At 45.3% G+C, this 57,671-nt stretch carries 48 protein-coding genes and 1 pseudogene (1 of these 49 running past the window's edge); 22 read left to right on the forward strand and 27 right to left on the reverse strand.

Annotated elements, in window-relative coordinates:
* Positions 1-315: 315 nt before the first annotated feature.
* Complete coding sequence (locus H8K32_RS16485) at positions 316-1,512, reverse strand: MFS transporter (RefSeq protein WP_186913656.1); 1,197 nt, start codon at positions 1,510-1,512, stop codon at positions 316-318.
* Positions 1,513-1,613: 101 nt separating this feature from the next.
* Between H8K32_RS16485 and H8K32_RS16490 the strand changes: the two genes are divergently transcribed.
* A complete protein-coding gene (locus tag H8K32_RS16490; protein ID WP_186913657.1) occupies positions 1,614-2,510 on the forward strand; it encodes a LysR family transcriptional regulator in 897 nt (298 codons plus the stop codon).
* Between the two features lie 77 nt (positions 2,511-2,587).
* Here H8K32_RS16490 and H8K32_RS16495 read toward each other — a convergent pair whose 3' ends face one another.
* On the reverse strand, positions 2,588-3,250 hold the full coding sequence (locus tag H8K32_RS16495) for a DUF3313 family protein (RefSeq protein WP_186913658.1): 663 nt from the start codon (positions 3,248-3,250) through the stop codon (positions 2,588-2,590).
* Between the two features lie 288 nt (positions 3,251-3,538).
* Between H8K32_RS16495 and H8K32_RS16500 the strand changes: the two genes are divergently transcribed.
* The 6 genes from H8K32_RS16500 (at position 3,539) to H8K32_RS16525 (ending at position 9,431) form a co-directional block, all read left to right on the forward strand.
* A complete protein-coding gene (locus tag H8K32_RS16500) occupies positions 3,539-3,685 on the forward strand; it encodes a DUF2256 domain-containing protein (RefSeq protein WP_417851983.1) in 147 nt (48 codons plus the stop codon).
* Positions 3,679-5,088 (forward strand): DASH family cryptochrome, encoded by a 1,410-nt coding sequence (locus tag H8K32_RS16505; RefSeq protein ID WP_186913660.1) that lies wholly within the window; start codon positions 3,679-3,681, stop codon positions 5,086-5,088. The genes H8K32_RS16500 and H8K32_RS16505 overlap by 7 nt, the downstream gene beginning before the upstream one ends.
* A gap of 14 nt (positions 5,089-5,102) precedes the next feature.
* Entirely contained in the window at positions 5,103-6,629 is a 1,527-nt protein-coding gene (locus H8K32_RS16510) for a cryptochrome/photolyase family protein (protein ID WP_186913661.1), read from the forward strand.
* 57 nt (positions 6,630-6,686) lie between these two features.
* Positions 6,687-7,949, forward strand: a complete 1,263-nt coding sequence (locus H8K32_RS16515) for a glycosyltransferase (protein ID WP_222613158.1) — start codon at positions 6,687-6,689, stop codon at positions 7,947-7,949.
* A 363-nt stretch (positions 7,950-8,312) separates the two neighbouring features.
* A complete protein-coding gene (locus H8K32_RS16520) occupies positions 8,313-8,690 on the forward strand; it encodes a hypothetical protein (protein ID WP_186913663.1) in 378 nt (125 codons plus the stop codon).
* 87 nt (positions 8,691-8,777) lie between these two features.
* Positions 8,778-9,431, forward strand: coding sequence for a DUF4272 domain-containing protein (locus tag H8K32_RS16525; protein ID WP_186913664.1), 654 nt, complete (start codon positions 8,778-8,780; stop codon positions 9,429-9,431).
* Between the two features lie 74 nt (positions 9,432-9,505).
* Here the strand turns inward: H8K32_RS16525 and H8K32_RS16530 are convergent, their stop codons facing one another.
* The 3 genes from H8K32_RS16530 to H8K32_RS16540 form a co-directional block, all read right to left on the reverse strand.
* Positions 9,506-10,642, reverse strand: coding sequence for a glycerophosphodiester phosphodiesterase family protein (locus H8K32_RS16530; RefSeq protein WP_222613159.1), 1,137 nt, complete (start codon positions 10,640-10,642; stop codon positions 9,506-9,508).
* A gap of 12 nt (positions 10,643-10,654) precedes the next feature.
* Complete coding sequence (locus tag H8K32_RS16535; protein WP_246447435.1) at positions 10,655-13,075, reverse strand: TonB-dependent receptor; 2,421 nt, start codon at positions 13,073-13,075, stop codon at positions 10,655-10,657.
* Positions 13,076-13,249: 174 nt separating this feature from the next.
* A complete protein-coding gene (locus tag H8K32_RS16540; RefSeq protein WP_186913665.1) occupies positions 13,250-14,809 on the reverse strand; it encodes a mechanosensitive ion channel family protein in 1,560 nt (519 codons plus the stop codon).
* Positions 14,810-15,126: 317 nt separating this feature from the next.
* Between H8K32_RS16540 and H8K32_RS16545 the strand changes: the two genes are divergently transcribed.
* Positions 15,127-15,876, forward strand: coding sequence for a tetratricopeptide repeat protein (locus H8K32_RS16545; RefSeq protein ID WP_186913666.1), 750 nt, complete (start codon positions 15,127-15,129; stop codon positions 15,874-15,876).
* Between the two features lie 269 nt (positions 15,877-16,145).
* On the opposite strand, the gene H8K32_RS16550 is transcribed toward H8K32_RS16545, so the two are convergent.
* The 4 genes from H8K32_RS16550 to H8K32_RS16565 all read right to left on the reverse strand — a co-directional run bounded on the left by H8K32_RS16550 (position 16,146) and on the right by H8K32_RS16565 (position 18,426).
* Positions 16,146-16,292, reverse strand: coding sequence for a hypothetical protein (locus H8K32_RS16550; protein WP_186913667.1), 147 nt, complete (start codon positions 16,290-16,292; stop codon positions 16,146-16,148).
* A gap of 247 nt (positions 16,293-16,539) precedes the next feature.
* Entirely contained in the window at positions 16,540-16,902 is a 363-nt protein-coding gene (locus H8K32_RS16555; protein ID WP_186913668.1) for a hypothetical protein, read from the reverse strand.
* Positions 16,903-16,918: 16 nt separating this feature from the next.
* A complete protein-coding gene (locus H8K32_RS16560) occupies positions 16,919-17,092 on the reverse strand; it encodes a hypothetical protein (protein WP_186913669.1) in 174 nt (57 codons plus the stop codon).
* A 428-nt stretch (positions 17,093-17,520) separates the two neighbouring features.
* Positions 17,521-18,426: a LysR family transcriptional regulator gene (locus tag H8K32_RS16565; protein ID WP_186913747.1), complete on the reverse strand. Its 906-nt coding sequence runs from the start codon at positions 18,424-18,426 to the stop codon at positions 17,521-17,523.
* A gap of 161 nt (positions 18,427-18,587) precedes the next feature.
* On the opposite strand from H8K32_RS16565, the gene H8K32_RS16570 reads away from it, so the two are divergent.
* The gene (locus H8K32_RS16570; RefSeq protein WP_186913670.1) at positions 18,588-19,226 is read left to right on the forward strand and encodes an NAD(P)-dependent oxidoreductase; all 639 of its coding nucleotides are present in this window, start codon (positions 18,588-18,590) and stop codon (positions 19,224-19,226) included.
* Between the two features lie 102 nt (positions 19,227-19,328).
* Here H8K32_RS16570 and H8K32_RS16575 read toward each other — a convergent pair whose 3' ends face one another.
* On the reverse strand, positions 19,329-19,937 hold the full coding sequence (locus H8K32_RS16575) for a TetR/AcrR family transcriptional regulator (RefSeq protein ID WP_186913671.1): 609 nt from the start codon (positions 19,935-19,937) through the stop codon (positions 19,329-19,331).
* A gap of 358 nt (positions 19,938-20,295) precedes the next feature.
* On the opposite strand from H8K32_RS16575, the gene H8K32_RS16580 reads away from it, so the two are divergent.
* Together H8K32_RS16580 and H8K32_RS16585 are read left to right on the forward strand one after the other, a co-directional pair.
* The gene (locus tag H8K32_RS16580) at positions 20,296-21,387 is read left to right on the forward strand and encodes an MBL fold metallo-hydrolase (protein WP_186913672.1); all 1,092 of its coding nucleotides are present in this window, start codon (positions 20,296-20,298) and stop codon (positions 21,385-21,387) included.
* A gap of 203 nt (positions 21,388-21,590) precedes the next feature.
* On the forward strand, positions 21,591-23,468 hold the full coding sequence (locus tag H8K32_RS16585; protein ID WP_186913673.1) for a DUF3857 domain-containing transglutaminase family protein: 1,878 nt from the start codon (positions 21,591-21,593) through the stop codon (positions 23,466-23,468).
* Positions 23,469-23,566: 98 nt separating this feature from the next.
* Here the strand turns inward: H8K32_RS16585 and H8K32_RS16590 are convergent, their stop codons facing one another.
* Together H8K32_RS16590 and pepN are read right to left on the reverse strand one after the other, a co-directional pair.
* Complete coding sequence (locus tag H8K32_RS16590) at positions 23,567-24,568, reverse strand: class 1 fructose-bisphosphatase (protein WP_186913674.1); 1,002 nt, start codon at positions 24,566-24,568, stop codon at positions 23,567-23,569.
* A 115-nt stretch (positions 24,569-24,683) separates the two neighbouring features.
* Positions 24,684-27,362: an aminopeptidase N gene (gene pepN / locus H8K32_RS16595; protein WP_186913675.1), complete on the reverse strand. Its 2,679-nt coding sequence runs from the start codon at positions 27,360-27,362 to the stop codon at positions 24,684-24,686.
* A 579-nt stretch (positions 27,363-27,941) separates the two neighbouring features.
* On the opposite strand from pepN, the gene H8K32_RS16600 reads away from it, so the two are divergent.
* On the forward strand, positions 27,942-28,583 hold the full coding sequence (locus H8K32_RS16600) for a DUF4136 domain-containing protein (RefSeq protein WP_186913676.1): 642 nt from the start codon (positions 27,942-27,944) through the stop codon (positions 28,581-28,583).
* A gap of 2 nt (positions 28,584-28,585) precedes the next feature.
* Here the strand turns inward: H8K32_RS16600 and H8K32_RS16605 are convergent, their stop codons facing one another.
* The 4 genes from H8K32_RS16605 to H8K32_RS16620 are packed head-to-tail and all read right to left on the reverse strand — an operon-like array spanning position 28,586 to position 32,893.
* Positions 28,586-30,802: a DUF1631 family protein gene (locus H8K32_RS16605; protein ID WP_186913677.1), complete on the reverse strand. Its 2,217-nt coding sequence runs from the start codon at positions 30,800-30,802 to the stop codon at positions 28,586-28,588.
* A gap of 34 nt (positions 30,803-30,836) precedes the next feature.
* Positions 30,837-30,974, reverse strand: coding sequence for a hypothetical protein (locus H8K32_RS16610; RefSeq protein ID WP_186913678.1), 138 nt, complete (start codon positions 30,972-30,974; stop codon positions 30,837-30,839).
* Positions 30,975-30,984: 10 nt separating this feature from the next.
* The gene (locus H8K32_RS16615) at positions 30,985-31,959 is read right to left on the reverse strand and encodes a quinone oxidoreductase family protein (protein ID WP_186913679.1); all 975 of its coding nucleotides are present in this window, start codon (positions 31,957-31,959) and stop codon (positions 30,985-30,987) included.
* 22 nt (positions 31,960-31,981) lie between these two features.
* Positions 31,982-32,893: a DMT family transporter gene (locus tag H8K32_RS16620; RefSeq protein ID WP_186913680.1), complete on the reverse strand. Its 912-nt coding sequence runs from the start codon at positions 32,891-32,893 to the stop codon at positions 31,982-31,984.
* A gap of 657 nt (positions 32,894-33,550) precedes the next feature.
* On the opposite strand from H8K32_RS16620, the gene H8K32_RS16625 reads away from it, so the two are divergent.
* The 10 genes from H8K32_RS16625 to H8K32_RS16670 all read left to right on the forward strand — a co-directional run bounded on the left by H8K32_RS16625 (position 33,551) and on the right by H8K32_RS16670 (position 43,038).
* The gene (locus H8K32_RS16625; protein WP_186913681.1) at positions 33,551-34,276 is read left to right on the forward strand and encodes a YebC/PmpR family DNA-binding transcriptional regulator; all 726 of its coding nucleotides are present in this window, start codon (positions 33,551-33,553) and stop codon (positions 34,274-34,276) included.
* 1 nt (position 34,277) lies between these two features.
* Positions 34,278-35,552 carry a phosphoribosylamine--glycine ligase gene (gene purD / locus H8K32_RS16630; protein WP_186913682.1) on the forward strand — a complete coding sequence of 425 codons (1,275 nt, stop codon included), beginning with the start codon at positions 34,278-34,280 and terminating at the stop codon, positions 35,550-35,552.
* Between the two features lie 95 nt (positions 35,553-35,647).
* Positions 35,648-36,547, forward strand: a complete 900-nt coding sequence (hemF, locus tag H8K32_RS16635; RefSeq protein WP_186913683.1) for an oxygen-dependent coproporphyrinogen oxidase — start codon at positions 35,648-35,650, stop codon at positions 36,545-36,547.
* Positions 36,538-37,209: a nicotinate (nicotinamide) nucleotide adenylyltransferase gene (nadD, locus tag H8K32_RS16640; protein ID WP_186913684.1), complete on the forward strand. Its 672-nt coding sequence runs from the start codon at positions 36,538-36,540 to the stop codon at positions 37,207-37,209. Before hemF ends, nadD begins: the two co-directional genes overlap by 10 nt.
* A 4-nt stretch (positions 37,210-37,213) precedes the next feature.
* Positions 37,214-37,915: a ribosome silencing factor gene (gene rsfS / locus H8K32_RS16645; RefSeq protein ID WP_186913685.1), complete on the forward strand. Its 702-nt coding sequence runs from the start codon at positions 37,214-37,216 to the stop codon at positions 37,913-37,915.
* Positions 37,916-38,057: 142 nt separating this feature from the next.
* On the forward strand, positions 38,058-38,528 hold the full coding sequence (gene rlmH / locus H8K32_RS16650; RefSeq protein WP_186913686.1) for a 23S rRNA (pseudouridine(1915)-N(3))-methyltransferase RlmH: 471 nt from the start codon (positions 38,058-38,060) through the stop codon (positions 38,526-38,528).
* Between the two features lie 29 nt (positions 38,529-38,557).
* Positions 38,558-39,175, forward strand: coding sequence for a Maf family protein (locus H8K32_RS16655; protein ID WP_186913687.1), 618 nt, complete (start codon positions 38,558-38,560; stop codon positions 39,173-39,175).
* 12 nt (positions 39,176-39,187) lie between these two features.
* Positions 39,188-40,654: a ribonuclease G gene (gene rng, locus H8K32_RS16660; protein WP_186913688.1), complete on the forward strand. Its 1,467-nt coding sequence runs from the start codon at positions 39,188-39,190 to the stop codon at positions 40,652-40,654.
* A 177-nt stretch (positions 40,655-40,831) separates the two neighbouring features.
* Positions 40,832-42,046 carry a tyrosine-type recombinase/integrase gene (locus tag H8K32_RS16665; RefSeq protein WP_186913689.1) on the forward strand — a complete coding sequence of 405 codons (1,215 nt, stop codon included), beginning with the start codon at positions 40,832-40,834 and terminating at the stop codon, positions 42,044-42,046.
* Between the two features lie 92 nt (positions 42,047-42,138).
* Positions 42,139-43,038: a DUF6387 family protein gene (locus H8K32_RS16670; RefSeq protein ID WP_186913690.1), complete on the forward strand. Its 900-nt coding sequence runs from the start codon at positions 42,139-42,141 to the stop codon at positions 43,036-43,038.
* Positions 43,039-43,190: 152 nt separating this feature from the next.
* On the opposite strand, the pseudogene H8K32_RS16675 reads toward H8K32_RS16670, so the two are convergent.
* The 11 genes and pseudogenes from H8K32_RS16675 to H8K32_RS16725 form a co-directional block, all read right to left on the reverse strand.
* Positions 43,191-43,496 (reverse strand): annotated as a pseudogene (locus H8K32_RS16675) (IS66 family transposase); the annotation flags it as partial.
* A gap of 46 nt (positions 43,497-43,542) precedes the next feature.
* Positions 43,543-45,105 carry an IS66 family transposase gene (gene tnpC, locus H8K32_RS16680; RefSeq protein WP_186913691.1) on the reverse strand — a complete coding sequence of 521 codons (1,563 nt, stop codon included), beginning with the start codon at positions 45,103-45,105 and terminating at the stop codon, positions 43,543-43,545.
* Positions 45,106-45,186: 81 nt separating this feature from the next.
* Positions 45,187-45,525 (reverse strand): IS66 family insertion sequence element accessory protein TnpB, encoded by a 339-nt coding sequence (gene tnpB / locus H8K32_RS16685; RefSeq protein WP_186913692.1) that lies wholly within the window; start codon positions 45,523-45,525, stop codon positions 45,187-45,189.
* Positions 45,522-45,845, reverse strand: coding sequence for an IS66 family insertion sequence element accessory protein TnpA (gene tnpA / locus H8K32_RS16690; protein ID WP_186913693.1), 324 nt, complete (start codon positions 45,843-45,845; stop codon positions 45,522-45,524). Before tnpA ends, tnpB begins: the two co-directional genes overlap by 4 nt.
* Positions 45,846-46,129: 284 nt before the next feature.
* Entirely contained in the window at positions 46,130-47,167 is a 1,038-nt protein-coding gene (locus H8K32_RS16695; RefSeq protein WP_186913694.1) for a hypothetical protein, read from the reverse strand.
* Complete coding sequence (locus H8K32_RS16700; protein ID WP_186913695.1) at positions 47,160-48,836, reverse strand: AAA family ATPase; 1,677 nt, start codon at positions 48,834-48,836, stop codon at positions 47,160-47,162. Before H8K32_RS16700 ends, H8K32_RS16695 begins: the two co-directional genes overlap by 8 nt.
* A 50-nt stretch (positions 48,837-48,886) precedes the next feature.
* Positions 48,887-51,868, reverse strand: a complete 2,982-nt coding sequence (locus tag H8K32_RS16705) for a type I restriction endonuclease subunit R (RefSeq protein ID WP_186913696.1) — start codon at positions 51,866-51,868, stop codon at positions 48,887-48,889.
* Positions 51,868-53,007: a restriction endonuclease subunit S gene (locus H8K32_RS16710; RefSeq protein ID WP_186913697.1), complete on the reverse strand. Its 1,140-nt coding sequence runs from the start codon at positions 53,005-53,007 to the stop codon at positions 51,868-51,870. The genes H8K32_RS16705 and H8K32_RS16710 overlap by 1 nt, the downstream gene beginning before the upstream one ends.
* Positions 53,004-54,479, reverse strand: a complete 1,476-nt coding sequence (locus tag H8K32_RS16715) for a type I restriction-modification system subunit M (protein WP_222613160.1) — start codon at positions 54,477-54,479, stop codon at positions 53,004-53,006. The genes H8K32_RS16710 and H8K32_RS16715 overlap by 4 nt, the downstream gene beginning before the upstream one ends.
* Positions 54,476-56,314, reverse strand: a complete 1,839-nt coding sequence (locus H8K32_RS16720; RefSeq protein WP_222613161.1) for a DUF262 domain-containing protein — start codon at positions 56,312-56,314, stop codon at positions 54,476-54,478. Before H8K32_RS16720 ends, H8K32_RS16715 begins: the two co-directional genes overlap by 4 nt.
* Positions 56,254-57,671: the 3' portion of a type I restriction-modification system subunit M gene (locus H8K32_RS16725; RefSeq protein ID WP_186913698.1), read on the reverse strand. 64 nt of this gene lie beyond the right edge of the window; 1,418 of the gene's 1,482 nt are visible here — the last part of the coding sequence; its start codon lies off the right edge, out of view; its stop codon occupies positions 56,254-56,256. The genes H8K32_RS16720 and H8K32_RS16725 overlap by 61 nt, the downstream gene beginning before the upstream one ends.

Raw genomic sequence — 57,671 nt, forward strand, 5'->3', positions numbered from 1 at the left:
ATAGTGCATTAATAACAACAAAGAGATAAGAAAAACTTTTTGACGGTATCTATGACGGTATCTTTGATTTTTAAAAATGAAAAGTCCTTTATTCATGCGGGTTTCAAGACATTATTCGTCTTCCCCCTTCCGCCAAGATATAAAAAAGCCCCTGAACGAGCAATTGTTCAGGGGCTTTTTGTTTATTCCATGCATATGTCGAATACTTTGAGCATATTACTGCTTTCGTCATTGTTCAAATTTTTGTGTTGACGAAATAATCGCCCGCTGAGCACCTCATTACTAGCGGAAATAGTTTTACAGCGTCTAAAACAGTTATACAGAATAAGTGGGATGCAGATGAGAAGCTATGCCGTCTTTAGCATCTAAACGCCCTGCCAACGTCGTTAAGACCAAAGCAAATAGAACAACAATTGATCCTATCCATGGCGTGGCCATTAAACCCAGGTGTTCCACAATCAGACCTCCGCCCCATGCGCCGCCAGCGATGCCAATATTAAAGGCGGCTATATTTAAACCGGAGGCAACGTCAACAGCCTGAGGTGCGTCAAGTTCTGCACGCTGGACGACATAGACTTGCAAGCCAGGTACATTTCCAAATGCAACAGCTCCCCAGAGCAATACCGTCAATAATGATAACCACATAGATGACGCTGTAAAAGTCAGGGAAAATAAGACGAGCGCCAGTAACGCAAATACAATTTGAAGTGCACGAATCGGCCCTTTTTTGTCAGCCAATTTTCCACCCCAAACGTTACCAAAAGCAACCGACACACCATAAATAAGCATGACTAAACTTACATTTTGAGCAGAGAACCCAGAAATGTTTTGCAAAATAGGTGCAAGGTAAGTGAACGCAACGAACGAGCCGCCATAACCCAGTGCAGTCATCGAATAAATAAGTAATAGACGTGGCTTTTTAAGCACTGCTAGTTGGGTCAATAAAGAAGCAGGTCGATGATGGCTAAGCGTCTCCGGCACCAAAATCCAACTACCTACAAAAGCAATCAGTCCTAAGAAAGAGACTGCAAGAAAAGTCGACTGCCAACCAAATGTCTGACCAATAAACGTACCAAGCGGAACGCCAGTGACCAGCGCTACAGTCAGTCCAGTAAACATGATAGCGATCGCGCTCGCCGCTTTCTCTTTGGGTACCAGACTAGTAGCAATAGTTGAACCGATCGAAAAGAAAACACCATGTGCCAACCCAGTCAAGACTCTCGCAACAACAAGCGTTTCATAGCCGGGTGCATGCCATGCAATTAAATTTCCAATCGTAAACAATGCCATTAACGCTAATAAAAGAAGCTTGCGGTGTACGCGACCAGTCAGCGCCGTCAATACAGGCGCGCCAATAGCGACGCCTAATGCGTACAGACTCACTAACAAGCCAGCGGAGGGCACAGAAACGCGAAGGCTGTCGGCAATGGTAGGAATGAGACCGACAATAACAAATTCTGTGGTCCCGATAGCAAAGGCACTGAGGGTTAGCGCCCAGAGAGCTAAAGGCATGATTTTTCTTTCAGGTTGTAGTTGAGGTGTCGCAGTTTGCGCGTTTTATTACCAAAGAAAAATTCGCCTGGTTACAATATACTTTTGACTGGGAATCACAAATGTTGAATATTGAATCGCTGATTGCGTTTGTTGCGGTGATAGATACTGGATCATTTTCGGCCGCCGCCGAGCGTTTGAGCCAAACACCGTCCGGAATAAGTCGCGCTATCTCGCGTTTGGAAGCGCAACTGGGTACATCCTTACTGACCCGCACAACCCGACGCCTAGATATGACTGAAGAGGGGCACTGGCTGCTGACGCGTGCCCGAAAAATTCTCTCAGAATTAGACGACCTAGAAGACTGCATGAATGAGCGATTATCGCAACCCTCAGGTCTGGTTCGGGTTAGTGCGGCAACACCGGTATTAGATCATTTAGTAGCGCCATTGATCACTGAGTTTATGGAAACATATCCTTTACTACGTTTGGAATTGATCAGCGGCGAAACCGTGATTGACCTGATTGAAGAGAGAGTTGATTTAGCAATCAGAATTGGCGTACTCCCAGATTCGACGCTCAATGCCCGGCGATTAGGAACGAGCCGTTTACGTATTCTGGCATCGCCAGAATATCTTGAGCGCCACGGCATACCTGAAACCGTCAACGATCTCAACGCTCATCGCTTACTAGGATTTACCTCACCAGCCTCACTCAACATGTGGCCACTTACCCAAGACAATGGTGATCATCATGTGACACATCCACTTATTGCAGTTTCAAGCGGAGAAACACTTCGCCACATGGCTTTGCATGGTGCGGGCATTGTTTGTCTCGCGCATTTTTTAACAGCAGATGACATAAAAAAAGGGTTACTGGTTCCGATTCTGGAAAATATCACACTACCCTGGAGTCAACCCGTCTGGGCTGTGTTTTACAAACAAGAGAAACTTGCGCCGCGTATCAACGCACTAGTCAGCTTTTTAGGTGAACGACTAAAAAACTTCTTAGATCAATAAATAAGGAAAATCTTTAGGCGAATAAAAGCAATCAATCGGATTAAACGAAGCCCCTGTTAGAATAGGATTTAGCTTGTTCATTTCGGATCCGCAATTTCATTCACAATTTTATTGGTCCAGGCATCAACAACTGGTTCCAGGGATTTCATATTTGCCTGCAATTTGGTATCGCCCGTGCGGCCTATGTTTTTTCCAGCGGAGTGATGCACTGCTTCGAATACGATCTGCCTGGTTTTGGCGTCACGCATGGACATTTCTAAAGTCACGACGATTTGCTGTTGTTTACCCATTGCAGCGTCTTTGATCGGCTTTGTGAGTAGACGTAGCGGAATAAAATCAATCACGTCACGACCAGCGTCAATAGTCTTGGCTTCTGTTGCGGCGATTTGCACTATCGTGTCAGCTTGCTCTGGCGTATCAACGAGCAGATTTTTGTCTTTCAATTTGTGACGCAAAACCTGATCGAGTTTTTCCATCATGGCATCCGCAGTGGACTTATCGATCAGGTCAAATTGTTTATCTTCGGGGTAACTTTTTATCTTTAAAAAATAGATCTTACCTACTTTACGTCCTAGCGCTTCTGGCGGGGTGTAATGAAAATAGTTGTCCGCGGAACGAGGATCAAGCACCAGCCTGGAATATTCACTGAGGAAACCATTTGATGTGACAGCCTGGCTATCTTGCGCATGTAGATTGCTAAGCAGGCCTAAACATAAAAGGAAAGTGAGGAATTTTTTCATGATAGTTATTTGCTAGGTCTAAAAAGGGCTGCATGATTTTTTACCACACAGACATCATCACCTACATAAATCTCGTTATTCAAACATCATATCTCAAAAATGTAAATTCAGATCTTTCATGGTTAAATTAACATCTATCGCCGCGTCTCCGGTGCATTTTTTCGTCCGTTGATATAATAAAAAAGTGCGATACATCAAGATAGTTTGATCAGAGTGCTTGCAAGTATAAATTCGTAGTAGAGCGAGCAAATGATCACACATTGATTGGCAAGGAACCTCTTCATGCGGATGCGAAAAAAAGCCGATTTACCAACTAAGCTTTGCCCATATTGCATGCGTCCTTTTGCTTGGCGTAAAAAATGGGAAAAAGTTTGGAATGAAGTGAAATACTGCTCGGAGCGTTGCCGTAGCGCCAGCAAAGGTAAGACATGCTGAAATCAACAATAGTAAATACCTCATCGCAAACGCAACCTAGCCAATCGAGCCCTAAAAAAATTGTTATCTATTGGTTTCGTAATGACTTACGTATTGAGGACAATACCGCCCTGGTAAAAGCATGTCAAGTCGCAGAAAAAATCGTATTTGTGTATTGCCACGTCAGTGCGATTGATGTTTTCGATTCGCTACAACGATGTAGACTCCCAAAAAGTAACGGACATCGTCAGCAGTTTATCGCCGACGCGCTAACCGAAGTGAGAATGCAATTAGAGGCAAGCGGTAACACCTTGCTCGAACTTCATGGCAGTGCCGCAGCATGTTTGCCGCAATTGGCGAGTGAGATCAATGCTAAAGCGGTTTATTGTGAAGAAATAGCTGCGCCCTACGAGCAAGACGAGGTACATGCATTGCGTTCTGCAGGTTTGCATGTGCATACCGTATGGCAATCAAGCTTACTTGACCCTGCAGATTTGCCGTTCACGGCAGATGCCCTGCCTCAGGTTTTCACCCAATTCCGCCAGGTGATTGAAGCAGAAAATGTGAGACCACGATCACCTGCACCAAAGCCAGCGGTAATTCCGGCATTGCCTGATAATTTCAACACTGTTGCTGCCCGCTGGATTCAATTGGAAACTAAACGTCCGAAACAGGGAGCGTTAATGGTGTCAGTCGCGTCGATGCCAACACCGTTAAGCCATGATCCACGTTCTTCGTTTCCGCATTATTTACCGGCGTTTTCCGGTGGCGCGAGTGCTGCCCGCAACCATTTACAGAATTATTTGACGAAAAAACTTCCGCACACTTATAAGCTCACCCGCAATCAATTGTCAGGGCATGATTATTCAACGAAGTTTGCGCCGTGGTTGGCATCGGGTGCCCTTTCCGCACGCCAGATTTACCAAGAGTTAAAAGAGTTTGAAACGAATTACGGTGCCAATGAAGGCAGCTACTGGATTTGGTTCGAACTACTCTGGCGCGATTATTTTCGCTTTTTACATCTTCAATATGGGCGCAAGCTCTATGCGGCAAGTGGCTTGACTCAAGCACCAACGCCGACACATCACGAAGATAGATTTGAACAATGGTGTATGGCGAAAACGGCAGAGCCCTTGGTTAACGCTGGCATGAGAGAACTCTATAGCACAGGATTTTTATCCAACCGCTTGCGGCAGATTGTCGCCAGTTATCTGATCTACGATCTGGAATGCGATTGGCGTGCGGGTGCAGCTTGGTTTGAGGCATCATTGATTGATTACGATGTCTATAGTAATCAGGGGAATTGGCTCTATATCGCAGGATGCGGAACCGATCCACGCCATGGCCGACGATTCAATATTCAAAAACAAATGCATGACCATGATCGTGATGGATCGTATCAAGGTTTATGGAATACATTTTAAAAAAGATAAACACCATGACGACAATCAGGCTGCTACTTGGCGATCAACTAAATATTCAACATTCCTGGTTCAGGAACGTGGATAAAACCAAGATCTACATTCTGATGGAAGTCAGGCAAGAAACGGACTACGTACTCCACCACGCACAAAAAATTCTGGCGATTTTTGCAGCGATGCGAGATATGGCACGTCAGTTAAAGGAACTGGGTCATCAGGTTCATTACCTCAAGATTGACGCCCCTGAGAATTTACATGCTATTCCTGCCAATATCGATGTATTGATCACGCAATATAAAGCCGATGCGGTTGAATATCAGGCACCAGATGAGTGGCGTCTGGATCAACAACTCTACCAACATGGGCGTACATCGACTATCCCCTGGCGCATGGTAGATAGCGAGCATTTTTACACGCATCGTGGACAGGCAGCCGAAATCTTCAAGGGACGCAAGCAATGGTTGATGGAATATTTTTACCGCCAGATGCGCGTGCAACATCAGATATTAATGGATGACAAAAAACCGGTTGGGGATCAATGGAATTTTGATCACGACAATCGCAAAGCCTGGAAGGGAATTCCCGTTGAGCCTGCCGATATAAGATCCAGACACGATCATTCAGCGCTATGGCAAAGCATCGTCAATGCCGGTGTCGCGAGTTTTGGACAAGCACACGCAGACGCCTTTGCGTGGGCATTAAACCGCCAAGAGGCTTTACAACAACTTGAAGGCTTTGTTGCGCATGCGCTACCGCACTTCGGGGATTTTCAGGATGCCATGCATACCAAAGCGTGGCGCTTATTTCACTCTCTTCTCTCGTTTGCGCTCAACGTGAAAATGCTGACACCACATGAGGTGGTAAAACGGGTAGAAGATGCTTATCGGGCAGGTCAGGTTCCACTGGCCGCCGCTGAGGGATATATCCGTCAAATTTTAGGCTGGCGTGAATATATACGTGGTGTGTATTGGGCTAATATGCCTGAGTATGCAGAAAAGAATTTCTTTCAACATCAACGCGAACTACCTCAATGGTTCTGGACCGGCAAAACCAAAATGAATTGTCTGTCCCATGCAATTACGCAATCATTGGAGCAAGCGCATGCACATCATATTCAGCGATTGATGGTGATAGGGAATTTTTCTTTGCTTGCAGGCTTAGATCCCGTGGCGGTACATCAATGGTATCTGGGAGTATATATCGATGCATTTGAGTGGGTAGAATTGCCAAACACCATAGGCATGAGTCAATTTGCCGACGGCGGCCTGCTGGCGACCAAGCCGTATGTGTCAAGCGCAGCATATATCGATAAAATGAGCGACTATTGCAAAGGCTGCTACTACGATAAAAAATCCCGTATTGGCGACAATGCTTGCCCATTTAACGCGTTGTATTGGGATTTTTTTGAACGTAATAAGGCGGCACTCTCAAAGAATCCACGGATCGGCATGGCATACAGGCAGCTAGAAAAAATGGACGTAAAGGCGATTAGTGATTTTAAAATGCAAGCGCAAAAAATGCTGGATAATTTGGATATGCTGTAATCGTCCGTGACATATCGTTTAACGTTATTTGAGATGTGAGAAACAATGAAAATAGGCATGCAAACCTGGGGTAGTCATGGCGACATACGCCCATTCCTGGCGCTCGCCGAAGGCTTGCAAGCAAGCGGTCATGATGTGACTCTGCTCATCACTTGTTTTGATAGCGCAGCTTATACGAACGCTACATCAGCTAATGGAGTGAAGATCAAACTCATCGCATCACCGGTCGTGAGTCTTGAAGAAGCCGAAAAAATCTCGAAAATCGCCTATAACATCCGCGATCCGATGAAACAAATCGCAACCATTTTGCAAAGAGGATTTGCACCAGTTGAAGATCAGATGTTTATTGCAGCCCAACAACTGAGTAAAGACAACGATTTACTGATCGGTCATTACTTCATGCATCCGTTGCAAATCGCTGCGGAAAAAGAACGTAAGCCCTATGTCAGTATCGTACTTGCCAATATCGTTGTCCCCAGCGACTACACCGATCCACTGGGCTTTAATGCACTTGGAAAATGGGGGCATCGTCTGATTTGGTGGATCACAAAATTTAGTATCAACCGCGTCATCCGGCATTATCCAAATCGTTTGCGTAAACAATTGGGTATGCCATTAACTCAAGATCTGATGACACAAGTATGGATGTCGCCGTCACTGACCTTGCAGGCTGTCAGCCCACAATTTTGTCCGCGCCAGCCGGACTGGCCTTCATCAGTTGAAGTTTGCGGTTTTCTTGATACCCCCAATCTGAGCATGGAAGGGACGCTGCCAGGTGCTTTAAGTAACTTCCTTTGCGCTGGAGATGCGCCTGTGTACATGACATTTGGTAGCTGGATGCCACAAGATTTTGTGAATCAAACCGCTACATTGCACCTCTTGACCCAAGCCGCAAAACTGGCTGGTTGCCGCGCCATTATCCAGAGTCCGTCGTGGCAGGAGTGCGGGTTCAACTCGAACGAGCAGGTGTTATTTGTTTCTGCCGCACCACATCATTTGATTTTCCCGCACTGCCGTGCAATTGTGCATCACGGCGGTGCCGGAACAACGCAATCGGCCACTCTGGCAGGAAAACCATCCATCGTCGTTGCGCACCTCAGTGAACAAGAGCATTGGGGACGTGAATTACATCGTTTAGGGATTGCCGGCAAACTCAGCAAACGTCGCAGCCTGAGCGTGAAACAACTAGCAGATCAAATCAGATACATTCTGAATAATCCTGGTTTAGCCCATACTGCGGAGAAAATTGCGACAGCCATGAAACAAGAAAATGGCGTGGCTGAGGCAGTCAAGGTGATCGAGCAAAGGTTTATGGCATAAAGCAATTTGTTTTAATGCAATACGATTCCCATGTGTTGCGCCTGAGCAGGTCAAAATAAGGCCATCCTGATCGGTGTCGACACGCCTGAGTATCGTTTCATTCGCAACTCTGATTCAAATTTTTTTATCTTCTTCCATCTCGAAGGCATAGAAGTACCACTGAATCCTCTACATCCAACGGGGTAGCGATGCAAGCGATGTCTGGAGCTACCGCGGCCAGACCGCTTGAATATTCCGCTTTTCAAGCACTTCATCACGAGGTTTTTACCGCCTGTCGCATGCGAATTGATACCGATCGATCCAACGAATAAGATGGTTTCATCAACAAAAACATTTAATTTGTTACCCAAGGGAGAGATCATCATGAAAACAACAACACGTAATCTGCTTATTTTGCTGGTATTAGTAACAATTGCAGCGACATGCTCGATGTACTTCGTTTCACCTCATACCATCATCATCAATGACGAAGAAGTTACTGGCGTTGTTGGCTTTGGTGCAGCATTTGTCGGGATTATCATCGCGGCCCTTGCATGTATATTTGCAGTGATCGTTACTAGTGCGGTTTTAGCAGGTGTTTCTGCTTTGTTAATTTTCGTATTTGCAGCTCTTGCAATCGCTTTGGCACTGGCAGTCGCCCCTTTGTGCTTACCTTTACTATTGCTAGTGGGTGTAGTGATGTTTTTCAATCGCCGCAAGCAAGCCAAAACTGTGAATACTGAAACGCTGGCTCAAAACTAATCAAATCATTCATCCCGGAAGAAAAACTTGCCACAGCGTCGCGCTCAGCACTGGTACAATCTGTGACCTTTTTTCTTCCGGTTGATTATGAAATCTCCAGAACTGCGCAAAGAATTATCAGAACTGGTGCTGCATAAACGTGGTATCCGCATTAACCTCCAGTTGCCCCTGATCGAAAGTGAAGACGAAATAAGCCTGCGTAGTGCTGATGCCTTGGCGCAACGCCTAACCGCACTCAGTCTGATCCGGCAATTTTCTCTGTCCGAGCCGACACAACAAGCAATATTGCGTAACGATATTCAAGCAAAGCAACTGCATGATTGTTTCAGTGCCAACGAGCAGCAATATATATTTGATCCAGCGGGTAACCAAAACTTGCTCAGTATAAATGGCGAAGCATTACGTTTTTTACTGTGGGCAAGTGGTTTGCAAAAAAATATAGGTATGCCAGACGGTCAATCGCCAGGAGCAGAGTTTGAGATTCTTTTAGCGAGCTTACCAGATGCGCCAAATGAACTAGCAAATCGCGTCAAACCACGCAGTAAATCCGAAATTTTGGATTGGGCGGATTTATTGTATCGCTTGCACTGGGCGGTGCGACATGCACACATCACCGCTAAACCTACGCCAGGCAGGCTGCACGTTGATGCTGTACATGAGTGGCACAAAGCGGCAAATTGGCTGATCCAATATGATGATGAAAACGATTGGGATAAAATCAGTACTGAAACTGCGGGATAGTCATTGGACTGAACAAAAAAAGGCCAACATCTGATTGTACAGATATTGGCCTTTTACTTTAAGCTTGTCAGGGTTTATCCAGAAATCGCCTTGCGTGCAACGGCTGAATCATCGGAAAAGAATCCATCAATACCCTCAGCAAGATAGGTTTTGATCTCGGCAATCGAACCAGCCTCATTACGTGCATTTGGTCCATCAGCATTGCGGAAATCTGCCGCCAAAAAGCAATTCTCAGGACGGAAGGTGTAGGTATGCACCAACAAGCCTGCCGCATGCGCATCGGCTACCAAAGACGTCGCTTTAGCCAATTTGCCATTGGCCTGAACCGGAATCACCGCCCTGTGAGGTGGCGCTACGACATCGGCATAAACTGCGATGTCACGCAACCCCTGCGCACTACACATTCGCTCAAATGTCAGAGTACCACCAGCTGCGACCACATCAGCAGGACGTGCATCGCCCATGTAAACCAATTGCATCAGGCGCGTATTCGGACGTCGTCCTATCAAACTACGCAAGTACTTCAAATTGGCAATTTCAAACGATTGAATTTCTAATGGGCAGCGGCGCGTATATTCGTGGGCATCAATACTTTTCAAAAAACGATCTTCAAGTGGCAAACCCAGACCAGCAAAATACGTAGAATGTTTTAACTCAGGAATCAAGCCGATCACTTTACCAGTGGTTGCTGCTGTCGCCGCGGCAAAATCGATAATCTCATCCCAGGTCAATATCTGAAACATCCCATCGTATTGCGTGTTTTGTGGTCGAATTTTTGGCAATCGTTCCACCGCACGCAAAGTCTTTAATTCTGCCAGGGTAAAGTCTTCTGCATACCAATCGGTGCGGGTTTCGCCGTCGATAGTTTTGGTGATTTTTTTGTTTGCAAACTCAGGACGCTGTGCAACGTCTGTGGTCTCGCTCAAAAATGCTTCGTGTCGTGCAACTAACACGCCATCTTTGGTAATAACCAGATCGGGTTCAATGTAGTCAGCCCCATCTGCAATCGCTTTAGCATACGATGCCAAAGTGTGTTCGGGGCGTAAGGCAGGTGCCCCGCGGTGCCCGAACAAGTCTATCTTGCGCCCTTTATTTTTTGGCTCTGCTTTTGACTCCGTGGCTGCGGTAGTGATTCCACTGCATGCAGCCGCGTACATCACCGCAGCAGTATTGACTGCAGTCTTTAAAAATTTCCTGCGAAACTGCTTCATGCTCACTTTCGATTAAAACTCTGCGCCAAAGGTTACAAAAAACTGACGCGGTGCAATTGGATAAGTATTGTAGGTACCGCTCGCTGCACCAACCACGACTGCTGTGGCACCGGTTCTTTGGTTCAGATTGGTCACGTTCAAACGCAGTTTGGCATTCTTCATCAAACCTGTAGACAAGGATGGTAATTTCGCAGTGACACCAAGATTCATCATGAAGTAGCCACCCACATACAAATCATTCGTGTAAGTTGCATAGCGACGACCAACATAATCACCCGTCAATTGTGTTTCAATGTCACCAAAGGTTGCCGTTGCCACGAACTTATTCATCCATTGCGGCGCACCTGGCACTTGCTTGCCGGATGTTTGTACAACAGCGCTACCATTGGTATAGTTGTCTTGATAGACCGAGCGGTTATACGACAAAGCATTGTAGAAACTAAAGTTTTTACCGAAATGCAAGGTGCCAGCAATATCAATGCCATCCGTAGTCACGCTACCGACGTTAGCGAGGACAGGGTTACCACCGACAATTGCCGTAATCACTGCCGTTGGGCTGATTTGCAAAATGCGATTACTGAAATCAACGTGATAGACGTTCACCTGACCATCAATTTTATCCAAAGCACCTAACTGCACATCGCGTTTGCCACGAATACCCATTTCATAGGTGACCGAAGTTTCTGGCTGCGCGGTATTCTTAAACAGGTCAAATGCAGACTGGCTTGCCAGGCTCCACGGAGATGCACCACCAGCCCCATAGGTCACAAACTGGCGCATATTTTTTTGAATATTAGCGAAAAATTGATCACGCGGGTTGATATCCCACAAGACGCCTAATTCAGGCAAGAACCATTTCTTAGTATCAATTTTTCCAACCGGCAAAGCGGTTGAACCTCCGGCAATCGCACCAGACAAAGGCTGTACCGGGAATAATCCTTCGGCAAATTGCAAACTCGATTTAAAACCAGCTTGCAAAGCAAGGTTCGGCTTTACGCGCCATTCGTCTTGAACGTGCAATTGCACCACATCGTTCGTTATATTGCTGCCGTATTGGGTAATCAGAGGATTGCTAGGACGTTGATACGGCGTACTTGGATTGTTCACGTCCAATGCAAACCAGCGACGATACGTGGAAGAATTATTGTGCTCCCACCAGCCACCAAATTCCAGTTGATGATCACCCAGATCCATACGAACATTAGAAATGATACCGGGTCGATTAATGACATATTCGGTAGCGCGGGTTGCATAACCGGAGTTACCAAAAATCTGTTTCAGATTTTGATTAGGGAAGTAAACACCAAACAAAGCGGGCAAACCTGCCGCACCTATAGGACCTGCAACGACACCAACACCATCATCATGATGGAAGTAGACTTGATTCGTCCAGGTGGTAGTCTGATTCAAATTCCAGTCGTATTTTGCGTACGTCAAAAAGTCAGTGCGTTGCGCGTCGCTGTAATAGTTATGGTAATTTGCACCATCGGCCGCTGGAGTTGCGCCTTTAGGTGACAAATAAGTTAACGCAGTGGCAAAATCCGGATACAAAAATGCTCTTGTGTATGGCGCACTACTCTCACCAGCAACGTGCACAGTCGCATCTTCATTCGGTTCTATTTTATCGCTGTAATTGGCAAATACGGTGAGCTTACCAGTCTCGGAATTATGAACAAACTTTCCGTTGAATTGATTACCACCTTGTCTGCCATCAAAGTCCCAGGCACGCGCTTCATGATGCAAGCCAGAAATGTAAGCGCTGTTGCCATCACCAAAATTACCTGTATCAAAACGGACAAAAGTACGTGATGTGCTATAGCTACCAACTGTTTGTTGAACGCTGGTGGTTCTGGTAGCTAAAGGATCGCTAGAGAACACTTCAATCGTTCCACCCAGATTGCTGGTTGATGGCGTCACCAAATCACCGGCGCCAGAGGACAAGACGACATTGCGCACGTTTTCACTAATCACTGCACGCTGTGGCGACAAACCATTGTAGTTACCGTATTGTTGGTCACCAAGCGGTACGCCGTCCATGGTGTAACCCAATTGTTGTCCACTAAAACCATGCACAAACAAGGTTAGATTTTGTTCATTATTTCCCCATGGATCGGCAGTAGAAAAGCTCACACCTGGCAAGGTTTCTATGCCTTTTAATGGATTAGTCCCAGGTAATTGACTTTGCAACTCTTTTGCACGCAAAGAAACGGATGAACGTGTACTTTGAGAAGAAATTTCTACGGTAGAAATGCTATTGTCCAGCCCATCGGTTTTCTTTGCATCCTTGGATACCTGATTATCAGCACTTGCGACAACCGTCGTCGATTGCGCTGCGGCAAAAGACGAGAAAGCCATTAAACATGCTGCGGACATTACCAACAAAGGAAAATGGCCGAGCTGACCCGGCTTAGATTTCGAAGGGGAGGTTTTCATGGTTTAATCAATGCTTGATTCAGTGGTTAAAGTAAATTGCTTATAAGTTTCTTTTAAGCAACTGCAAAATTGCGTGTAGCTTAATTACTTTTTATGACCACGAAATGACCATGCGTTATCCATTTGCAAAAATGCCTCTCCTTTGATTTTATTGCTTTTCATAGAGAAGTATGACTATGAAGGTGACGCTGGTTCCTTATACCAATTGCTCTTAGCTACCACTTTTTCGTGTTCTGGATCACCAAGATAATGTGGCGACATAATCTGTACTCCATATTCATTGAACACATCCTGAATGTTGGCATGTAATTGATTCATCACCTCAGCCCGAGGTCTCGGGTCTGTCGGAATCGCCTGACAGACCAGTAAATATTCGGGATAAAAATCAGATAATGCGGTTTGAAAAACCTTGGGTGAAGGTTCCGGCAAAATACCAGGTGTTCTGTGCGCCGCCTCAATCAACATTGCCTGCACTTGCCGCCACGGCGTGTCGTAACCGATCGTCACTTTAGTATCGACTACAAAACCATCACCAGAAACAACACGTGAATAATTCTTGGTGACGCTGCTCAACACGTAAGAATTCGGCAGCGTCAGCTCGACGCCCATGCCATTCCGTATCCGTGTACTAAACATGCCAAGCTCAGTGATCGTTCCGTCATGCTCGCCGATACGGATAAATTCACCTTTGCGGTAAACTCTTGAATACGTCAGTATCAACCCACTAGCCGCTTGTCCAACCAAGCTGGACGCGCCCATCGACAACATCAAACCAACCAGTACAGACACACCTTTAAATGCTTCAGTCCCGGAACCAGGCAAATACGGATAAGCCATCGCCAATGCAAACAGCCAGACCGCGATGATCGCTATGCGGCGTGTTGGGCCAACCAGATCAGCATCCAACCATGCAATTTCTATTGACCGGTTTTGCACCAGGTCAAAAAAGTGCCCCATCCCCTTCGCAAATAATTTAGCCAGAACAAAAATCACACAGGCAACAAACAGATCAGGAATCGCTCTTAAGATCGCGCCACCCAACATCAACACCAGGCCAAATAAATAACCGTTCAGATGTTCGCCCCAAGGACGCGTAAACGGAAACTGAGACATGATGACACCTAGCCACTGGTAACTGAGCAACATGATGATGAGCCAGGTCAATAACTGAAACACCTTACGCATAACCCAATTGATGCGCTCTCTGCGTAGCAGTAAGACACCTACATCATTCAGCTCAGCCATTTTCTCATGTGCAAAATTGAGCAATTTTCGTATTGCAACCCGGCGCAATTTGATGAGCAGCCAGATTAAGCCAACATAAACCAGGCTTGCCAGCGCAGCGTAGCCTAGCGCATGTAAAATACTCTTCAGGCTATGACTCTCACGGATCTCACTCAATGATTGATTGAGTGCTTTGACCGCATTCTCAGCCACACTTTCTAGTGTTTCCTGTTCATAGGGATCAATATCTTCCGGAGAGATATAAAAACTTCCCGCACCATCAATTTGTATCAGCATACCGGGAGCCACCACTACCGCTTTAGCCTGATGGTCACCAGTCACTTCAAGTTGTTGAGTGATACGCGCTTTCGCTCGCATCACCCGCTCGGTCGGATGCATACCAAGGACAGTACTGCGGAACACCACAATGTCACGATTAAAAACACTTAGTGTCGCTTCATCGGTTTTCTCGTGGTTATCGGTAGTAGATAACTCAGTGGCATGCAACATGCTTGTCAGCAACAGCATGAAAAGGCAACACAACAAATGGTAGATTTTGAATATTTTCATTTTTGAATTAAATCGAAAAAACTGCGCTGAGTAAATGAAAGACAATCTTATCAGCAAGCCTGAGAGAAAATCGAAGAAACTCTATTCCGGCTTCTTTCACGCAACAGATTTGAATCTATGCTCGTTTGACAATCATCACCACGCAAAGGTGAGTAATCTTTTTAGATCCGGATCAAAAAAATATTGCCAAACTGACCTACAATAACTGTAAATTCCAACTACAATGAAACTTCCATGTTCTCCTCATGGAGCAAATAATGACTTTCCGCAATTATAAATTTCCTTCCATTCTCTCAACTGTTGCTGTGATAGGCACAATGGGCATTGCTTTACATTTTGCCTATGCCGACGAGAGCGAAGATGGTGTGAGCAAGTATCAAGACAATGATTTTTCAGCTGCTGCTGAAGCGTTTCAGGCAGCCGCGGATAATGGCGATGCGGAAGCACAAACTAGTCTTGGGATCATGTATCTGAAAGGCGAAGGCGTTGACGAGGATGAAAAGAAGGCACTAAGCTTATTTGAGAAAGCCGCAGCGCAAGGCAATGTGCGCGCCGAAGTCAATCTGGGCAGAATGTATGCCAAAGGCAAAGCCGGGTTAGTACCTAATTATGGCATCGCAGTCTCATGGTTTGATAAAGCCGCGACCCAAGGATATGCCGATGCGCAATATACGCTGGGCGTGCTGTATGTGACGGGTAATGGCGTTCCTCTGAATTACAAAAAAGCACAGGAATTATTCAGCAGTGCCGCAGATCAAAACAATGCCAGCGCGCAATACCAGCTTGGTTTGATGAATTTCAAAGGCAAGGGAATGCCGGTCAATTACGCCGAAGCCTACAAATGGCTATCGTTAGCAGGCGACTATGATGATGCCGCTGTCTATCGCGACTTTGTGTCACAAAAAATGTCGAAAGAGCAAGTGGAACAAGCGGTGGCCCTGGCTGATGATTGGAAGCAAGATCAAGAACAAAATCAAGATAAAAATAGCGAAAAAGCAGGAAAATAAAACACCTCCGCCAATACTTTTGAGGCGGCTCTGACTGAAAATTTTCTTTGAGCCACTCCAATCGCTCGAACTTGTGTTGAAGAATTAGTGTCCCAAGTTCAGGTTCATAGGTCAATCACAAAGGCAGTATTGTGTAAAGCCTAAAGAAAACTAAGAACGAATACATCGGCATACAAAATCCATGTCGATGTATTCGATATGTGCAGGAAAATCCCGCTTAGTATTAAAAATACTTCAAAGTAAAATCAATATCAAATTCAATGATGAAATTAGCGCTGAAACGGACGATGCGCGTTCAACCATTTGATTGATGTTAAAAATATGCCACCTAAGGTACCGTAGGTTTTATCTTCTTTTTCAAGTGAAATTTGTGGGTAAACTTCTGGTAAGCCACTAACGAGGTATGCGAAATTCATGATGTTCTGCTCCAAAATAAATGAAGTGTCAGAACAGTTCGCCTGATCCTTTAATCGCGCAGAATATGTCCGCCTCGACCCGGATTCAGTTTCACCACTCTGCACTTTTTTAATAAAAAATTTTTAAGAATGTTCTACAACTACTACCATCAGTCATATTGACTCCCAGTTCGTTGATCGGAATCTGCACATATGTGCAGATTAGCTTCGCATGAAAATGAAGATCATTCCTATAGAATTTTTAAATTCATTTTCTGCCATTTCCAACAGCCGCACTCCAACGGATACTACGTACGCTGCCTTCCAGACCCAGACGGCTGACCATCTGAACCAGATGGTTACGGACATTTTCTGCGCAACGTACTTCGATATCAAAGACGGCCAATCCTTGCACATCTTGAGAAATATAATCAAAGCGCTCTATCGTTCCCCCTATCGATACCAAAGACTGGCGTACTAAGGTTTCGACATACTGAATATCATCATCACGAAAAGTGGTGCGAATGTGATATAGCGGTGCGATATTTTTGACTGGCATTATCACCACCGCTTCACGGTGTGGAATGGAGATTTGTTGAAATACAAAAGATGCTAAATCAATGAGTGTCATATTGACCTCCACATTCTTATTTGTTGTGACGTGTAAGAACACGCGAAACGACACCCACCATTACCCCAACAACTGGAATTGAAGCAGGAAAAACATGTGTCATTACATTGAAGCAGCGACCGATAGGTGTATCAGCGTCACTGCTGGCTAGCGCATGGTGAGCGCCGTTGATGAGTAAGTACCATTCCATTGCAAAGTCCTCCGCAATAACAATTCACAACGTACAGGCGAACAACAGCCTCGCACGTGGCGAATGAAAGAAAAACGCGCACAAATAAAAACGGTCAACACTGACACGACGAACACCAGGCTACAAACAGAAAGCCGTGACCGAGCGCAAGAATGCGAATTTATTTGAACGAAAAAAAGCTTAGAGATGGGAATGTTTGCTGACGACGAAATCGTCGGGAAACTATAGCCTGCATTGCGCACGCTAGAGATAAGAGCTGGTCTATCAGGAGTGTGCGGAAATGACGGGGCTAACCCATCCATTTAATTGATAACGACAACTACTACAGTCCACAATGGAACTCCTATAAAACGCAATGGGCGAATTGTAAGCGCCTTAATTTTAAGGTGTCAATCAATAATTCAAATTTCTATAAATAATTTTTCACCTCAAATATACGCACGATAAAAATCAATAAATGCCCTGACCTTTGCAGGCACCAGTCGTCCCGGAGGTAGCACTGCATAAATTCCACCGACAGGTAGAGACCACTCAGGAAATAATTGAGCCAGCTTACCGCTTTCGATTGCCACTCGCGAGGTCATCGCATCCATCACAGAAATACCGGCACCGTTTTGCACCAACGACAAAAGTGCACTTGGCGAATCGACTTGAATACGCGATTTCATATGCAATGTCTCAACATGCCCACGGCTATCGGTTAACTTCCAGGTTAATGGTGTCTGTAGCAAAGATAACGCTAACCATTCATGCTGTCTGAGGTCTTGCAATTGTCGGGGCATGCCGTGTTTTTTTAAATAAGATGGCGCTGCCACCATCACTTGCTTAAACTCACCGAGCTTGATCGCCCTTTGCGAAGAATCGCGCAGCCAGCCCATGCGAAAGGATAGATCAATACCGTCGGCGACCAAGTCGGTGATGCGATCACCAGTGCGCAAGTCGATGCGCAGGCGCGGATGCATTTGCGCAAAATCGGCCAGCGCCGGTGCGAGTGATTGCGCCGCCTGATTCACGGTAGCGGATACGCGTAACATACCCGTCAATTCAGTCGCCGTCGATTGTTCGCTACGGACTAAGATAAGAGCATCGCGCAAGCCATGCAATAAAGGTTGGCATTGCTCATGCAAAAGCCGCCCCGCTTCTGTGAGGACAATTTTTCGCGTTGTACGGGTAAATAATGAGCAGGATAATTGTTGCTCAAGACGACTGATACTGACGCTGATTTTTGCTTTCGCAACGTCCAGCCTGTGTGCGGCGGCAGTGAAACTTCCTGCCTCAACGACTGCATCAAAAATACTGAGCATATTTAAATCAATCTGATCCGGACTCAACATAGGTATCCGTCTGAAGGTCAAAAACGAGCACCTATCTTAACATTGATTGATAAGAATTTTAAAACAATGAATTATTGATTCACTCGTTTATCTGTTTAATCTTTGGTGTCAAACTTCGTATCAATGAATCACGGGATTCAACACCTATCGGAGAAAACATCATGAACATCGCATTAATTGGCGCATCTGGCTTTATTGGTTCTGCATTATTGAAAGAAGCGTTATCACGTCAACATCAGGTAACAGCACTGGTTTCTCGTCCAGAAAAAATGAGTGCTTCGGCACAACTGACGGTCAAAGCAACCGACGTGCAAAATCTGGCGCAACTGAGTGAGCAATTGCACGGTTTTGATGCCATCATCACAGCGTTCAGTGGTCACGCCAACGGCGACGTGCTCGGCTATTATGTGTCAGGGGTAAAAAACATCATTCAAGCAACGAAAAATGCACAAGCAAAGCGTTTGTTGGTCGTCGGTGGTGCAGGATCTTTGGAGGTGGCACCTGGATTGCAAGTGATTGATACTCCTGACTTTCCGGAAGCGTATCGGGCGTCTGCGGAAGGTGCACGCCAAGCCCTGAATTTATTGCGTGCGGAAGCAGAATTGAACTGGACCATGTTGAGCCCATCAGCCATGATTGCGCCAGGCCAGCGCACTAATCAGTTCCGTCTCGGCACAGATCAGTTACTCATTGCAGCAGACGGAAAAAGCCATATTTCTGTCGAAGATTATGCCGTCGCCATGATCAACGAATTAGGGCGCCCAGCGCATACACGTCAACGCTTTACCGTTGGTTATTGATCGTCTCTTAAACCGATTTTTTGTTGAAAACCGCCCGGCGTGGTCGAGTATCCGGGTGGTTTTCAGAAACCCCACGGAAGTTTGTACGAAGTCTGGCTCAGATTATGTTGAGTAAAACTGCATAAACATCTTTGCAGCTGTTTCGATCAGCGCCCGTTGCTGCTCATTGGTGAGGATAGGCTGGCCCATTGCAACCTGCGGCCAAAAGGCAAGCGCCTTGATCTGCCCGAGCAGCATATCTGCCATCATTGTCGGCTCCACGACGCGCAGTTTACCGTCGTTTTGAGCAGCCTTAATCCAGGTAACGATGCTTGGTTCATTTTTGCTAAGCTTTTCTACCATATCACGCGCGCGGTCCGGGGCATGGATAGTGGCCGCCACTGCCACCCGCGCCAGATCCAGAAAATTCTGATCACACAACATCGCCATCTTACGGGTCAGATATTTTTCTAACTGCTGTTGCATATCAATGTCAGCGGCATAAGTCACTAATTCACTTGTTATCGCACTTTGCCACAATTGCATCAGAATCGCCGAAAACAATTCCTCTTTACTTGGAAAATGGTTGTACACCGTCCGTTTTGAAACCGCCGCAGTGGCTGCTATCTTATCCATACTGGTCGCCTCAAAACCGTTTTGGCGAAACTCCGTTATCGCGGCTTGTAAAATTGCTTCGCGTTTGCGGTCAGTTTGTCGCTGCAGTTGAGTCATTGTGTTAAACCAATAGAAAAGTAAGCATTAAAAAGACGCCACCGAGCTCAATTCTCCGACTTGAACTTCGCTTGCGGGTTGTTTTGCCTCGAAAATCGCTGAGAAAGTAAACATAGCGATAAGCAAATAAACAGATAAGGAAATATTTTACACTAAGTAGTTTACTTTTCTAAATTTAAAAACTACACTGTGTAGTGTAATTTAAAAGACCTGGCATCAATACCCTGAGCAAAAAAGCGCTCTCAAAGAACGCATTTTCTCCATTTGTAGTATAAGAAGAAACCATAAAAAAAGAACACTTGCGGCCAGGTATCCAACGTAGACAAATCGGTACATGACGACATTCAGGATGAGTAAAATGACTTTGAATACATCAGTAACTGCAACATCACAAGTAGCGACAAGCACTGCACCAGAGTTCAACGCAAAAAAGCTGGGACTCAAGTACAGCAATCAAAAGCAAATGCGTGAGCCAGGTTTTTTCAAAAATCTGTCACTGGCCTGGCGTTTTTTGTTTAACAAGCCAAAAAATACCGTTCCTCAAGGCAGCATTCCGGTTCATGAATTAAGTCGTGCACAATTGCTGGCCGCCCCAGACGCCACACTTTTCAGATTGGGACATTCGACTATCTTGTTGAAATTGCAGGGTGAATTCTTTCTGACTGACCCTGTATTTTCCGAACGCGCCTCACCTTTTCAATGGATGGGACCAAAACGTTTTCATCAGCCACCGATCAACATTGCCGACTTGCCACCAATTAAAGCAGTGATTTTGTCGCATGATCATTATGACCACCTGGATCATGCAGCGGTTCTTGCTTTAGCGCACAAAACTGAACACTTCCTGACCACGACCGGTGTGGGTGACAGATTAATAAAGTGGGGAATTGCTGCGGATAAAATCCAGCAATTAGACTGGTGGCAAGAAACGGCGGTACATGGAATACGCTTTGTGGCGACACCAGCACAACATTTTTCGGGTCGTAAATTAAACGATCGTGACCATACACTATGGGCGTCATGGAGCATTCTGACACCTGAATTAAAGATTTTTTTTAGTGGCGACTCTGGCTATTTCAAAGGCTTCAAAGAAATCGGTGAACGTCTTGGGCCTTTCGATTTAACGCTGATGGAAACCGGGGCGTACAACAAACTCTGGCCCGATGTCCACATGCAGCCAGAAGAATCACTGCAAGCGCATCTCGATTTAGGTGGAAAGCATTTACTGCCTATCCATAACGGCACGTTTGATTTATCGCTGCACGCTTGGTACGAACCATTTGAACGCATTGTTGATCTCGCAAAACGTCATGGTGTAAAAATTAGCACACCGCAAATGGGTGAAGCCGTGGATATCGCCGAACCCCAAACTGGTCAACACTGGTGGCGATTTAATCACGCAGTGCGGCGCCCAGTTGATCTTCATACCGCAATCACTGAATACAATTAGTGCTAATTTAGTGCTAATTTAGTGCTAATTTATTGCTATATGACTATTTCCATTTAAGACCGTATAATTTATTTATTGCAAAATAAATACCGAATTAGATCGCATCGATACGCATTTTTAGAAGCGTCTGGTGAATTGAAATTTTTGGTACAGACGTCATATTCATTTCTTACTTTTCTTAATCTCGTCAGTTAAGCATAACTATGGACAATAATAAAAAGCTGCTCGCAATAAGTATCGCATCAATTTTCGCTTTACCACTCATAGCCTATGCAGAAGGTGAAGGACATTATCGTTCTTTATTTCAACATACTGATGTAACCATCAATGCGGATAGCACCAGTGTCGTGGATGAAGAATACATTTGGCGCGGAGTTGATCAGCAAGGTGCGAATGGACTTGGTCAGCAGTACCTGAGTTTTGATCAGGACAAACAAGAATTAGAAATAATAGAAGCAGAAACCATACGCGCCAACGGTGAGAAAATCAAAGTACCAGCATCTGACATCAAGTTACAGGATGGTATGTTGGGAGGCATTTCCTATCCACACAGAAAACTGTACCAGATTACTTTTTCCAAGCTTTCACCTGGTGATGCGATACACCTGCACTATCGTCAAAAACAAACCAAGCTTGATTTGCCAGGCGGAGACTCGCACAGTACCTACTATAACCGTGATGTCATCCGCGATGACACTTCATATTCGTTACATTATCCTGAGACTATGTCATTGCACATTGCAAGTAATGAGCTCGATAAAACTGAAGACAAAATTTCCAACGGTACACATACCATTAAATGGACACATCACAGCACAGACACCAGAACCAACGATCCGAATATGGTCAATGCCTGGCGTCAAACGCCGTACGTCATGGTTAGTAGCTTCAAAGACTTAAAAGCCATCGCCGACGCCTACCAGATTGGAGCGACAGAAAAAGCCCGCATAACACCTGAGGTACAAGCATTGGCAGCAAGCTTAGTTCAAGGTCGTAGCACTGACGCAGATAAAGCAAAAGTAATCTACGACTGGGTAAGAAAGAATATCCGCTATGTGGCAAGTTATATTGGCGATGGTGGTTTTGTCCCGAATGACACTAAAACCATTTTAGAAAAGCGTTATGGCGACTGCAAAGACCACGCAACGATCTTAGAAGCACTACTTGAAGCGAGTGGCATCCCAACCTCGCAAGTACTGATCAATGCCAGCACCGATTCTTATACGATGTTGCCGATTCCGGTCTTTAACTATAATCACGCAATAAACTATTTACCAAGTTTGAATTTATTCCTGGATTCCACCTCGGATCAGACACCTTACGGCTTATTGCCGGAAATGGATACGAGTCACACTGTGTTAGTCACTAAAAATTTTAAAGAAGTAAGCCAGACGCCACCGATTTCTACGGGTGGATTTAAAATGCTACGTCAGACAAAAATCGATCTAGCAGTTGATGGCTCAGCAACCCGCACGACGGACATTACTGGATATGGACTGGCAGCGGTTTCTGTGAAGACGCTACTTGATGGAATAGGTCCCGGAAAAGAAAGTGATTGGGCGCGCAAAACTTTGGCTAATTCGGGCATGCATGGCTCGTCTGAATTCAAGGCATTACCATCCAATGACCCGCTCAAACTGTCATATCGCTATACTGAAAAGGTCAGTAACTTCATCTCGCAACCAGAAGCCAGCACAATCAACTTTTACGTCGCTCTGCAAGGCCCGATTGCTGCAGGAAGCATCCTGCGTCGATTTACAGAAAAAGACAGAAAGTCGGATTTTAAATGCGATGCTTTTGCAATTGAAGATCAGGTAGAAATCAATTTGGCACCGGAATTGAAAGTGTTATTCGTGCCTAAAGATGTACACATTAAAGAGGGAGACATTTTCTTTGATGCTGTTTATCAGCGCCATGGTAATACATATAGCGTCAACCGTACTTGGGGCTCCACATCGACCAAAGCGTGGTGCGCGCCAAAAGAGTACGATGCGATGAAAAAAGCCATGAACAATATCGACAAAGCTATTGGTGGGCGCTTATTATTTATGAATAAAAATGAAGCTCGTAGCGATCTGTAATTCCGCAAAAATTCCGCAAAATATCTAAAAAAATGAAGCAAAAAAAACCGCGAAAATTCGCGGTTTTTTTTCTCATGGAAATGCAATCCTGACCCGGATTATTCCTGATGATATTGCGTAACGCGTTCCACTTCGTTTTTCGAACCCAGGAACACTGCAACACGTTGATGCAAGGCTGTCGGTTGAATATCGAGCATACGTTGCTTGCCGTTAGTCGATGCACCACCGGCTTGTTCAACGATGAAAGACATAGGATTAGCTTCATACATCAGACGCAACTTACCCGCCTTATCTGGTTCACGCTTGTCGGCTGGATACATAAAAATACCACCACGATTCAAAATACGGTGCACATCGGCCACCATAGATGCAATCCAACGCATATTAAATTCTTTGCCGCGTGGACCAGTAGAACCTGCCAGCATTTCATCAACATAACGCGTGACTGGTGGATACCAGTGACGTGTATTGGAAGCGTTGATCGCAAATTCTTTGGTGTCAGCAGGAATTTGCATATTGCGTTGAGTCAAAACCCATGAACCCATTTCGCGATCCAGGGTAAAGCAATTCACGCCATTGCCCGTCGTCAAGACCAGCACGGTTTGCGGACCATAGACCGCGTAACCTGCTGCAACTTGCTTGCTACCTGGCTGCATGAAATCTTGCTCTGTTGGCGTGGTCATTCCATCGGGTGCTTTTAACACAGAGAAAATCGTACCAATAGAAACATTCACGTCGATGTTGCTGGAACCATCGAGTGGATCAAACAACAGCATGTATTCGCCTTTTGGATAGCGATTTGGAATCTGATGGATGGTTTCCATTTCTTCCGATGCCATCGCTGCCAGATGGCCACCCCATTCATTGGCTTCTAACAAAATTTCATTCGACAAAATATCGAGTTTCTTTTGTACTTCACCTTGTACATTTTCGCTACCAGCGCTGCCTAATACTTCACCGAGGGCGCCTTTACCAACAGCGTGGCTAATCGTTTTACAAGCACGCGCAACCACTTCGATCAACAAGCGCAATTCGGCAGGGATGGAGTTATTGAGGCGCTGTTCTTCAACCAGATACTGGGTCAGACTGACACGTTTCATCTCATTCTTTCATTAAAAATAATCGTTTTAAGACTTCTTGCCATCTACTAATCAATGACAAGACCATTGTTCAGCAATTTCAGCAGACAACAAGAAGGTGTAAATTAACGCCTCATCAGGCAGCCAAGGCTTTACCAATAACTTCCGCCACATCTTTTGATAACTTCTTAGTTGCGGCAACCTTTTCCAATGCCAGCTTCATATGTTCTTGCAAATGCAGCGGGTATTTCTTCCAACGATCCAAACTACGGGCCAGACGCGCGGCAACTTGTGGATTAATTTTATTAAGTTCAATCACCAATTCTGCCCACAAAGCGTAACCACTGCCATCAGCCGCATGGAAACGTGATGGATTCCCATTACAGAAGCTGAAAGTCAAGCTGCGTGCGCGATTCGGGTTACCTAGGGTGAATGCTTTATGTTCCATCAATTCACGAACCTTTGCGACATCCGTCGTATCCGCAACTGCTTGCAACATGAACCATTTATCAATAACCAGTGCTTCTTTTTTGAAATCTTTATAGAATTTTTTCAAAGATTGTGCAGCGGCATTTGCTTGCGTCTCAGTACCATGGAAGTTAGTCAGCGCCGACAAGGCTGCCAATCTGTCTGTCATGTTTTCAGCTTCATCGAACTGCGTTTGCGCCAATTCGAAAGTGCTTTCATCGGACCATGCAGACAGATAGGATAAAGCCAGATTTTTCAATGCACGTTTAGCCATTGAAATTGCGTCTGGCGTATATTGTCCTGGTGTCAGGTTAGCCTCATAGGCCGACAGAAACTCAGCACGTAAATGCTGTGTTAAGGCCGTACGAACAAACTGACGTGCAGTATGAATCGCTTGCGGATCAACGACATCAAATTCTTCAGCAATCATCGCTTCTGATGGCAAGGTCAATACTAATTCACGGAACGATGGATCAAGGCTTTCATTGACAAGCGTTGCGCGCAAGGCTTCGATGAACATACTGTCGAGCTCCAGCGTTTCTCCAGCCTGTACTGCCTTGGTCAATTTCACCAGACGACGGGTTGCCAGACGTTGACCAGCCTCCCAACGGTTAAACGGATCGCTATCATTGGCTAACAACAGACCGAGTTCTTCATCGCTATACTCGATATCAAGTAGCACCGGTGCCGAGAAATTACGCAGCAAAGAAGGAACTGGTTTTGCCGCAACACCTGTAAAGGTAAAAGTCTGGCTGGCTTCTGTCAATTCCAGTATCAGATTTGTTGCACCAGCCAAAGCTGAATACGCATCGCAATGCAAGGCAATATCTTTACCTTCAGCATCCAATAAACCCATCGCTACAGGAATATGGAATGGCAGTTTTTCGTCCTGGCCTGGCGTTGCTGGACAAGATTGTGACAGCGTCAATTGGTAGGTTTGTGTCTCTGCATCATACGTTGTTTCAGCTTTGACGCGGGGCGTGCCAGATTGGCTGTACCAACGTTCAAACTGAGTCAGATCACGCCCACTGGAATCTGCCATCGCCGCGCGGAAATCATCGCACTCTACTGCTTGTCCATCGTGGCGCGCAAAGTATAAATCCATACCCTTACGGAAGCCTTCGTGCCCCAGTAGCGTGTAATACATACGCACCACTTCCGATCCTTTTTCATAGATCGTTACGGTGTAAAAATTGTTGATTTCGACAAAAGAATCAGGACGAACAGGATGCGCCATTGGCCCTGCATCTTCCGAGAATTGCACTTGACGCAAAACGCGCACATCTTCAATACGTTTCACCGCACGGCCGGTTGTTGTACCGACCAGATCTGCAGAAAACTCCTGATCGCGGAAAACAGTCAAACCTTCTTTTAAGGACAATTGGAACCAATCGCGACAAGTTACACGATTACCCGTCCAGTTATGGAAGTATTCATGACCAACTACCGATTCAATACCGGCATAATCCACGTCCGTTGCAATGCGAGAATTTGCCAATACGTATTTAGTATTGAAAATATTCAAACCTTTATTTTCCATCGCGCCCATATTGAAATCGCTGGTGGCGACGATCATGAAACGATCCAGATCAAGTTCCAGACCAAAGCGTTCCTCATCCCAACGGATACTGTTTTTCAGCGAATCCATGGCATGCTGGGTTTTATCCAGATTACCGTCTTCAACCCACACTTGTAGCAATACTGAGCGGCCAGATTTGAGGGTGTAATTTTCTTCCTGACACACCAATTTACCCGCCACCAGTGCAAACAAATACGAAGGCTTTTTGAATGGATCTTCCCATTTAGCGAAATGGCGTCCATCGCCCAAATCACCTTCTTCGATCAGATTGCCGTTACCCAGCAAGATCGGGAATTTTTTCTTATTAGCACGCAGCATGACAGTGTATTTTGCCATCACATCCGGGCGGTCAGGGAACCAGGTAATCTTACGGAAGCCCTCTGCTTCGCATTGGGTAATGAAATTACCGTTCGATGCATACAAACCAGACAAGGAGGTATTCTTCAACGGTTTAATCAGCGTTTCGATTTCCAATGTCACTTCATCTGGCGCGTTAGCAATGCGCATAACTTCGCCATCTATCGTGTAGGCGTTTTTTTTCAAATTGACGCCATTCATACGCAATTGCAACAGCTTGAGCGAAGCGCCAAACAAAACCAGATCCTTTTCGGCGCTGTCGTGGTTACGGCGCATGGTTATGCGGGTAGCAACATGGGTTTCATGTAAATCCAGATCAAAACCCATTTCGACCGTGTCAACCCAGAAGCCTGGAGCAACATAGTCTTTGCGGAAAATGGTTGGTGGGGTAGCAGCGATATCGTTACTCATGGGATGAATGTCTCTTGAAAAAAGTGAATATCACGGGACTAAGGCGAAATAACTCTGGTAGTGCCTGGCAATAATCAAGGATGATAAATCCCGGCTACCAAAAGCCATCATGCCAGTTTTGAGTTACTAAGTCAGTCCTTTATCAAAGTTTCATGAACTTTGCTCAGACCAGCATTTTACCAAGTCAGCAGGTGATAGGCATAAAACACGCACAAAATAGCCTATTTACATCAATCACAGCATATTCTAAAAGCTGTTCCAATTGCGACTCCACCGCAAAAACCTTTGTAAACAGCGACCGCGCGTGCACTCATTTCAGTCTAATTCATTGATTTCCAGGAACTATTAGGATCAAGCGTAGTCATAAAGTTACAAGTTGAAATAGACATTGTCACAAATCGTCTTATCATAGTGATCTTTAGCCGCACCAACGCAAAAGTAGTTTTTGGCTAAATTGAGCGAGTTTAATAGTCAAATTCTCCTGGATATTATTCAAGCGAGGATTCAAAAAAAACCATCTGCAATCTTCCAGCAGAATTGACCTATTGGGTCGCTTTTGATCAGGTTAAAGGAGTTGAAATGAAACGTTTTTTAAGCACCGCAATCATCGCTGCCAGCATGGTGCTGACTGGATGTGCAACCACTTATAGCAGCCAGGTCAGTGTTTTTCACGAATGGCCACAAGGAAATCAGGATAAATCGTATATTCTGGAACGCTTGCCAGCTCAGGAAAACAATCCTGAATACAAATTTTATGAAGAAGAGTTAAGAACTCAACTTGGCTTACACGGCTTTAAAGAAATCGCAGTGGGCGCAACACCTGCTCTCAAAATTGGCATGCAATACGGAACGACCATGAGCGAATTGCAATATTCCAGCGCTTGGCATCCTGCGATGTATGACCCATTCTGGAACATGCATTTCCGTCGTGCGTACTTATACGATCCGTATTTTCCGTATTACGGAAGGCGCTTGTCTGGCCCCATTGATATCAATGTCACACGCTACTATTTGCATCAATTAGAAATCGATATGAGTGACTTTGCGAGCAATAAAAAGCTGGCTTCGATCAGAGTCAGCAGCGAACAAACAGAACCAGAAATTTCTAAGCAAATGCCATATTTGATAGAAAGTGCGCTGCAAGGTTTCCCTGGCAAAAACGGCAGCACTACTAATGTAGAACTGCCGTTCAATAAGGAACACAAGGACACAAATAAATAGAATTAACCCGGAGGATCGCGCAAAGCTTCAACCAAAGCGCGATCCACCACTGAAGCAGCTGATATCTGTACTGCGCCTCCACTACGAAACTGTGTCACCAACTCCTCGCTGGAAATTGAAAACGAATCGTGCCCTTGCCGATTGGTGAAAATATAGCGAGTACGTTTTGGGCTAACCCAAGCCAGCTTGAAACGTGTCGTTACGCCAGCACTGGTCGTAAAATCAACCCAAACACCGCGCTCTAACCCTTCCACCATTTGAACACATTCATCTGGAATGTGTTCATGCTGATCCTGCACATGTCGGTTTAGACGTTTTTCACTTGCCCGTTGTGCGATATTAACGGCAATTTCCAACTGACGCCGCGGAGATAACTCTAACGGCGCTCTGGCGATGGCCGCATGACGTTCGGCTAGTTTAGAGAAGAACAAAACACGTTGAGGTTCATCCCACTTAATCGCATTCAACCAGGCATTGAGCAAAGTCAGCATGGATGGCAACTTACTGACCAATTCTTTACGCTCTTCCGAACTATTTTTCGGCTTCAGGCTCCAGATCAGATCGTCCATCGTCCGCAAAGCATTTTCCAATGCATTGGGCTTTTCTTCTTTCACATTATGAGCAATGGTTAAGATTCTGATCCATTGATCCAGCAAAAATTCTTCCAGAAAACCGGCGACCTCACCGGTTTCTACCCGAATCGCGACGTCGTTTTCGGCAAATTCGCGCGCCAGTCGCATTTTTTCTTGTTTGAGTGCCAGTGCTACCGGTTCAACAATTGATTGCTCAGCGGTTTGTTCTTCTTCTTTGAGAAAGGCCTCAAGATCAGCAACCACATCGGAAAAAAGGTCAATCTGCTGATCAAAATCCTGCTGAACTTTTTCAACTATCCCTTCTATCATCTGGAACAAAGGGTCTTCCGAACTAGCATCTCCGCTAAAAAACACGCTGGACTTAGCCAAGGTATCGATCAGAACACGTGCTGGATGGTTATCTTTAAAGAAAAAATCCTTGTCCATCAATGCGACCTTGAGGGTCGGTATCTGTAACTGTCCGATCAAGCTTTTGATTTCGTCGGGAATACTCGTGTCGTTAAATACATAATCAAAAATACGCGCCAACAACTCAATGGTATTCTGATCGATATGCGTTAACTCAGTTGCTGACGCATTTTGTGAGAGTTGACGCAGATGAGTGCTGTCTCGCGGCGTTTCTGCAGATGCCTGAGATCGCTGCAACCCCGTCAGATAATTAAAAAACTCACGATCAATCGTTACGGTTTCAGCACTCTTCCCTCTCGTATAGGACTGCTCTTGTGGTGCATCTGACCAGCTATTGGTATCACCCAAGCTGGCACGCCCCTCAGCAAAATCACGCTCCTGATCAGCCGCATAGGTGGAGTTGAACGAGGTTTCGCGTTCATTTTTTTCGTCTTGCTTGGACACGGAAAAAATATTTCTTAATTTATTTTCCAGATACGGATCCTGCAGGTCCAGATCATTTTGACGGGTTCGCATTAGACGTTTTTTATCTTCACGTTTAGCATTATCAATATCGACTAAAATACCTCGCTCTATCAAAGCGTCGTTCAAACCTTGATAGACGCTGTTGAGTTGCAAAAACAATTCTGGTTGCAGCAATCGCAACACCAAATGCTGAGTTTCTTTACTCGATTCAAATTCTGACCACGCTTGTGTTACTGCGGAAACAAACAATTCCGGACGAAACGGGTTTTGCGAAACACTAATTGGTGTGCGTCTCAACACATGGCCAATACGAATATTGAGCGCCACCAACTGATCAGCATTATTGACTTCGAGCGCGTTGCTCAAATTATTCGTCAACACCTTATTTTCCATCTCTTCAAAACTGACGAGTGAAAAATCCTGTCCCTCCACCGTTGCTTTCGCTTTTTTGCGTGTATTAACCACACTCACTTCTTTGGTCAAGACGGCATTAATCTGAGATGTGAGTATTTTATAAAAACTGCCTGGATTTCGTTTTAGCAACTGATATGCCAAAAAGCTGCTACCTGCTTCTTCCGGTCGTACCGTCTGGTCAGAAACCACAAACAATGCCTGCGTCAAGCGCGATGCAAATGCCTCTAGCTGCGACGACACCAGATTCGTCGCAATCGGTACCAGACTCTGCAGCAAGAGCAAGCGACTGGAGCTAGAAAATTCACTTTTCTTAGCAGTGTTTAAAGGAATGGTGTCCATGACTCACATTATAAAAATACAAATAAAGCAAAAACTATGAGGAGTAATACGCCTCACTAGCTATCGTCACCAACACAATCAACATGACTGCGACGAGCAAGACGACGAGTAAACGACCAAACTTGGGACTTGAACTAGTACCAGTTGGTAAATCCGCGTTATTCTGAGCCATATCTATTGCCTTATGGAATTAATAATGTAGAACCTGTTGTTTTTCGCGCTTCTAAGTCTCGGTGCGCTTGTGCAATCTCACTCAGGGGATAACGTTGGCGAATATCAATTTTGATTTTGCCACTCTCCACCATCGCAAATAAATGCGCTGCCATCATTTCCAGATCAGCACGTTTAGCGGTGTAATTCATCAGACTCGGACGTGTAATGAACAAAGAGCCGCGCGAGGCTAATTCGTTCAATGCAAATGGTGGAACTGGTCCTGAAGCGTTACCAAAACTGACCATCATCCCCAGAGGGGCGAGGCAATCCAAAGAACCTGTGAAAGTATCCTTGCCAATCGAATCATACACAACTGGCACACCTTTTCCTTCGGTAATTTCTTTCACCCGCTGAACAAAATTCTCAGTATTGTAGTTAATGACGTGAGTACAACCATGCTCTCTGGCCAGCGCTGCTTTCTCATCAGATCCAACTGTACCTATCATCGTAACGCCAATCGCCCTAGCCCACTGACAAGCAATCAAACCAACCCCACCAGCCGCAGCATGGAATAAGATGGTTTCTCCGCCTTGCAAAGGAAAGGTTCTGTGAAACAGATATTGCACTGTCAAACCTTGCAACATCATGGCAGCGGCAGTATCAAAAGAAATGCTATCTGGTAGTCGCACCAGATTGTCTACCGGCATGATGCGCGCCTCAGCATATGCACCTATCGGACGCCCTGCATACGCTACACGATCACCCACCGCTACATAGCTCACGCCCGCACCAATTGCCTCAACAATGCCCGCAGCCTCCATCCCCAAACCCGCCGGTAAAGTTTGCGGATATAAACCAGTTCTGAAGTAGACATCAATGTAATTCAAGCCGCAGGCTTTATGCCTTACCAATGCTTCACCTGGTCCTGGCGTGCCTAGTTCAATGTCCTCATACCGCATCACGTCCGGACCACCTACCTCTAACATTCTGACTGCTTTTACCATCTCCGCCCCTTTTAGCCATTTGTTACGACTTCTTTTTCGATAACAAGTACATCCCTCCCATTACCAAAGCTGTACCGCCCAATTGCCACGTCGTAATCGCTTCATTAAGAAAAAATGCACCCAAAAATAGGGTTGAAACTGGTCCTATCATCCCCGCTTGTGAAGCGGTCGCAGCGCCAATGCGCTTTACGGCGATCATGGTCATAAAAACCGGCAATACCGTACAAAACACGGCATTAATCAAAGACAGCCAATAAACTTCAAGCGGTTGGATCAACATAGAAACAGGGCGCAATAGAAAAAATTGCCCGACACAAGCGGCACTGGAAACGCACATAGCGTATGACACCAGTCTTAGCGAGCCAATCTTCGTCACCATTTGACCCGATTGGATCAAATACACAGCGTAGGATATTGCCGCCCCGAGCACCATGGCTGATCCTAGCAAGACCTTATCACCACCAAATTTCAGATCATGCAAAAAGACTAAAACAATACCAAAATAACTAACCAGCAAAGCTGCTAGTTCCAGTGTAGACACTTTTCGTTTAAAAAATAGCGCTGACATGATTAAAACAAACGAGGGCGTTAAAAATAAAATCAAGCGCTCTAAGCCTGCCGTAATGTATTGCAATCCCAAAAAATCCAAAAATGATGATAAATAATAACCAATCAAGCCAAGAGCAATCAAACGCCAACGCTCTGATTTAACTAAGGGTGGTGATTTGCTCATCTGCCATACAGCGATGACAGCAAACAATGGAAAAGAAAATGCCATACGAAAGCCGATTAGAGTCACGGCATCGACGTGGTAACGATAAATCAGCTTGGCAACAATGGCCTTGGTTGAAAATAAAATAGCACCAGTCAGGGCAATCAGTAAGCCGCCAAGATAATGCTGACGCGAAAAAGAGGGAGTGGATTGTACGTTCATGGACGCAATTGTAAGGTGATATTTCAAAAACAGATTTAATTACAAAAAATGTTAATTAAATGCTCAAGATCAACAAAAAATAGTTGTTGAATTTCCGCCAGGAAAAGATATAACAATTCATTACAAATCTTGGGGAAAAACCACCTTGAATGTGACTTTGCTTAACGATTTACAAATGTCAGTTTGCTTACAATTTGTGTTTCTTTTACAACTAGCAAAACCACCATGGAAATGTATTCTCCTCGCCTACAGTTCGCTGAAAATGCAAGACCGCGCCCAAAACTCGCCAATAAAGCCACGCCGGGGTCGATTGGTACGATCGTACATTTTCAAAGTGAAAACTCAGACAATCAATTACGGCAGCTGTTTCAACGCTTATTCAAAAACGAACCATCAGCCTAAACTAGCTCTCAAATTAATTAATCTGACAAATAAATCATTTCCATCGAAAACTGATGACGATGAATTCCCGGTCTTAATTCCGTCATTCACAGCAGCTCAAATTTTTTATGTATAGCAAAGCTCAAACTTAAAGGTATTGATTTCAAGAATTTCTGCAGTGCCAATATGGTAAAATGCTGGTCTTCAATATCAAACTAAGCCAGGCAAAACTGCCACCTCAAGGGTGCATTGTTGCCGATTCAGGAAAGAGCGATCATGGCAGGACATAGTAAATGGGCCAATATTAAGCATAAAAAAGCGGCGACTGATGCAAAACGCGGCAAAATCTGGACCCGTCTGATTAAAGAAATTACCGTTGCTGCCCGTATGGGCGGTGAAGATGTCGACTCCAACCCACGTTTGCGGCTCGCAGTGGATAAGGCAGCCGACGCCAATATGCCTAAAGAAAACGTGACCCGTGCGATCCAACGCGGTGCAGGCACATTAGAAGGCGCAAATTACGAAGAAGTTCGCTATGAAGGTTATGGTATCGGTGGTGCTGCGCTGATCGTCGACTGCATGACTGATAATCGCGTCCGTACTGTGGCTGAAGTCCGCCACGCTTTCAACAAATACGGCGGCAATATGGGTACAGAAGGCTCGGTTGCTTTCATGTTCAAACATTGCGGACAGATGTTATTTGCACCAGGCACCAATGAAGACGCTCTAATGGAAGCCGCGCTCGAAGCTGGTGCTGACGACGTTATTACGGATGACGAGGGCGGTATCGAAGTCTTGTGCGCACCTTTTAGCTTATCGGATATCCGTTCAGCGTTAGAAGCCGCAGGCTTCAAACCTGAAGTCGCCGAAGTCCTCATGAAACCAGATGCAGAAACCGTATTCACTGGCGAAGACGCCATCAAAATGCAAAAATTGCTGGACGCGCTGGAAAATCTGGACGACGTACAAGACATTTATACCAACGCCATCGTAGAAGAATAATATGAAAATTCTCGTTGTCGGCTCGGGTGGCCGTGAACACGCACTCGCCTGGAAACTGGCTCAATCAGAACGCGTACAAACCATTTTTGTCGCACCGGGTAATGGCGGTACTGCCAGTGATATCCGGCTCAAAAATATCAACATTACCGATCCGGTCACATTGGCGGATTTTGTTGAGCAAGAGCACATAGGCTTAACCGTGGTTGGCCCGGAAGTGCCACTGGCGGCCGGCATCGTGAATATTTTCCGCGATCGTGGTTTGAAAATTTTTGGCCCATCCAAAGAAGCTGCGCAATTAGAAAGCTCTAAGGATTTCGCCAAAGCGTTCATGAAAAAACATGCGATTCCGACGGCGGAATATCAGACTTTTTCAGATTTGCAAGCGGCACATGATTACATCGACGCCAAAGGCGCGCCTATCGTGATCAAAGCGGATGGCTTAGCGGCTGGAAAAGGCGTCGTCGTTGCCATGACGCTGGCTGAAGCGCATGATGCGGTCGACATGATGTTGTCTGACAACAAGCTAGGCGATGCGGGTGCGCGCGTTGTCATCGAAGAATTTTTGGTCGGTGAAGAAGCCAGTTTCATCGTGATGGTCGATGGCAAAAATATCTTGCCGCTGGCGACCAGCCAGGATCATAAACGTCTGCTCGACAATGACGAAGGTCCAAATACCGGTGGAATGGGCGCCTACTCCCCTGCCCCTATCGTCACGCCACAGCTACATGCCCGCGTAATGCGCGAGATCATTGACCCGACAGTACAAGGCATGGCAAAGGATGGTATCGTCTTTACTGGCTTCCTCTATGCAGGTCTGATGATCGATGAGCACGGCAATCCTAAGACACTGGAATTTAACTGCCGCATGGGCGACCCTGAGACACAGCCTATTATGGCGCGTTTGAAAACCGACTTATTGCACGTGATGGAACATGCCGTCAATGGCACGCTCGACACAGTAGAGTTGGAATGGGACAGGCGCACAGCAATGGGCGTGGTCATGGCTGCGGCGGGTTATCCAGATACACCACGCAAAGGCGATAAGATTACCGGTATTCCGGCAGAAACTTCGGACAGCATGACGTTTCATGCAGGCACCGTATTAAACGAAAAAACCTTGCTGTCGAACGGCGGCCGTGTTTTGTGCGTAGTTGGATTGGGTGACACTGTCAAGCTGGCGCAAAAACATGCGTATGATGTCGTGGAAAAAATCCACTTTGACGGCGCACAATACCGTCACGATATTGGCTGGCGTGCACTCAACAGAAAGCACTAAGCTTTAACATCAATGAGCTTTTCGGCTCAAGTCCTGTACAATAATGGGGGCTGGACTGTGTCCAGCCCGTCTTGCTTTTTAATGAAGGCAACAGAATGACGGATACACAAGCTGTTAAAAATTACTTTTTATCTCTACAAGCGAGCATCGTTGCGTCGCTGGAAGAAGTTGATGGTAAACAATTTTTAACCGATAGCTGGGAACGCCCTGAAGGTGGCGGCGGAATTTCCCGCGTAATTGAAGAAGGACAGGTATTTGAACGCGGCGGCGTTAATTTTTCCCACGTTATGGGGAATAATTTACCACCATCAGCCGCTGCCAGCCGTCCTGAATTAGCTGGCAGAAGATGGGAAGCCATGGGTGTTTCGCTGGTGTTACACCCGCGCAATCCTTATGCACCAACAGTACACATGAATGTGCGCTTCTTCATCACCCATGCGGAAGGACAAGAACCCGTATGGTGGTTCGGTGGAGGCATGGACTTAACACCGTATTATGGTTTTGAAGAAGACGCACGACATTTTCATCGAACTTGCAAAGATGCCGTTTCACCTTTTGGCGCAGACTTACATCCGCGCTTTAAAAAATGGTGCGATGAGTACTTTTACCTCAAGCACCGCAAAGAAGCTCGCGGTGTAGGTGGTATTTTTTATGATGATTTTAATGAACTCGATTTTGCCAGTAGCTTTGCGATGACGCGGGCAGTTGGTGATGCTTTTGTGCCAGCCTATCGCCCTATTCTTGAAAAGCGTCACGCACTAGTCTATGGTGAACAAGAGCGTGATTTCCAGGCGTATCGACGCGGGCGCTATGTAGAATTTAATCTGGTGTTTGATCGCGGCACGCATTTTGGCCTGCAATCAGGCGGCAGAACCGAATCCATCCTGATGTCGATGCCACCGATTGTTAAATGGCGCTACAACTGGACACCAGTGGCTGATAGTGCAGAAGCAAAGTTAGCAAGCGATTTTCTGGCGCACCGGGAATGGGTATAAGTAATATTAAAACACGTTGTGTGCTTGTATTGGGTGGTAGTTTTGACCCGGTACACATAGGACACATCGCCTTAGCGAGCAGCCTGACACAACTGCTCAAGCCGGATGAATTACGTATCATCCCAGCTGGGCAACCGTGGCAAAAAAACGCTCTGACGGCTACATCAGAGCAAAGAGTCAGTATGCTAAAACTGGCTTTTGAAAATTGGACAGACTGCCCCCTTTATATTGACGAGCAGGAAATCCGACGCGCAGAACGACAGCAAAGCAGTTACACCATTGATACACTCAGACAACTGCGTGCCGAACTAGGAGCAGAAACGTCGCTGAACTTTGCGATGGGAGCAGATCAGCTATTGAATCTGCATACCTGGCATCAATGGCGTGATTTATTCGAGGTAGCTAATTTATGTGCTGCGGCACGACCCGGATATAGTTTAAAGATAGCTTCACAAGACGTCGCTAAAGAATGGCAAGACCGGCTCATGAATGGTAAGGAATTACGATCCAGATCGCACGGAGGAACCGCTTTGGAACCCGAGTTAGCGATCGATGTGTCAGCAACCCGACTGCGCACTGAATTAAAACAGCATAACCCGACAATGAGATTGCTAGTCCCTCACAAGGTGCTAGACTACATACAACAACATTCAATTTATTAAAAAAATGGATATCAAAAAATTACAAACTCTGGTCGTTGACGCTTTGGAAGATGTAAAAGGTCAAGACATACAACTGTTCGATACTACCCACCTGACTAGCTTATTTGACCGCGTTCTGGTCGCGTCTGGTACTTCAAACCGTCAAACTAAGGCATTGGCTGCATCAGTTCGCGATAAAGTCAAAGAAGCCGGCGGCAACATCGTCAGCGTCGAAGGTGAAACCACAGGCGAATGGGTACTGGTCGATCTGGGTGATATGGTTGTCCATATCATGCAACCAGCTATCCGCGCTTACTATCGTTTAGAAGAGCTGTGGGGCGATAAGCCTGTTAAATTAGGCGCTGAAAAACGTACGTCCAAACGCACAGCTGCCGAGCCAGCCGAAACAGAGAAGCCAAAACGTGCTCCACGCAAAGCAACTGGCAAAGCCGCACCGCTGGAAGTGACACATGACATGATGGCGATTCAGACAACGCTAGATGATGAAAAGAAACCAGCCCGCAAACCACGCGCATCCAAAGCAGTCGATGGTGATGCAAAACCAGCACGCAAGCCAGCGACACGCAAAGCAGCAGATGGTAGCGCCGCCAAACCAGCCAAAATACCTACTGGTGGTCGTGTGAAAGTTGCGGCAACTAAAACCGCTACTGCTTCCGCAAAGCAAGCTGCAGCAAAACGTCCGGCACGTAAGAAAGTAGCTGAATAAGCGACGCAATAAATACTGCGTTCATGCTAAGTAGAAAGCAAATGGCTGCCTCGTGCAGCCATTTGCTTGACTGGCGCTATACTTATCGTGGTCAGGTCATTTCGATTTATTCATCATACAGATTTTTATTTAAAGTATTACCATGCAACTCATCATCGCCGCTGTCGGCCATAAAATGCCAGACTGGATAGAAATTGCCTTTCAGGAATATGCCAAGCGTATGCCGCCTGAAATTCGCATTCATCTAAAAGAAATTAAACCAGTCGAACGCTCCGGCAGCAAGACCGCTGAGACGGTAATGGCTTTAGAACGCGCCAAAATTGAAGCAGTCATTCCCAAAAATGCGCGCGTGATTGCACTTGATGAACGTGGTAAAGATTGGACAAGCGTCGCCTTATCCCAAAATTTAAATAACTGGCAGCAAGATGGTCGTGACGTGGTATTTGTCATTGGTGGTGCAGATGGCCTGGATGCTGGTTTCAAAGCAAATGCTGATGGCCTGATACGGATTTCCAGCTTAACTTTGCCACATGGAATGGTCAGAGTCATCCTTGCTGAACAACTGTACCGCGCCTGGACAATCACCCAGAATCATCCGTATCATCGAGTATAAATACAAAATAAATACAAAATTACATCGATATGCATCAAGAAAATAAAATTTATCTGGCATCCAAGAGCCCGCGTCGTCGCGAATTACTGCATCAGGTCGGTATAGAATTTGATTTACTGCTATTGCGTGATGCCGCACCACGCGGGCCAGATGTGACCGAAATCGTCTTACCGGGCGAACTGCCCTACGACTATGTCAGCCGCGTCACCCAAGAAAAGGCCGCGATGGCATGGAAGGTCATGCAAATGCGTAAGCTACTCCCAAGACCCATTTTAGCCGCCGACACTACCGTCGTTCTGGATCAGCAGATTTTAGGCAAGCCAGCAAACCGGGATGAAGCTATTCATATGCTGACTCAACTGGCGGGTAAAACACATCAGGTCTTGACCAGTCTGGCAGTTCAGCATGCACACGGACTAGAGGCGATTACCCAAACCTCCGAAGTCAGCTTCGCGCCTTTGACCGATGCACAAATTCACGCCTACTGCCTGACCACCGAGCCCTACGATAAAGCCGGTGGTTATGGTATCCAAGGTGTTGCAGCACGCTTTATTTCCCACATCGATGGCAGTTATTCTGGCATCATGGGGCTACCCTTATTTGAGACTTGCAAAGTGTTACGTCAGTCTGGAATTTTTATCCCTTAATTTCTGAATTTCATGAGCGAAAACCTCCTCATCAACATCACACCGCAAGAAACCCGCGTGGCCCTGATTTTTCAAGGTGCCGTTCAAGAATTACACATAGAGCGCACTTTATCCCGTGGTCTGGTTGGTAATATCTACCTCGGAAAGGTGGTCCGGGTGCTACCCGGCATGCAATCAGCATTCATCGATATTGGTCTGGAACGTGCAGCGTTTTTGCACATTGCCGATATCTGGGATGCCCGCCCGCCAGAAGGAAATTCGTCCACTCCGCTGACCCCGATTGAAAAACTGCTATTTGACGGACAAGCCATTACAGTTCAGGTGATTAAAGACCCTATCGGTACCAAAGGTGCTCGATTGTCGACGCAGATTTCTATCGCCGGCCGCATGCTCGTCTATTTGCCGCAAGATTCACACATCGGCATTTCTCAAAAAATCGAGAATGAACAAGAGCGTGAAGCCTTACGCAGTAAAGTACAGAGCCTGCAACAACCAGATGAAAAAGGCGGATTCATCGTCCGCACCATGGCAGAAGATGCCTCCAATGAAGACCTGAAGGCTGACGTCGATTATCTACGCCGCACCTGGTCGACCATCACTCAGCTAGCCAAAACTCAGCCGCCAACTACCCTGCTCCATCAGGATCTGAATCTGGCACAACGTGTGTTGCGTGATTTTGTCAATGAAGAAACCGACAGTATCCAAGTCGATTCTCGCGAGAATTATTTAATGTTGCAGGAGTTTGCGGTTCGCTACATGCCATCAGTGATTCCTAAGCTACAGCACTACACTGGCGAGCGTCCACTATTTGATTTATATGGTGTGGAAGAAGAAATCGAACGTGCTCTGGGACGTCGGGTTGACCTCAAATCTGGCGGCTACCTGATCATCGATCAAACCGAAGCCATGACCACAATCGACGTCAACACCGGTAGTTTTGTCGCTGGCCGCAACTTTGATGACACCATATTCAAAACCAATCTGGAAGCCGCACATGCCATTGCACGTCAACTGCGCTTACGCAATCTGGGTGGCATCATCATTCTCGATATTATCGATATGGAGAATGAAGAACATAAAACCGCGGTATTGACAGAACTGAATAAAGCGTTGTCACGCGACCGCACTAAGTTGTCAGTCTCAGGTTTCTCTGCATTGGGATTGGTTGAAGTCACTCGCAAACGTACACGCGAATCGCTGGCACACATTTTATGTGAAACCTGCCCGGCGTGCTCCGGCAAAGGTCAGGTCAAAACAGCACGCACGATTTGTTATGAAATTTTGCGCGAATTATTACGTGAGGCAAAGCAATTTAACCCACGTGAATTCCGCATCATGGCGTCGCAAATCGTGGTCGATATGTTCCTCGAAGAAGAATCACAACACCTGACTATGTTGGGTGATTTTATCGGCAAGCCGATCTCCTTGCAGGTCGAAAACATGTTCCATCAAGAGCAGTACGACATTATTCTGATGTAACGTAATCGATATTTATTTTCGTATTTAATTTATTGAAAACACCTGCAACAATCAATAGTTAAAAACAAAATCACTTCATCGCCGGTGGTCGCAATATAATGGAATCTCAACTCTAATGGGTAGCTAAACAGGTAGCTAGCCCTGAAATCAAGATTACCATCGCAAAGGATTAAACCAATGGCAAAAGTTGAATCCAATTTATTGAGTGATATTCAATTGCGTAAATGGATACGCGCCGGCGCACCTGTAGCCAAGTCTGATGGTGGCGGACTCACCTTTACCCTATCAGTCGCTGGCGCTGCTACTTGGGTACTACGGTTTCGTCATGGCGGTCGCAGACAAGAAATCACTCTCGGACGCTACCCAGATATCACTCTTGCTATGGCGCGGATGATAGCGGCAAAAAAGCGGGTGACCCTCAACGACGGTGTGAATCCAGCCGACGAACTTCGAAAAGTTAAAACGCATAGGAACTGGACGATACGGGAACTGATTGTAGATTATCGAAATTTAGTCTTATGCAGCCATGCTGAAAGCACTCAACGCAGCTACGAACGTAATTTGAAACGAATAGAAAACGGCATGGGTGCCATGTCAGTGCAATCTGTTGAACCTGCAGATATCGTAGCGCAAATTGAGCGAGTAAAAGCTGGATGGGTAGAAGTCTTTACGCTCTGGTGCACTTTGCGTGCCGTTTTCAAACATGCAACCGGTAAAAAAATTATCTTTGCGAGTCCATGTGCCGGCATTCAACTGGAAGCGATCATCGGTAAGCGCCCAGAAATTCGCCAACGCTTGATGCTGACAGACGATGAAATTACCACGTTGACAAATGCAGAGATGAAACCTGACAATCTTTTGGCCATTAAAATTTTACTGGCAACAGGTACGCGTGGCTCCGAACTGTTCACAGCCTTGCGTTCCGATATTCATGTAAATGAAGCTCGTTGGCACATCCCTAAAAGTAAAACTGGAGCATCCATTGATATTCCTTTAGCTCCTTGCGTGGTCGCTTGGTTCTTGGAACTTTTTGAGTTGGCAGGCAACTCTGCGTATGCACTCCCGGCTCGCTTACGCAAACGTATTGAGAGATTCAATGGTGATACCCACGTCTCAAAAGATACACTGCGGGAGGCTATCGATTTTTGGATAGTCAACCATCAACCGAAAATCCGTCGCTTCACCCCGCACGATTTGCGCAGTACTATGAAGAGTCACATGCGCAAACTAGGTGTGTCACGTGATATTTCCGAGATGTGTCTGAACCATCAATTGCAAGGGGTCGAAGGAATTTACGATCAACACTCTTATTACGAGGAGAGACGGGCTGCCTTGGAATTATGGGGGCAATTTCTTGAGATTTGCCAAGCTGATCAAAAAAAAATTCCATAACGTTGACATCAACCGCTTGACCGCCCAATTACACCGTAGCTTACTACGATACTACCTCAGCACAAGTCATCACATACGATTTTTAAGCTTCTATGAAAAAACTCGAAGGCCTACATTCCACGCAAAAAACACCGGAAGAATTTCATATATCAAATTACAATGTCTGTGCATCGTGGGGTCTACAACAGTGGACCGATGCACTGCTGAGTCGTTGGCGCATCAGAGTTCACTGGAAGCTCGCCTGTCAGAATGGAACTAGCGACAAGGCACCTGCCCACCTAATCCAGAATGTCCGTGATACGGCAAAAAAAATGCTTAGTCACCCGCTGACAACCGACTCCGGTTTGCCGCTGTATAGCCCTCATACCTCGCCGATTAAAGATCAATCCGCCTACAATTTCTTTAGTGATGCGGATATTATCAACGAACCCGAGTACCTATCGTGGCATGCTCGTTTCAAGCATGCGCTCTATTATCATTTCGCTGAAGATGAAGATGGTAACGAGGTCATTGAAGGGGAATTTGAAAAAAGCATTGCAAGTGACATACAACTAGTCCTCGAAACACCTGCCTGGAAAATGCATCGCGAAGTCTCAAAACACCCGAAAGATTTTATGATCTCAGTGAATTTGGGGGCATCGAACGAATTACTGATGAAAGAATTCAAAGACTGGATTAAAAAGACACGCAAGGAAGCCAATATTCCTCAAATCCACGGTTTTTACGACAATGATGACTTCGAAGTTTGGCATAGAGAACGTTTACTACCTTTGATGGATCTTATGTTTTGGGCAGATGTACATAAAGAGTCCATCACACAAGCTCAAATTGGCCTAGCACTCTTTCCAAATGACTATGAACGCGACTTGGGAGAGAAGATACGGAAAACGACAATACCGAATGCTAAGAAGTTAATTAGTAAAGAAGTAGTTTTAGCGCTGACGTATCAAGTACACAATTTTCAAAAAAATCAAAAAAACTCGAAAAGTTAGCATCCATCTCTCCGCTCGATCAGGCTTAACCCCAAGATATGATGCTGCCCAGTTTTGTTTACGCATAGAGGTAACTACTCAGCACCCAACCAAGGTTGCGGAACATTTGTAAGCGTCCAACCCCACCACCTTTTCAGAAGGCAGGTGTAGTGTTAAGTGCGGAGCGGTAGCAGTTCATCAATGCGGCTGTTTGGGCAGGTGGGGAGTTTTTCTAACGTTTCTTTTAACCAGGCGTACGGCTCAATCTCGTTGGCTTTCGCTGCGGCTAATAACGTTTGAATGGCAGCAGCTCTCTTGCCAGCACGTTCAGAACCAGCGAACAGCCAGTTCTTTTTGCCCAGAGCAATCGGCCTGATCGCATTCTCAATCGGATTGTTATCGATGGGCAGGTGCCCACTGTCGGCATAACGTGTGAATGCTGGCCAGCGTTTTAAACTGTAATCGATCGCCTTCGATAGCGGTAAGCGTCCAACCCCACCACCTTTTCAACAGGCAGGTACGATGCTAAGTGCGGAGCGGCAGCAGTTCATCAATGCGGCTGTTTGGGCAGGTGGGGAGTTTTTCTAACGTTTCTTTTAACCAGGCGTACGGCTCAATCTCGTTGGCTTTCGCTGTGGCTAATAACGTTTGAATGGCAGCAGCTCTCTTGCCAGCACGTTCAGAACCAGCGAACAGCCAGTTCTTTTTACCCAGAGCAATCGGTCTGATCGCATTCTCAATCGGATTGTTATCGATGGGCAGGTGCCCACTGTCGGCATAACGTGTGAATGCTGGCCAGCGTTTTAAACTGTAATCGATCGCCTTCGATAGCGCACTTCCTTCCGCACTGCTTTTGCGTAGTTGAACTAGCCACAGATGCATGGCATCGAGGCGAGGCTTGGCATGCTCTGCTCGCCATCGCTGTCGTTCTTCGATCGAATAATCTTGTGCTTCACTTTCTATCCGGTATAACTCGGCAATCCGTTGCAATGCTTCTTCGGCGACTGGGTGTTGATTGGCGGCATGTAAATCGAAGAATTTACGTCGCGCATGGGCCAGACATGCCAGTTCTGTGATCCCTGTTTTGAGTAGCTTTTTATAGCCTGCGTAATCGTCAACCATTAAATGTCCCTGCCAATCGGCAAGGAAGCTTTGTGCATGCGCTCCGCTACGATTTGGCTCAAACTCAAATACCACGATGGGTGCATCGGGTTCTAAGTTGTTGCTACGGTACGCCCACAGATAAGCACGCTTCGTTTTGCCTTTACCCGGATCAAGTTGTGGTACCGGTGTTTCATCGGCATGCAAGACCGTGCGTTGTTTCAGTAATTCTATGAGTCGATCAGCTAATGGTTGCAGTGCAACGCCGATGCGGCCTATCCATTCTGCGAGCGTTGATCTGGAGATCGTGACGCCATGACGGGTGCTGATCTGTTCTATCCGATAGAGTGGCACATGATCCAGATATTTTTGAATCACTACCCACGCATGTAAGCTGGGTGTCGCTAAACCACCGTCAATGATCGCCGCCGGTATTGCTGCAGCAGTGATGGTTTCGCAATGACGGCAGGCATATTGTGGCCGGATATGCCGTTGTACAAAGAACCGTGCCGGTTCAACATCAAGCTGCTCGGTGATATCCTCGCCGATCTTCACTAAGGTTTGACCACAAGCACCACATGCGCAAGAATCAGGTTCGTGACGCTGTTCTACACGTGGCAATTCGGCAGGGAGTGGCTTACGTCCGGTTGGCTTTGCTTTGACGCGCGGTGTGGAAGAGAGTTGTTCCAGTTCCGCCTGCATGGCGTTGAGATCGGTTTCTTGCGTCTCATTAAAGAGGTCACGTTGTTGCGCCGTGAAGGCTTCTGATGTGCTGCAGAATTTAATCCGTTTATGGTACGCCAGTTCTAAAGTAAGTGCCTTGATCTTGGTGTCTTTGAGATGGATTTCCTGGCGTTGCCGGGCAACGAGATCAGCTTGTTCTTGAAGACGCTGTGCTTCTTGTGCCCAGGCTGCGACCTGTGCGGCCAGTGCTTCGGGCGTGGCCGTGTGGGGATTAAATTGAGTGAGGGCTTTGGCGAGGTCCATGTAGTAAGTTTACATAGACTTGGTGATGTTTACAATCAAAAAAGTGATGTGTCGTCATTTTTTTGATGCTATCCGTGCCGATCAGACGTGCCAGTGTGCAGGTGCCGGTGCAGATAATCGTTGCCAGTCAACGCCTTTGATGAGCCAATCCCATTGGTCTTGTGTCATCACCCAGTAGCGATCATCCGCACGAGGCCAGACAAACGCACCACGGTGTAAGCGGCGCTGACAACACCATACGCCAGTACCATCCCAGATGTGCAACTTCAAGCGTGTTTTAGAACGATTGCTAAAGGCATAAGCGGTGCCATCGCAAGGCGTCGTACCCAAACTGGTTTGTATCCATTGCGACAAGCTCTCCATGCCACGACGCATGTCCACAGGTTCTATGACGCAAAAAATCTGACCGGGTGCCATCATACTAATTGATTGAGTAATTGACCAAGCCAGGTGGTCTGCATATCAGCAGGTAGTGAGAGTTGCCACCCAGAGTCATGGCGTAACACGATGGACGGCAAATTTGAAGCGGCTGGTGGGCTGGGTTGAACAACAATCGGTAAAGTCGTCAGCGGTGCGCACGCCAAAGCAGGTACTTGGCCACGTGAAATCCAACCATGAAATGTGGAGTGATTTAATTGATACTCACGACAATACGCCGCTTGCGATAGCCCTGAGCCTTGCCAGGCGGTGACATGTTGCAACCATTGCGCACGACTGAGGGTGGATTTGATTCTTGACATGCTTGCTCTCCAAAGTGATCAGGTTTGAAGATTGCATGAAATTAAGGGGTGTTCATAGGTGGGAGCGTCGGACGCTTACGTTACAGTGATCAGGTTTGAAGAGTGCATGAAATTAAGGGGTGTTCATAGGTGGGAGCGTTGGACGGTTACGATTTAATACGACAACTGCTCAATTTAAAGGATTTCGAAGCGAAGCGAGTTTTGATAATCGCCAAGACTCAATCCATGTTGAGGGAAATACGGTGGAGCTGCATTTCGGTCAGACCACCGAAGAATTGTCTACCTCAGCAAATCTTTAATACGCGATTAGAGTCAAGCTCTTTGAGTAAATCACGTTTTATTTTTGATAATTCAAATTTCAAGATGCCTTGATGGTTAGGTGGTACGTTTTTCATTATTAGTGCCACAAAAATTTCTTCGTTTGGTGTGTTTAGATAGTGCTTATACTTATTAAAGTCGTCAACAATATCTTTGAGATCTTGAATCCTGTTTTGGTACTTCGCTCTTATGTTAAAGGTTGTTGGTGTGATGTCGTTTTTTTTTGTACCGTTATTGTCAATTTGAAATTCGTCAGAAGATCCATGAAAAAATGCTGGTGGAAAACTGAACTTGTAAATCTGATCGAATGATTCGTAAAAAGGATTTATATGTGTATCCAGCGAGAAGTCAGTAACACCTCTATCAGTCGAGTTGCATGAATGACAGCTAGGAACCAAATTAAAAAATGAAAGTGCGAAAAAAGGATGTTTGGATTTTAAAAAAAAATGATCTAGGTCAAGGTAAGCTTTCTTTTTTTCGCACTTGGTTACGTCTAATCTTGTGTAATTGCAATATGGGCAGGTTGCGGAAGTAAAATCAAGTTTAGTGAGTGTTTTTTTGCATTGCACCGTCTTTCGATATGCACCGTATGGAAAAATTGTCTCGCTTAGAAATTTGCCGAACCTTGTCTGCTTCAAAACACCATCCACCACAGTATAAATATCTTCATCTTTAAGAATCGAATATATCTCTTTATTTAGTGAAACTAGTGTTGTGGGTGTGCCGACGATAATCTCTCGTAACTTTATGAAATTATTTGACAATACATATTTAAAGAATTCTTCATGACGCTTTGCTTTTTCCGGTCTATTTTCAGCATATTCTTTTAAATATCTAGGTGTCGAAGAGGCCCCTTTCGCAGATTCACACCTTGCAACCAGCGAATGTTTACCACGTGTACCATTGCTCTTACTTTTAATTAGGTACTTCCAATGATCGTCAGCCAAATTTGTAATAACTTGGTCCGCGTCAGCTCTGTTTAAATGATCCCGAATATTAATCATTGCCGAACAATCTCTGAAGCTTAAAGCGGATTACTTCATCACCAATCAGGTGTGAAATATCATCTGGATTTCCTTTTACTGAACCGGAAGTCGCCTCAACGAGTTCAAGGTAACGTGCAATTTTTTCGTAAGCAAATTTACTCATCTTTTGATCACCAAGGAAGAACGGTTTTGCGTATAAGTCATAAAGATTGCCACCAAACGTTTGTTCATCTAACGCAATTCCATTCATAGTGCCGCCCTGAATATGTTGATCAAGAATCGTGATGCACTGGTTTGGTAGATCAGAAAGTAAGAACGGTGAATGCGAGGTCAATACAATTTGAATTTCCCCTCGAAACATCTCAGGCAAAACGCTTAAAAGTTTACTGAAAAATTCAACTTGCCAAAAAGGGTGAAGATACAAATCACCCTCATCAATACATAGAAGTAGTGATCTTTGACGAACGTTCTTGAGCTCGTCGTAAATTGAGGAAAAGAGATTTAAGTACGCTAAGTGACCGGAGCTTATCCCACTCCAATCGATGTTCATTCCTATAGACTCTCCAAATAACGAAACAAATTCTTGGATCAGGCCTTTCGATTTTTGAGAGTAAGCGATTTCAAAGGTAACTTCGGAGCGGTTTCGAAATCCCTCGGTACTGTAATCAATGTCTATAGAGGAGAAATTCTCTTGAATTTTAAGTAGAAAGTCGATTTGCCGACGGATAACCTCTAGATCGAATTCACTTTCTCGACTGCTCTTTTTCTCGTAACAAATTAAGCTCGAACTTGGAAATGATTCTGAAATAAACCGAATCAAATTTTCTGATATCTCTTCTGTTTTCTGATCGTTGGAATTCCCTTGCATAAAATCAACCGCATTACTTAGGAATAACGAGTACTCATCAGCGTTGATCCGAAGGCTCAAGATGTATTCAAAGTAGGAAAGGCGTACTAAATGAAAAAATCGGTTTCGTCCATTAATTTCACGTAACCGATTTCTAAATAAATCCTTAAGTGATTCTAGGCTAACCAAAATCGAAGCTGAATTTCCACTATATCGGCTACTTAAACTAAATTTGCTAAGTCGTTTTTGCGTAAATCTGATTTTATGCGGTAGATCGATATCAATTTTCCTGAATAATCGGGAATTGATTAAGATCATCTGCTTCTCGAAGTCACTTTTCGCCGGTCTTACTCTGTTTTCAAAGATTCCGTTTTTCACCGAGATGTCTGAAACCTCTCTTCCAAAGTAATTTCTAGACTTGTTGAATACGTTTGAAAAATAGATCACCTTAAGTTCTTTGACTTCTCCGACGTATTCAATAATTTCGATGCTGAAATTGGCACTGGGTTGACTCAAATTTTTTTTAAAAGAGTAGTGACAGGTTTGAATTCCATCTTCTTCAGTGATGATAAGGAAATGTGCATTCAGTCCCGATTTGGAATTCTTGAGGGCGTTGCATATCAAGGAAAGTGCATTACTTTTTCCCGATCCGTTCTTTCCAATTAGCCCGGTAACTTCGTCGATTCTCTGACCAAAGAAATCTAGCGGCAATTTTCTACAGGACTCGCTTGTTAATAGGTTTTTCTCTGAATCGAAATTGAACTTGGTTGTGCTTGATAGATTCAAAGAAAAATTTTCTAAGTTCCTATATTTTTCTATCCATATATAACAAATCTTCATTTGACTCTCTATTTTGTCCCGAAAGTACGATTCATAGCGCGTTTCCTTGCTTAGTAATATTCTTTAATATACGCATACGCCCGATCAAACAAAGCCTGATCAGTATGCAGCTTGTACTTTAACAATGCCTTGCGCAATGACTTCTGCACCTCGCGTTCACCACCAATTGTTGTTTGCCACCCAGGGAAACGCACGATACGAACGATGGCATCGATGTCGGTAACGATCCGTTCGACTACCGCTGGTGTTTGATCTGTTTTCAACTCTAAGAACAGTTCGGTCAGTGCTGCTTGTGGTGACTTGTCTTGCTTCGCAGCTTCTAGATCCTTTTCTGCCTGAATAGTCTCTTTCGCGATCTTACATAACTCTTTAACGAATTCGATGGATGTGATCAGTCCTTGCTCCGCCTTATCGCGCAGATCTAGAAGTCGTTCGCTTAGTGATTTGAATCGAGGGTCGCTTGCATGCTTTTGGAATCGTTTGGCGAGCATTTTTTCAAGTTGCTTAACTTGTTTGGAGTCGGGGTTGTTGAAAATGTTTTCGATGACGTCCGCGTCTAATACGAATTCATCTAGAGTATGTACATCTCCGACATGGATGTGGTCATGAATGAGCTGGGTGGTTTGAGCACCTAGCGTTAGCCACAATAGTTTCCCCACATTATCTGATGCAGGCTTCACCGACTCATAAACTTGAGCCAACCATTTGTAATCTTGGTTGTAGAGGTTGAGTATTGTATCTGGCGACAATGACTCCCATAGTCGCGCTAAATACTTAAAATCTAACGCGAAAGCATCTTTCTTCTCAACCGTACTAATCGCATTTTGTGCAGCTTCCAAACCTTCAAAGCCATCTAGGGTTCTGTCAACCCCAGGAAAATGCGCCAGTGCATCCCTCATAGCTTGTGGTAGTTGATCACGCAGCTCTGAAAGATTGCTGATAACCTGCTTCACGCTTTGCTCATCGAATTCAAGCGCTTTTGCTGCATCATCGAATACGCCAAAGTAATCGACAATCCGGCCGAAAGTCTTCTGCGGAAATAGTCGGTTGGTGCGGCAGATTGCTTGTAATAGCGTATGGTCTTTCAGCGATTTATCTAAATACATGGTCTGCAAAATAGGCGCGTCAAAACCCGTTAGTAGCTTGGCTGTGACGATAAGAAACTGAAGCTCTGAGCCTTTATTGTTAAACTCCTCGACCACTTTCTCTTGTTGGCTTTTATCTAGGCCCCATTTTTTCTTGAAATCGAAATCGTCGTTGGCAGTCGTAGATATCACCACTCGGCTTGCCGCTTCTGGGAAGTGTTTATCAAGCTCTTCTTTGTATTGCACGCAGGCGTGACGGTCTGGTGTCACGATCATCGCCTTGAAACCTTGCGGTTCAACTTTAGTCTTGAAATGGATCGCAATATCTTCAACGATCTTCTTGACTCGTTCCGGTGATTTCAAGAAGGCTGCCATTTTGGCTGACTTTTGGTTGAGCGCATCGGCTTCCTCATCCGTCAGTGCTGTGCCTTCCTTAAACTCCGCAAAGGCTTTATCAATGGCCTCTTTATCGACATGAACGTCGACTAAGCGTGGTTCAAAATGTAGCGGTAAGGTTGCTGCATCGCGAATGGAGTCATGGAAGGTATAGCGAGACATGTAGCCACCTTCGTCCGCTTCCGCACCAAACGCCCAAAACGTATTCTTATCTGCTTTATTGACAGGTGTTCCGGTCAGACCAAACAAGAACGCATTCGGCAAAGCAGCGCGCATTTGACGGCCTAGATCGCCTTCTTGCGTGCGATGTGCTTCATCGACCAAGACGATGATGTTATCTCTGGTATTCATGTTCGGCTTCGCATCGCGGAACTTATGAATCATGGATATAATGATTTTTCGTGTATCGCGCTCCAACATCGTTTGCAGTTCTTTGATATTGTCGGTGCTCTCCACATTGGAAATATCTGCCGCATTAAACGTGCCGGATATTTGTGTGTCAAGATCCGTCCTATCTACTAGGACTAGAACGGTCGGGCTTTTGAGTGCTTGTGTTCGGCGCAGCTTTTGCGCGGCAAAGACCATGAGTAGTGATTTACCCGAGCCTTGAAAGTGCCAGATCAGTCCCTTTTTTATTTGACCTTCGACTACCCGTTCAACAATTTTGTTCGCGCCTTCGTACTGTTGAAAGCGGGGGATTACCTTCATGCGAACCTTTTTGTTGTTACTCGAAAAGAGGGTGAAGTTCCGCAAAATATCTAGCAAGCGTACAGGCGAGAGTAGGTCGGACAGTTCTCGGCCGATTTCGGCGAGCCCTAAAGCCTGAGCCAGCGCCGTGTTTTCTGATTCAATGCGCCACGGTGCCCAAAACTCCAGCGGGCAACGCACTGCACCGTAGAAGAGCTGCTTACCCTCGGTAGCAAAGGACAGAATATTGGGCACAAAGAGTTGTGGTACAGCGTTTTCGTATATGTCATGAATCTCGTGAGCACCATCGAGCCAAGAAATGGCCGGGCGAATTGGCGTTTTGGCTTCGCCTATCACCACTGGAATACCGTTGATGAAGAACACCACATCAGGAATTTTGGTTTCGCGGTGATGAATTCGGAACTGGTTCGTTACGATACCGTGGTTGTTTGCGATGTTCTCGAAATCGAAGATTCGAACCGGGCGATGAGAATTGTTTTCTCCAAAGGGCATCGACTTTTCGCCGCAGACCCACTTGAGAAACTCCTCGTTGGCTCGGACTAAACCTGTATGTGCCACCGAACTCAGAATTCCCCGTAGATTATGAATCACCTCGTCCGCGCGCTCTGGTTTTTCAGCGATTTCCGGGTTGAGGCGGATCAGTGCAGATTTGAGCTCATTTTCCAAAAGCACTTCATTCACGCTTCGATCAAGCTGTTCCGGCGAGCGATAGCGCCAGAAATGGCCGTAGCTGTTGTCGATGTTTTCGGCTACCCCAGATACAGTGGCTTGGGTGTTGAGATTGGTTCCCGAAAGTTTATGGATGATGAAATGTTCTACGGAATTGAGTTCGGTAAAGGCCATTAGAATACCTCGTTGATGAGGGATTTTTGGAGAGCTTTGGAAGAATCTAGTTTCAATTCAATTGAGTCAACTGAAGCTTCTATTGAACCAATTATTTCTTCAAATATTGCTCTGTCTTTTTCGCAGAGGATACGCAGTTTAATTGAGCCAAACTCTGTTTTGTTGATAATTGGAACTGCTGTTGTTCCAGTGCGAGCAAGGATTCTTGATTTGTGAAATCTAAGGAGATAGAGAATGTAAATTGAAGAATATTGTTTTTTGGGAATTAGCGCATTTATCTGTTGGTTCGAACAGCATTCCAACTTGTTTATCGCAACCTTTCCAATCGTTGAGCCAATACAAACCGTTAAGATTGAATTCGGCGGTATTTTTCGTGATTTTTGTGCTCCTTCTTCAGTTAGAAAACGCACATAGTTTTTTATGTAAGGGGAATCATCTATCTCTGCCGGAGATATAAAAGGAATGCTCCCGCCCCAAAATCCATCATCACTTGTTGATGGCGTGGTGCCAGTAATTACCTCGCCTAATTCCGAAATTTTTTTAACTTCATTTGCCTTCTTGAACGATTCGTAAACGAAGCATTTTTTGGAAATTTTTAACTTCTCCATAACTGATAGATTCTGCTCAATCACCTCATCCATTTCCCAGAACAGGTTCGCCAGTTCGGACTGCTGTTCTTTGGGTGGAAGAATGAATTCCTGAATTTTCAGTATGCTCCAGTTGATCGTTGGCGAAAGCCCACCGGCGGAAATATCCACGGCACGGTGCATAAATAGGTCGGAATGAAGAAAGAACGGCAGAAGTCTAGGATCAATCACTTCGGGATTCGCTCGCAAAACAAATGCGTGAGCGGAACAGATCGCTTCGGTAGTCACAACCGAGGCTTTTCGCTGATAGGCTCGGCGTTTGCCAAAAATCACATCGCCGGGATAGCATTTTAGCTTTTGCCCTTCCACATCTGAAGGCTGACCGAAGCGTTTGATGTGAATGGATTCGGCGTCGATATGTTCTAAGCCGATATAGATTTCAAGATCTGTTTCACCGGGCTCTACTCGTTCAGAAATATTTTTCACAATCTGGTCAAATCGAAAGGGTTTCCAATCTGACTTATCGAGATTTCTAAGATTGATTTTTTTCATTGTTTTGCTTCGCTCAAAGTCTGAAACAGTTCATTCATACTTAACTGTAATTTTTCAGAAGTGTCATTCCAGGCTTCCAGCGCGTCGTTAATGGAAAGATTGCTATGGTCAGAATCGACATTGCTTACATACTGTGCAATATTCAGGCTGCCTTTTTTCTCAATAACATCTTCATTACTGATCACTTTACAGAAGCCATCTTCGTCTTGAAAGTTGTGGTATGCATCGAAGATTCGTTTGATATTCTTGTGTTCAAGATAAGAAATTGACTTCTCCTGCTTCACTTCTTTGACTGCATTAATGATCAGAACTTTGCCTTTCCGATTTGGAGCTTTATTCGTTGTTGTAATGAGTAAGCACGCTTCCATCGGCGAGTTGTAAAACAGATTCGGCCCTAGCCCAATCACGCATTCCACCAAATCTTCCTCCACCATTTTCCGACGCATCTCCGCTTCCGAATCACGGAATAAAACGCCATGCGGCCATAGTGAAATAGAACGGCCATTCTTCTCATCAAGACTTTTCTGAATGTGCTGTTGAAACGCGTAATCTGCACAACCCTGAGGCGGAGTTCCCCATACATTTCTGCCATAGGGATCGCTTTCAAAGTTCTTTCTATCCCATGACTTAATCGAGTAGGGCGGGTTAGCAAGGATAACGTTGAATTTTTTCAGTTGATCATTTTCAAGCAAACCCGGATTCGCCAATGTATCGCCGCGTACAATTTGAAACTCCTCTATGCCGTGCATGAACATATTCATGCGGGCAATCGCTGAAGTAAGAAGATTGATTTCTTGCCCGTAAAGTTTGAGTGTGCGGTATTCTTTGCCTTCGCTTTTGAGATGCAAAGCGCAATTCAGTAATAAGCCACCCGAGCCGCAGGTCGGGTCATAGACACTTTCGCCCGGCTGCGGGTCCATGATCATGGTCATGAGTTTGACTACAGTGCGGTTGGTGTAAAACTCGGCTGCTGTATGGCCACTGTCATCGGCGAATTCTTTGATCAAATACTCATAGGCATTGCCTAGCTTATCATCGGGAACATTAGCGAGGCTAAGATTTTGTTGCGAGTAATGCTCAATGAGGTTAATGAGCATTGCATCGGATAAGCGTTCTTTATTAGTCCAACTGGCGTCGCCAAAAATGCCATGCAGCGTATCAGGGTTTGCCTTCTCAATTGCCCGCATCGCTTCTTGCAATGCTTGGCCAACGTTGACCGTTGTTTCGCGAACGTCGCTCCAATGCGCACCTTTTGGAACGATGAAATGATGATTTTCCGCGAACTCAGCATAAGCCAAATCGCCATTGCTCTCGGCAAGCGCGAGATCGTACTCTTCATCATAAACGTCTGAAATGCGTTTGAAGAAGAGTAGAGGGAAAATGTATTGCTTGTAATCCCCAGCGTCGATCGTACCTCGTAGCGCGACTGCCGCGCCCCAGAGGTATTTTTCTAGTTCTTGTTGCGTCATCATTCTTCGGTTTCCGTTGAATCCGGTATTGCGCTATCGAGCAAGTTCGAGAGTTGCGCAGTTAAAGTCTTTTTCCGATTGTCGATAAATTCGATGAAATCAAAAAAGCTTAGTGATTGATCTGTCTTAATGTGATTTTGCATGAGGAAGCTCTCACGGTCTGATTGGCTACGTATATTTTTTTCTAGCCATTCAGCGAAAGGTTTATCGCTCTTTTCGATATTTTGCGTTGCTTGTAAAAGCTGCAAATTACTCAAATTATTGAACTCAGATAAATAGGCTTCTATTTGCTCTTCGCTGATTCCTACTTTCTTTAAATTCCGCTTGTAAAAATGAGATTTTGGATGGATGTGGTCTTGGTGATATTTGAAATTAAAGTTTAGGCCAGGGTACAACAAGGTTAGTACGCAATAGGTTTTTGCTTGTCCATATTGCAGGTCAAGAAGGTTCTTGATGTCATCCGAACTAAACGATATTGATTTCCTGCGCCCTTTATAGTGTTGGATAATTTCATAAAGAGGGAAGCGACCTGGAAATTTATTGATCAAGTCACGCATCGCGGGATAGATCGAATCTGGTTGTCCACCGAATACGCCTTTTAGCAGCACTCGGGCAAGCCATTCTCTAATCGCTCGGCGATCAGCGTCTCTGTGGGCTGAATGAAGTATTTGATCTTCGAATTTGTTTTTGTAAATAAAATATGCCAGCGGAATAATCGTATTGGTCGCGATGAGGTTATCTCTGTTGTATCCAAACTTGGCGACGAGTTCAATCGCTGCACGAAGAGCAGCCGAGGTCTGATCCCACTGTTTTTCGATGATGGACATATTTTCTTTCGTAAAATTGTCCACTTTAAATTTAACATCGAAGTCCGCCAGTACCAGACAAGCCTTTAGAACGATATCTTTGTTAAACGAAAAGCCATCGCCAATTTTATTAATGTCATCGACAAACTCATGAATGACTTCTCGCGCATCTTTCTCTTTCCACTGCGCTGTAGCAATAGATAAGAGCAAATCTGAATAGCTTAATTTTGTGCCACCACTGTTGATACGAATAAATATTTGGAGAACTTTATCGAGTTCCTCTCCTTCTTCAAGGTAAAAACTGATAGTGCCTTTTTGATGGATGACATTAAAGAACGCGTTTAGTGTATTTATGGCGAATGTAGACTCTTGTTCTGAATAGACCGAGCTATCCATGAGTTTGTTTTGCATCAGATACATGGATGATTTTCCCATGTCTGTGATTTCAAGTATCTTCCCGCATTCGAACCAAAAATGACCTTCGCTAGACTCTGCTTCTTTTTCGGTCAAGAATTTGAAATCGTATTCCATCTCGAGATCTTCTGATTTTTTCAAAAGATTAAGATAGAGTTTCTTTTCTGGGTAGGCGTGCGCACTGCTCTTATGAAAATAGGGCATCTTCTTCGCATATGATCCAGTCAGGGCGACATACATTGACGTCATGCGCTGTTGTCCGTCTAGAATCGCAATGACGTCTTCTTCATTTTCCAGCTCGGCTTTTCGATTGTGACGGTTATCTTTCTCGTGGTATTTCTTCAGAAATTCATAAAATTGAAAATCCTTGATTTTGCTCTTATCAACCCTCCAGAAAAGAAAAGTGCTGATTGGGTAATCTCGCATCAAAGAATCGAAAAGCGTCTCTATTTGATCTGTGTCCCATACAAACTCACGTTGAATTGACGGCAGTACGTAGTTTCTTTTACGGATATTGTCGATTGCTTTTTTGATGGTAATTGGGGTTTCGTAAGCCATTACAGGAATCTCTTTAAAATAGTTTTGAATTTGTCTTCTGCTACCAAGCTCTCTTGCCACGCTGTTTTCAAATCAGCCATGGCTTGTTCAACAGTTGGTAGATTGTCTTCGATGATTTTTTCGACATACAACGGAATATTGAGGTTGTAGTCGTTAGCTTCTAGGTCCGCTAGTGACGCGACAAAGACTGAGTTTTCGATGTTTTCGAATTTTGAATACCAGTCGTAAATTTGGCCGACATGTTGAGTCTCTAGATAGTTCTGGGCGCGGCCAACGCGAACTTGATCAGATGCATCAATAAACAAGACTTTCCTTTTTCGGTCTTTTTCTTTGTTTTGTTTGAACACCATGACGCAGGCTGCGAGTTGGGTACCGTAGAAAATATTTGGACCTAGGCCTATGACTGCCTCGAGAATATCTTTTTCGATTAACGCCTGGCGAATTTTTCCCTCTGCACCTTTTCTAAATAGCGCACCGTGTGGCAGCACTACCGTCATGCGTCCTGTGCTATTCATCGACTTGACCATGTGTTGAACCCAAGCCATATCGCCGTTGCCTTGTGGAGGTACGCCAGCGATATTGCGTCCGAACGGATCATTTGCCCAGTTTTCTGAGCCCCAGTCGCTTAGAGAGAATGGCGGGTTTGCGATAACGCAGTCAAACGTCTTCAGACCGTCGGCTTCAAAAAATCCAGGGTTGCGAAGTGTATCTCCGCGAATAATCTCGAAGTCCTCGATCCCATGCAAAAACATATTCATTCTCGCAATAGAACTCGACGTTAGATTCTTTTCTTGCCCAAATAATTTTAGGGTTCTGTAGTCTTCGTTATTATGTTTAAGATGATCAACACACTCGAGCAACATGCCACCGGTGCCGCACGCAGGGTCGTAAATCGTTTCCCCTTGATGTGGATCTAAAATCAAACCCAAAAGATGCACAACAGATCGTGGTGTATAAAACTCACCCGCTTTTTTGTTTGTAAGATCAGCGAAGTGCTTGATCAGGTATTCGTATGCTTGTCCAAGCATATCTGGATCAACATATTCGCTATTTAGACTGTATTGTGAGAAGTGTTCGATTAGATCAATAAGAAGCTTATCCGAGAGCTTGTTCTTGTTGCTCCACTGCGCATCACCAAATATCCCGTAAAGGTAATCTTGATTTGCCTTCTCAATTCCGCGAAGAGCGAATTCAATAGCCTGTCCAACATTTGTTGTTTGCTCTCTTACGTCTTGCCAATGGCAGTTCGCAGGAATTTCGAATCTATGCATCTCTGGAAGCTGGGCATAGGCTTGGTCTCCATCAGACTCCAAAAGAGCGGTTCTATATTCCTCATCGTAAACGTCAGAAATGCGTTTAAAGAAAAGGAGGGGGAAAATATATACTTTAAAGTCTGAGGCATCGACTGGTCCTTTTA

The organism is Cognatundibacterium jejuense (genome assembly GCF_014284255.1).
GTDB lineage: Bacteria > Pseudomonadota > Gammaproteobacteria > Burkholderiales > Burkholderiaceae_D > Undibacterium > Undibacterium jejuense.

What these genes read in the sequence shown, in the direction of transcription:
- H8K32_RS16600 (WP_186913676.1), top strand. Translation starts at nt 27,942, where the DNA reads ATGAAACGTTTTTTAAGCACCGCAATCATCGCTGCCAGCATGGTGCTG.
- H8K32_RS16525 (WP_186913664.1), top strand. Translation starts at nt 8,778, where the DNA reads ATGAAATCTCCAGAACTGCGCAAAGAATTATCAGAACTGGTGCTGCAT.
- H8K32_RS16495 (WP_186913658.1), bottom strand. Translation starts at nt 3,250, where the DNA reads ATGAAAAAATTCCTCACTTTCCTTTTATGTTTAGGCCTGCTTAGCAAT.
- hemF (WP_186913683.1), top strand. Translation starts at nt 35,648, where the DNA reads ATGACGGATACACAAGCTGTTAAAAATTACTTTTTATCTCTACAAGCG.
- rlmH (WP_186913686.1), top strand. Translation starts at nt 38,058, where the DNA reads ATGCAACTCATCATCGCCGCTGTCGGCCATAAAATGCCAGACTGGATA.
- H8K32_RS16510 (WP_186913661.1), top strand. Translation starts at nt 5,103, where the DNA reads ATGACGACAATCAGGCTGCTACTTGGCGATCAACTAAATATTCAACAT.
- H8K32_RS16545 (WP_186913666.1), top strand. Translation starts at nt 15,127, where the DNA reads ATGACTTTCCGCAATTATAAATTTCCTTCCATTCTCTCAACTGTTGCT.
- H8K32_RS16585 (WP_186913673.1), top strand. Translation starts at nt 21,591, where the DNA reads ATGGACAATAATAAAAAGCTGCTCGCAATAAGTATCGCATCAATTTTC.
- H8K32_RS16710 (WP_186913697.1), bottom strand. Translation starts at nt 53,007, where the DNA reads ATGAAAAAAATCAATCTTAGAAATCTCGATAAGTCAGATTGGAAACCC.
- H8K32_RS16565 (WP_186913747.1), bottom strand. Translation starts at nt 18,426, where the DNA reads ATGTTGAGTCCGGATCAGATTGATTTAAATATGCTCAGTATTTTTGAT.
- H8K32_RS16620 (WP_186913680.1), bottom strand. Translation starts at nt 32,893, where the DNA reads ATGAACGTACAATCCACTCCCTCTTTTTCGCGTCAGCATTATCTTGGC.
- tnpB (WP_186913692.1), bottom strand. Translation starts at nt 45,525, where the DNA reads ATGATGGCACCCGGTCAGATTTTTTGCGTCATAGAACCTGTGGACATG.
- H8K32_RS16535 (WP_246447435.1), bottom strand. Translation starts at nt 13,075, where the DNA reads ATGAAAACCTCCCCTTCGAAATCTAAGCCGGGTCAGCTCGGCCATTTT.
- H8K32_RS16515 (WP_222613158.1), top strand. Translation starts at nt 6,687, where the DNA reads ATGCAAACCTGGGGTAGTCATGGCGACATACGCCCATTCCTGGCGCTC.
- H8K32_RS16505 (WP_186913660.1), top strand. Translation starts at nt 3,679, where the DNA reads ATGCTGAAATCAACAATAGTAAATACCTCATCGCAAACGCAACCTAGC.
- H8K32_RS16485 (WP_186913656.1), bottom strand. Translation starts at nt 1,512, where the DNA reads ATGCCTTTAGCTCTCTGGGCGCTAACCCTCAGTGCCTTTGCTATCGGG.
- H8K32_RS16625 (WP_186913681.1), top strand. Translation starts at nt 33,551, where the DNA reads ATGGCAGGACATAGTAAATGGGCCAATATTAAGCATAAAAAAGCGGCG.
- rng (WP_186913688.1), top strand. Translation starts at nt 39,188, where the DNA reads ATGAGCGAAAACCTCCTCATCAACATCACACCGCAAGAAACCCGCGTG.
- tnpA (WP_186913693.1), bottom strand. Translation starts at nt 45,845, where the DNA reads ATGTCAAGAATCAAATCCACCCTCAGTCGTGCGCAATGGTTGCAACAT.
- H8K32_RS16695 (WP_186913694.1), bottom strand. Translation starts at nt 47,167, where the DNA reads ATGATTAATATTCGGGATCATTTAAACAGAGCTGACGCGGACCAAGTT.
- H8K32_RS16575 (WP_186913671.1), bottom strand. Translation starts at nt 19,937, where the DNA reads ATGACTCAACTGCAGCGACAAACTGACCGCAAACGCGAAGCAATTTTA.
- H8K32_RS16540 (WP_186913665.1), bottom strand. Translation starts at nt 14,809, where the DNA reads ATGTTGCATGCCACTGAGTTATCTACTACCGATAACCACGAGAAAACC.
- H8K32_RS16655 (WP_186913687.1), top strand. Translation starts at nt 38,558, where the DNA reads ATGCATCAAGAAAATAAAATTTATCTGGCATCCAAGAGCCCGCGTCGT.
- purD (WP_186913682.1), top strand. Translation starts at nt 34,278, where the DNA reads ATGAAAATTCTCGTTGTCGGCTCGGGTGGCCGTGAACACGCACTCGCC.
- H8K32_RS16555 (WP_186913668.1), bottom strand. Translation starts at nt 16,902, where the DNA reads ATGACACTCATTGATTTAGCATCTTTTGTATTTCAACAAATCTCCATT.
- H8K32_RS16490 (WP_186913657.1), top strand. Translation starts at nt 1,614, where the DNA reads ATGTTGAATATTGAATCGCTGATTGCGTTTGTTGCGGTGATAGATACT.
- H8K32_RS16530 (WP_222613159.1), bottom strand. Translation starts at nt 10,642, where the DNA reads ATGAAGCAGTTTCGCAGGAAATTTTTAAAGACTGCAGTCAATACTGCT.
- H8K32_RS16605 (WP_186913677.1), bottom strand. Translation starts at nt 30,802, where the DNA reads ATGGACACCATTCCTTTAAACACTGCTAAGAAAAGTGAATTTTCTAGC.
- H8K32_RS16500 (WP_417851983.1), top strand. Translation starts at nt 3,539, where the DNA reads ATGCGAAAAAAAGCCGATTTACCAACTAAGCTTTGCCCATATTGCATG.
- rsfS (WP_186913685.1), top strand. Translation starts at nt 37,214, where the DNA reads ATGGATATCAAAAAATTACAAACTCTGGTCGTTGACGCTTTGGAAGAT.
- H8K32_RS16550 (WP_186913667.1), bottom strand. Translation starts at nt 16,292, where the DNA reads ATGAATTTCGCATACCTCGTTAGTGGCTTACCAGAAGTTTACCCACAA.
- H8K32_RS16665 (WP_186913689.1), top strand. Translation starts at nt 40,832, where the DNA reads ATGGCAAAAGTTGAATCCAATTTATTGAGTGATATTCAATTGCGTAAA.
- H8K32_RS16715 (WP_222613160.1), bottom strand. Translation starts at nt 54,479, where the DNA reads ATGATGACGCAACAAGAACTAGAAAAATACCTCTGGGGCGCGGCAGTC.
- H8K32_RS16570 (WP_186913670.1), top strand. Translation starts at nt 18,588, where the DNA reads ATGAACATCGCATTAATTGGCGCATCTGGCTTTATTGGTTCTGCATTA.
- nadD (WP_186913684.1), top strand. Translation starts at nt 36,538, where the DNA reads ATGGGTATAAGTAATATTAAAACACGTTGTGTGCTTGTATTGGGTGGT.
- H8K32_RS16670 (WP_186913690.1), top strand. Translation starts at nt 42,139, where the DNA reads ATGAAAAAACTCGAAGGCCTACATTCCACGCAAAAAACACCGGAAGAA.
- H8K32_RS16705 (WP_186913696.1), bottom strand. Translation starts at nt 51,868, where the DNA reads ATGGCCTTTACCGAACTCAATTCCGTAGAACATTTCATCATCCATAAA.
- H8K32_RS16615 (WP_186913679.1), bottom strand. Translation starts at nt 31,959, where the DNA reads ATGGTAAAAGCAGTCAGAATGTTAGAGGTAGGTGGTCCGGACGTGATG.
- H8K32_RS16520 (WP_186913663.1), top strand. Translation starts at nt 8,313, where the DNA reads ATGAAAACAACAACACGTAATCTGCTTATTTTGCTGGTATTAGTAACA.
- H8K32_RS16590 (WP_186913674.1), bottom strand. Translation starts at nt 24,568, where the DNA reads ATGAAACGTGTCAGTCTGACCCAGTATCTGGTTGAAGAACAGCGCCTC.
- H8K32_RS16700 (WP_186913695.1), bottom strand. Translation starts at nt 48,836, where the DNA reads ATGAAGATTTGTTATATATGGATAGAAAAATATAGGAACTTAGAAAAT.
- H8K32_RS16580 (WP_186913672.1), top strand. Translation starts at nt 20,296, where the DNA reads ATGACTTTGAATACATCAGTAACTGCAACATCACAAGTAGCGACAAGC.
- H8K32_RS16560 (WP_186913669.1), bottom strand. Translation starts at nt 17,092, where the DNA reads ATGGAATGGTACTTACTCATCAACGGCGCTCACCATGCGCTAGCCAGC.
- H8K32_RS16610 (WP_186913678.1), bottom strand. Translation starts at nt 30,974, where the DNA reads ATGGCTCAGAATAACGCGGATTTACCAACTGGTACTAGTTCAAGTCCC.
- pepN (WP_186913675.1), bottom strand. Translation starts at nt 27,362, where the DNA reads ATGAGTAACGATATCGCTGCTACCCCACCAACCATTTTCCGCAAAGAC.
- tnpC (WP_186913691.1), bottom strand. Translation starts at nt 45,105, where the DNA reads ATGGACCTCGCCAAAGCCCTCACTCAATTTAATCCCCACACGGCCACG.